A 55601-nucleotide genomic window follows, 5' to 3' on the forward strand; every position below is an offset into this window, starting at 1 on the left:
CTCGCCCGCGAACTGCAGGCGGAACCACCAGCGCTCGGTGCCGGTGAGGTGCCTGAGCAGCCCGTGCAGCGACATGCTCGACGGCTCCACCGACCGCACGGCCATCTGCTCCGGCGTCAGACCCTCGCACTTCAGCTCGAAGGTGCGACGATGCCAGTCCAACGTGGACGTCAGGATCTCGCGCTCGCTCGCCACGCGCGGAGACTCCGGGCGGTCACCCACCCAGCCAGCCGAGTAGTTCTCGTCAGGGATCGTGTCCATGCCCACGACCATGGCAGAGACCCCCGACAATTCCGTGGCGCTCCGGCGGCGGCCCCGCCATCCTGGTGGTCGGCGGCGGTCTACTAGACTCGGCCACACGGGCCGTTAGCTCAATTGGTAGAGCTGCGGACTTTTAATCCGTAGGTTCTGGGTTCGAGCCCCAGGCGGCCCACTCTTTCGCCTGGTCCACGCGTTGTGGCCACCCAAGACCAAGATCATCTCCCCGGTTTATCCCCGGTTTTGGGTCGAACGGGTTTATCCAAGAGCCCTTCCAGGGCCTTCGCCGTGGCCGGGTCGACCGCCTTCCGTTCCAGGTAGTTGTCCTGCGTCATCGACACCCGCGAGTGGCCGAGCTGGTCCGCGATCAGCCTCGTCGGCACCCCGGCATCGTCCAGCGCGGTCGCGGTCGTCTTCCGGAAGGTGTGCGAGGTGACCCACAGGAAGTCCTCCCCGCCGCGTATCTCCCGGATGACCCGCAGGACGTTGTTCGGGTCCCGCATCCCGCCGGTCGAGCTGGGGAAGATGGGGCCAGATGCCGCCGCCCGCTTCGTCAGCAGCTCCACCGCCCAGGAGGGGAGCGGGAGCGCGCGTTTGCTCGACTCGCTCTTCGGGCGTGGCTTGCGGAGCAGCCCTTGCCCCTTGATCCGGACCACGGTGTGCGTGATGTCGACCGTGCCCGCCACCAGGTCGACGTCCTCCCAGTACGTCGCGAGCGCTTCACCGACCCGGACGCCGGTCGCCATCATGAACCGGGACAAGTCGGGCAGGTCCCAGCGCACCGCTTTCTCATCGGCCTCCAGTCGTGCCAGCCATGCGGCGCGCTCGTCCGCGTCCAGGGCGCGAGGCTTCTTCTTCGCCGTCGGGATGCGCCGAGTGTCCCGAGTCGGGTTGCCGTCGATCGCGTCGTACCGGGCCGCCAGCCCGAGCATTCCCGAAAGGACAGTCCGCGCCGTCTTCGCCGTCGACGCCCCGATGTTGCGCTGAAGAGCCCCTAGGAAGCGATCGAGCCGCATCACGGTTGCTTCCCGCACGCGCAGCTCACCGAGGCCGGGCACGACGTGAGCGTTAAGGACCGATTCGTACGCGGTCTCGGTGGTCGGCGACTTCTTGCCGTCCTCGACGTCCTGCCGCACCTGGCCCATCCAGACTTCAGCCAGGGCTTTCAGGTGGGTCTCCCGGGTGATCTCGCCAGTCGTCGACCCGGTCCACTCGCGGAAGACGTCCTTGAGTCGCTGCGCGGCCTTGCCCTTCGTCTTCCCGGTCCGCTCGACCTCCCGCGTGTTGCCGTCGAAGTCGCGGAACAGCGCACGAGCCCGGTACCCGCCCGCGACAGGCGAATACCGGATCTCCCCGTACGTTCCGATCTCCAGTTGAGGCCGAGGCATCAGGCCACCTCTACGGCCAACTGGTCCACCCACGCCCGGACGTCCTCAGGGCGGTACCGCACGTATCGGCCCATGCGACGGCCAGCAGGGCCGTAACCCTTGCTGCGCCACTGGTACAGCGTCCCGACAGGGACACCGAGGTACGCCGAGACGTCTTCCACCGTCCAGAGCGGATCGATGTTGTGTACGTTCATGTGATCCCCCTTAGGCCGCGAGTGAAGTTGCCGAAAGATCCGGTGGGCTCTGCGCGGCTAGTAGCGCTTTGTCGTACTCGGCTTTCCAGGTGATCCGTTCAGAGATGGCGTGCATGACCAGGTGGGCCCGTGGTGGCACGGATGGGTCGCCGGAGTCGACTTTGCGCCAGACCAGTCGAGCCGGATCGGGTGCTGGTTTCTCGATCCCGACCGCCGCCAGCGCCTCCAGGACGAACGCCTTCCTGTCGGCCTTGTGGTCGACGAGCGTCTTCCCCGACCACTTGCGCGACACCAGCACCCGACGCCCCGGCAGGCCGAGCGTGGTCCGCCGATGAGCCCGCCCCTTGCAATGCCCCGGAGTGGTCTTTCCGTTAGCTCCCTTGGGATTGATCCCGTACAGCAGCCACACCGCGCACCGAGTCGAGCAGGGTGTCACCGACAGCTCCGCGTGCAACCGGTCGTGGTGGTCCTTCTGCCGGGCGGTGTCAGCCTCCACGACCTCACCTGTCGACTTGGTGAGGTACTTCGTGAGATAGCCGATGTGCCGCCCGGCTTCCTCCGAGCCGCCGAGGATGCCCTTCGAATGGACCTGACGGCCGAAGGTCACCACGTGCGCCGGGTCTTCCACGGCCTCTACCGCGTCGTCCCACTCGGTAAGCGGTTCGCGGGTGTCGGGGTCGACGAACACCCGGCGGTCGCCGTCCCACAGCGGCATCCGGTCGACGTAAACCACTTCGTCGTGGGCAGGCCACCAGACCTGGTGATAAGTCGCTTCGGTGACCTGCCGGATCACGTCATGCGGCACCGATCCCCGAATCGCCGCGTGCAGGTGCGGGGCGGCCCTCCGTTGAGGCTCCACGGTGGCGAAGTACTGCGCGTCCCAGCCCACGACCCGCCGGAGGTTCTGCCACCACCGGTCCACCAAGGCGGAGAAGTGGACAGCGTCCCGAGCAGCCCGCCGGTAGTCATAAGTCGACGGGTCGACCGGGGCACCATCGGAGCGGACAGGGCCGTAGGTGTCGCAGGTGAGCGTGACGAACATCGACGGCCGAAACCGTCCCGCGTACTCCCTGCCCACGGTGGTCTTGGCGACCTTGCGACGAGGGAGGTTCGGCGCGTCCTGCCGCCGTTTCGTCGAGCGCTTCACGGCCTTCTTCGTGGGCAGGTCGATCGACGGGAGACGGCCACGCATCCCGAGTTGCCGAAGTTCCTCGTCGACGCCCTGAATCTCCTCCCGCAGCTCGTCGGCCTCCGCCTGGTCCGTCTCTTGCCGGTAAGCGGCGACGAGGTCAGCCCGGAACGCCAGAAGCTCCGTCTGGACCTCGGTCGGTGGCTCTGGGGTGAAGTCCGGTTCGGTGTCGATGTGCCAGCCTTCGCGGCACTGGACCTGTCGCAGTGCCTTCGCTTTGCGGGCACACGGCAGGCACACCGATTCCACCGTCGACCCGCACGGAACAGGGACGTACCGGAGTTCCCCGGTGTCGGTGTCGCCGACTTCCATCGTGAACGGCCGGACGCACACGCCGTGCTTCTCAGCGGTCGCTTTCACCACGTCCGAGGCGAGCGGTTCGCGCATCCGGGCGGCCCGGGTTTTGGCCGGCGTGGTCACCGCGGATTCCTCGGTGCTCATCAGGCGGCCACCTCCCCAGGGCTGTTCCACTGCCGCAGGACGAACACCGGCATGTCCTGCCGCATCCCCGCAGGCAGGTCCGGGAAGGTCGCTTCGTCGAACCAGACGCCGCCGTAGACGACCACCGGGATGCCGCAGGGAGTCCGGCCGCTGAGTTCCAGGTGCACCGACCCGCCGCCCGCAGGACGCCACAGCGAAGCCGTCACGTCGTCGAGCGAGGCAGCCCAGGTGAGCAGCCCACGGGCAACGTCCTCCAGGCGGTCGGAGTCGAGTTGCACCGTGATCGGATCAGGACCCACCCCCACTCGAACCGAAGCGGCCGGGGGAAGCGCGAATGAGTCCAGGTGGTCGCGGATCGCGTCGAGGAAGACCATCAGCCGGTTCATGCCGCCCTCCCCTCGGAGATGATGTGAGTGCCGCCGTTGGTCACGTAGGTCTCCAGGGCCTTGATCTCCTCGTCGGCGACCCATCCGGCCCGGACACGCAAGGGTTCGCGGACGCCTTCGCCCCAGACGTAGCCGACCCCGGCTTCGGAGTCGCCGATCCGGTTCGCCCACGCGCCTCGTTCGTAAGCGCCGTCGCCGAGGACCATCCCGACGTGGGTCTTGGAGGTGACGCGCAGGCAGACGCGGCGGGGGAACAGCTCACGGACCGGGACGGTGTCTTTGGTGGGTTCCTGGACGTAGCCGCGCACCGTGATGCCCAAGGCCCTGCCTTGCGTGGTGAGGAGTGCGACCTTTTCCACGATCGCGTCACGGGTTTTGCGGTCGGTGTACTTGGTCAGTGCGCCGATCTCGTCGAATTCCAGGATCTCTAGCGGATGCTCGACGCTGATCGGGATCATGCGTACGCGTCCGGCGAACTCGTGCTTGCGGGCTTCCATCTCCTCAAGCAGGCCGTCGAGGAGTTCGAGCGCCTGCTTTCCGGTCACCGCGTACCGGGCGAAGATCCCGCGCCCGTAGGCGAGTTCCATCCCTTTGGGGTCGATGCCGGACACTCGGACCACACCGGACCGGATCGCGGGCGCGGCCGACACCAGCGGGCACCACATGACCGAGTTCTTGCCCGATCCGGTCGCGCCAGCGGTCAGGCAGTGCGCACCTGAGCCGACCAGCGGCACCCGCCAGTCCGAGCCGTACTCCGTGGTCCCGGACCACACATGCCGCAGATCCACGCCGAGCCCATCGGGGGACACCAGGTCAGGAACCGGCAGGGAGGTCACCGCGGATTTGAGTAGGTCACGGCGCTGGAAGTCGATGGAGACCACGTTGGGCTCCAGTTCCCGCACCTGACACCGCTTGACCTTGCGCGCCACCGCCAGCGCTCGCGCGGCCTCGTCGAAGTCCTCGGGCTTCTGCCCCGGAACGAGCTGCACTCGCACCTCATCCCACGACGGCCCAGACCGGACCTTGAGCACCTTGGGCACCTGAACGGCCCGTGATGCCGAGGCGGCCTTGCGGGACAGCAACCGTCGACGGCCGACCAGGTTCACCGTCACTTCCACGGGCAGGGTCTCGTCCCGGATGCTCAGCCCGCAGGCGTGCAGCCAGGCCGGGAGCTTGCGCGTGTAGACCGCCCAGCGCATCCACCAGGACCGCAGGAACCGGCCGCAGTGGTGGTCAAAGGACACCACGTCGAGCAACCGCCACGACGCCAGCACGGCGACGACCGAGCCCGTCACGATCGCCAGGGACAGCCACCCGAGGTACTGCCACCATGCCACGATCGCTACCACGGTGAGGCTGGTCCGCCAGCGCGTGATGACTTGCTTTCCCAGCCACAGCAACGATTTCAGCAGCCACCAGAGGGCGATGAACACCAGTGCGGCCGCCGCCAGGACTTCCAGGATCGTGGCGAGCGCGCGGCCGAGCTTGTGCAGCAGCCACACCACCACGCCGAGCACTCCGCCGCCGACAAGAAGGACACCGATCCCGTTCATCGGCGACCACCGCCGGTCAGGTCCAGCGGAAGCATTCCCTGACAGGGAGCGCATTCCGTCTCGCCGGGCAGCAGCTTGGCGAACCGCTTGCAGACTGTGCAGCGCGTTCGGGTGACCCCGTCTAGCGGTCGATTGTTGCCATCGTTTAGCGTTGTCATTGTTCACTTCCAGAGGTTGTGGACAGCGCAGGAGCGGCAAGGTTGGTAGCCGGATTCCGCTTCTGCGCCTTACAGGACAAGAAAAGCGTTTGAGGACGTGTTTGTACGCCGCACGTCCCCGCGTGCGTTTTTCGCTCTGTCATTCAGTTTTCAGCTGGCTTGCGACTTCTCCTTTTGGATCTGCGCGGCCACTTCCTTGGCTTTGCGTTCCTCGTAGCCGACCCAGTACTTGAGTTCGTGGTGGTGCCACCGGTCCACATCGGACGCCGCCTGATACGCGCGGGCATTGGCCTGATGGAACTTCAACCACGTCTCCAAGTTCGCCTCCCGCTTCGGCCTGCGAGCCGAGACGAGCGCGTGCGCCTCCTGGAGGGTCTGGGGCTCATTCCGGCCGAGTGCCGTCATCAGGCACCGCCTTGTGCTTGTCGAGGAACACGGCCAGTTCGTCCGCGCTGTCGCGGATTTGGCGAAGGAGCCGGATGAACTCCGGCCACACGGCCGGGTCGGACGGCGGCAGGATCGCCAGGCTGTCCGGATCGAGATAGATCACCAGCGCCGGGTTCGCCGAACCATGGCCCTGCATTCCCGCGACCGCCTGCCGTCCCGGCTTCCACATCGCGTTGAACGCCACGGACCTGCCCTCCCTCGCTATAAGCGCGTACCTCCCACGACCGCGCGTTCTCCTCGAAACCTTCTGCCGCAGCCGTCACAGCCGCGAGAACCCACCACGGCAACTGGCCATGAGCGGCCAGGTCCCGCCAGGACGCCGCCACTGCCACCGAGGCGACAGCCAGGTCATGAGCCGCCAAGGCATCAGCGCCGGATGCCGCCCTGGCCGTCAGTGCGCTGTAGTGGCGGTAGGCCATCTCCCACGTCTGGACCAGGTGCGGAGGAACCACGGCCACACGGTGGCTCCCCGGCACCCCGCCCGGCATCACGCAGCCTTGGGCGTCGACTCGGCAGCGCCCGAGGTCCGCGACGACTTCGACGCTCCACCCGAAGCCGCAGCCTTGAAGCCGGTCGCGCGGAACATGTAGGACAGGTATTTGAACTCGCCCTGACCGGCCACCTTCGGCTCAGCCGTCAGGCCCTCCAGTTCGATCGGCCGCATACCCGGCAGCACTTCCGACGTGGTCGGCACCGGCTGCACATCCGCCAGCAACGTGATCTCGAACGACGCGCGCTTCGCCTTGACCTCGTCCGGGTCCGTCACCGTGACCTTCCACTGACGCTTGCCCGTCACCTCGTCGACCCGCTGCCGAGCCGGACGACCAGACGACCGGTCCTCACGCGATTGGTACTCGTTGTCCGGCGACACCTCACCGACCATGACCAAGCCCTGGCCGAACGCCTCGTCGAACTCGATGGGGAACCGGAAACCCTTGTAGATAGCCATTTGTTGCTCCTAGGTACGTGTGATCAGTCGTTCTTGCGCGTGACGGCGTCGTCGGCAGCGTCGGACCATTGGTCATGGAAGGAGGAGGAATGCGAGCGCGTGCGGTGCTGGGTTTCGCACCACTCGCTGAACTCGCTGGCAGCGGCCGCGAGACTCTGCGCGAACCGTGCGGTGTCCATCAGGCCGCCGATACGGGCGGGCACCTGGACGATGAAGGAGGTTTCTTCGCTTCCGGCGACGAGCTGACGAACGCCAGGAGAGGGTGAAACCACCGCCGCGCCGTAGCCGACGAGGGGCTGAATCACCACGTGAATGCCCATGTGTGCTCTCCCGATGTCTCGGTCTCGGCGAGCCCGGTCGGGCGCGCTGGACACAGGAGACACCCAGTGAGGAGCCTCACCCCGGACAAACTGTCCGGGTAGGGACTAGCGGGGGAGAGGAACGGCCTCGTTCACCGCGGAAAGCACCGCTGACCAGGGCAGCTCACGGCCCGGAGCGCTCCGCGGTTCATGCAGCGGCCACACGTCATCCCCGTACACGAGACGCACGCCAGCACGCCGCAGCGCGTCGATATGGGTTTCCCAGGACGGGTGCCGAGCGTGCGCGGCATTCACGCGCGGGAAGACGACGACCGGCAGGTTGAGCGTTCCGATGGCCTCGTTGACCTGCGTCAGGGCTTGATTGTCGGCGATGCCCATCGCGAGCTTGGCGACCATGTTCGCCGAGGCGGGCGCGACCAGGTAGCAGTTCGGGGCCGGATGCGGGCTGGTTTCGGCCGGCGTGCGCGGCTCGACCCGGACCGGGAACCCGGTGGCCTCCTCGATCTCAGCGCGGCCGCCGTTCTCGTCCAGCCAGCGCCCCGCCGTCGGGGTCAAGGTCACCGCGACCGTCCAGCCGTCCTCTTGGAGAGGACGGATCACGCGCGGAAGAATGTCCTCAACACCACCAGCACCCGAGCCCACCAGGCCCAGAACACGCGACGCCACCCGACCTACCTCACCGCGCCGCAGCGCTCAGCCAACGCCAACAAGGCCGAGGACTTCTTACCAGCCGTCGCCGGGACACGGCGATACATCGACCGCACGACCTCCCGCACCGCCGTACTGTGCCGGACGATCCCCGAAGCCTTCTGCTCCGCCGTCAGCAACGCCGACAACGCCTCGTCATCCTTCGCGACCAGGCTCAACGCCCGCGCGAAGTCGATCAGATGCGTTACCTGCCGCTCCACCGGCAGATGATCGACGCTGATCCGCGGAGCCGACTCGATCACCTGCGAAATGTCGCCAAGATCCAGCGCCGCCGACAACCGGTGCAGCTCGACGTTGGCGGGTCCGAACCCGGTCTGCCAGTGGTTGGCGTCCACACCGAGCTGATCAGCCGCACGACCCGCGTGAGACAGCAGCTCGTTCGCCGTCGACCGGTCCTGTTGCCGAGCAGCGGCGACAGCCGTCCGCAGGTAGAGCATCCCGTAGAGACTCAGCGCGGCCGGATCACCATCGCGCATCCTCGGGACCAGCCACTTCGCGGCCACATCACCCAGCTCAAGCGCGTCATCGAACCGGCCGACGGCCAGGAGCGCGTGAGTACCGGAACGGGCCGCCGAGGCCAGGACCAGCGGGTCGTCTGCCTCGTCGGCAGCCTGCATGGCGCGTTCCGCCGCGATCCACGCGAGGTCGGCTTCACCGATCTTGCTCAGTGTCGTTGCGGCCAGGTGGTGGACGCGAGCGGACACCGCAGCGCAGGCCCGCCGGTAGGCCGCGTCATCGGCCGAGGCGGACTCCATACCCTGACTGGTCTTGATCAGGCCCGGGAGAGCGGCGACGACGCGGCCGAGGTCGCCCTTCTGGTAGCTGGACCAGGCACCTTCCACCAGATGAGCCACCGGGGCCGGGTCGATGTACTCGGGTGACATGGCTGAGGAGAACAGCGTGCGGGACAGGCGTCGAGGGGCCATGAGGGCGTCACGGATGGCCGGGACGTCGTCGTTCTTGTCCTCGTCCTCCATCAGCACCGGTTCGCCGAGGAGATCTCCCAGCGTCACCCGCAGGCCCCGCGCAACGTCGGCCAGCACATCCAAGCGCCGGATCTCACGTTCACCGCGCTCGATCTTGCTCAGCCAGTCCTCAGTACGGCCCACCAGGTCAGCAAGAACCGCCTGCGACAGACCACGCCGCCGCCGGTAGAAGGCAATACGCTCCCCGATGCTGAGCTGATCACCCGCACCACGCATGTTCACCAGGTTAACAGCGCTGGACGATTATTCGAGCCACATACGCCGAGCAACTAGGGTCTTCCACTGGTTGGCCCGGGGCTACTACCACCAGTGGTCGCCTGCGGCGTCGTGCTGGGAATGTTGGACGGTGCGTTGGTGACGACTGGAAGGATCAGCGTTGTTGTAGCCGGAGGACTCTTCGGGGGGTTAACGGAGATTATGCCGCCAAAGGAATAGAATGCACCGCCAGCTAGGAGCGCTACCGTAAATAGGATTGATACCCACGCTACGGTTCGCCTGGCACCTTTAATTCGTTCTCTCGCTTGAGCAAGGGTGCGCATACCGCGAATTGCGGAAATGTCATCCTCGGACAGGCTGTCTCGGTACTCTTGCAAGTCTGCCGAGACCGATTCGATGGCATCGGAAGAGGAGGCTAACTCTATGCGATACGAAATTAGCCACGAAAGCATCATGAATACAGCCAGCACGAATAGTAAAGCTGCCGTCGCCGGACTGTCCAAAACGTCTTTTGCGTTCGCTACGATAATGCCGACCGCAACTCCGGCTTGCAAGAGGGTTCGCTCGACTGACTTGGTTACAATCTCGCGAGCCAACTTTGCTGAATCAAGCGCGACGCCAATTGCAGAGCTGCGAGCTGCTCGTCGAGTAGCTAATGTCTCAGCCACCGCTCCGCGTTGCGAGAGTTCGTAAAGTGAGCGAGCCGTCCGGTAAATAGGTACCGCTGCACCTTTGAAGCCGCTACTGTCGGTAAGAGTTAGTGATGCTGCTTGCTGGATCGCTTCCTGCTTCCCGGGGTTGACAGTGGGAAATGCCCATTCGAATAAGGCCATTTCTGTCAAGGTGTCCGGAAGGGGCTCCGGGGTAATGTTTGGAATAGATACTACGCGTGACCCCGTAAAAGTGATAGATATTCCTTCTGGTGTCCTCTCTGTTCGGCTTGCCAGTAGTGAATAGACAAGGCAGCAGGTTATGCCTGACAGTAAGCTGATGAGCTCATCAATAGAACTTGAACGCTGCCCCTCCGGGTCGTAGACAGAAAAAGGCGATATCCATGTTGGAGAAGGGAGGGAATTGCTGCCTTCTTGACCGGCTGGCAGTTCGTTGAGGTCTCTGCGCTTGCCGGAATCGGTGAACGTTCCGCGAATGTCCAGCTCGGGTAGCTTTATTGATGCGTTTCCGAGGTCGCTCACGATAAGAAGGGAGGCGGATTTGAATATTTTACTTACAAAGTCGTACCACTTGGGAGAGCGTAATTTGTTGACCAAGTAGCCAATATGCTCGATATAGTGAAATCCAGTCTTGCTTGGATCGTTCTTGAGGGTGATCGAAAGATGTCCCTGCATGTCGAAGCACTCGTCGACAAGTACTACTGCATCCTCGTTGAGGACGGCTTGGGAGATTGACTCTTCGAGATCGGGCGGAATAATGTCTTGAAGATTTGGTTCTTGAAAGAACGTGGCTCTGCCGCTTGAAAACGCGACTCGGACGAGTAAGGACTCGTCATGTCGAATTTCGAGAATTATCTCGCTATCGTCTGTTCCGATGTACTCAAGGTCGTCGATATTGACGTACTCAAGAGGTATGCCAGTTTCGAAGTTGAGAGTATTTAGAGAGCTTGATTTCGACCCTGGAGAGCCCGCTTCGTAGATGGTCGCCGCGGCGCTAATCTTCTCGGCAAACTGTTCGGCTGGAGACTTAGCCGCAGTCATTTTCCGTAGGTCTTCTTTGGTTCAGTTGTGGACGCAACCTGGATAGTCCACTCATGAGATGTGATGGATGACCAGGAAGTTGACTTATCAATTGTCTCAGCGGGGCCGGTGATTGTAATGGAGCCCGCAGTGATTTTAGCTTTGAGGCCAGCTGCTGTGTCGATATGACGGATGGGGCGCTGGTGTTCTCGCAGAGACGTCTCTATTACTTCCCTCTTTGGCTCCAGTTCCGGAACTTGCACTACCAGGGAGTCAAGAGTCTCTTCTAGGGGGCCGCTATCAATCGTCGGCAGAACCGAGACAACTTTGGCTGTAGCCTCTGGAACCTCTTGGGCTACCACCTGCACAATTGTTAGGACTGCCTCAATAGGTCGGGAATCGATTATGATACCGAATGCTCGGACAAAATAGTCTGCAGCCTTGCTTAGCCGATCGCTAACGATGACTTCGCTATCTTCCCGCAAATCAGGTGTAATCAGCGCTTTTTGAATCTTTCCCGGTGAGTCCAGTACGTCCCGAACAGCCTCTAGATTCTGTGATCCATCGGCAACTTGGCGGAGTACGCCAGCGTGCTTACTGACAACGTCGAGCTTCAGTACTGCGGTTGACGTAACATCGTTCTCAATAAATCTCGCGAACACCAAAAGTCCGTCCGATGCACGCCTGTCCATCTCGGAAACTAAGCGTCCCGTGAATATTGTTGCTGCATCCAAAAACTCTTCATCATCTCCTTTCTCTAATTTTGAGAAGAGGTTCTTTGCTTCTTCCTCGCGAAAGGAGGCCCGGGGAGTATTGTCGGATTCCGCTTTCTGGGACAGCAGTTGAAAATGTTCAAAAAGAAACTCGTCAGTGCCAGCGTCGTGTTCGCGCAGCTCTGCTTCCACGACTTCGTTTCCAGGTGCTACGTACTGATACGACAGTTTTTCTATGATCATGTGCTTCAGCTTTCCGAGTGTTCGCCCAATGGCTGTAAGCGGGGCGTGCTGTGCAAAGCATCCTAACGAGTTGCAGTGATCTTGATCGCCTGGGCTTTAGTAAGGATTGCTGCCGAACTTGGCTCTATGGGATCAAGGGCGCGCCGCCGCCGGGCGGCGCGCCAGGCGCGTTAGTAGCCCCTCGCCTGGGCGGCCGCGCCGATTCCCGACACGGCGGGCTGCCGCTCCGCTTCGCCCACCGGCCGGGCGACGCGGCCGCCAGCGGGTCATCTTGCGCAGCGCCGCCCAGCGACAGCACGCATGTCCCAGTAGCCACAGCGGCCCTCCTCAATGAGCGTCGTGACATATCGGTCGTCGGTGTATCGCTACCTGTTACGCACTGTCGTCGATCTCCTCCACCCCGACGCCTGATCGTGACAACGGCCGGTGGCGTCGCGTCAAGGCTGGAAAGCGTGCCTTGACCCGACGCCACCGGCCGCGTGCTGGCTTCGTATCGGGATGAAGGGGAGGTGTGGGCGGTAGAATGGCGTCACGCGAACGTGCGCGAGACCAGGTCGAGGAGCATGATCATCTCCCCGGTTTATCCCCGGGAAACGACCGCAGACGACGCTAAATGATCACAGGCCATGATCGTTCGCGATCGAGGTTCACGCAGGTGAGAGGGGTTGTCGGCAGCTATCAGCAGACGTCCGCAGGCCCCGCCCAAGATTCCGTAGGTTCTGGGTCCGAGCCCCAGGCGGCCCACTCTTTCGGACCTCCCCGCTGGCCTGCGGGGATGTTGTCTTTTCTGGGCCATGTCCGCCTCGGCGGCCTATACGCACTCGAACGCCTCGCCCCGGACAACGAGACCCGGCGCCAGACCATCGACAACGTCCTCTGCGCCTGCCCTACGACCTCCCTGCGGGATCAACTGTCGCCAATTCCCCGCGAAGTTCACCGGAGTGATCGGCGGGTGTGTTACGCGCCCAGGTGCCGCCGACCTCGGCGGTCGGCCGGGTGGTGGCCGGTCGCGACGGCGAGCTCTCACGTACACCGGATCTGGCGGGTTCCGCCGGCTCGGCGGTCTTACCGGGAGCCCCTCGGCTTGCGGGCCGAGTCGGGCCGTCGACATCGGCAGCCGGGTGCGCTTACCTGTGTTCGGCCAGGAACGGCACGATGATGGCGGCCATGTCGTCGGGTACTTCCTCGGCGAGATCGTGTCCGGCGTCGAAGACGTGGCCAGTGACGTCGTGGGCCATGAGCCGCATCTGGGCCTCGTTGCGGTCGCCGATGAACGCGGATCCGCCGAGCGCCAGGACGGGGATGTCCAGCTTCTTCTGTGCGGCTTGCCGGTTTTGTTCGGCGTCGATGAGCATCGCCCGGTAGATCGAGAGCATCGCGCGGATGCCGCCAGGCATGGAGTAGCAGCGCACGTATTCGTCGACCGCGTCGGGAGTGGCGGTGTCGGGGTGGCTGCGTTCGTACTTGATCATGTAAGTGATCAGCTCGCGCTCGTGCCCGGCGATCAGCATCTCGGGTACGTCCGGCTGGAAGTAGAAGCCCAGATGCCACAGGTGCATGCCACTGGCGACGTTCTCGGGGGTGAGGGCGGTGTGGTCCTCGAAGCCGAACCCGGGAAACAACGCTTCCGCGAACACGAGAGCGTTGACGTGGCCACGGTGGCGGGCGGCGAGCTGGTAGCCGATCACCGCTCCCCAGTCCTCGCCCGCCACGGCGTACGTCTCGTGTCCGAGATGGGTCATCAGCTCGGCGACGTCGTCGCCCATCGTCGCGGAGTCGTAGCCATCCGCAGGACGGGCGGAGTCGCCGAGACCGCGAAGGTCCGGAACAACGACGGTGTAGTAGGGCGTCAGCTTCGGGACGAGGTGGCGCCAGTGGTAACCGGTCTTGGGCACGCCGTGCAACAGCACCACCGCGGGGCCGGACCCGGCAGTCCGGTAGTGCAGGCTCGTTCCGTTGACCGCGGCACGTCCCGTGCGGACCGGCGTTCCGTCATGGTCGAACATCATGTTTCCCAACTTTCCCGTCGTACTTCGCAGTGCGAGGTGGTGTCGCACCCGCGCGGCCCACACGTTGGCGGCGCGAGATGCTTCTTCTTTTCTGGATCGATCGATCCAGTTTGAGGGCGGCAAAATCAGTCGAGAGCGGCCAGGGCGACCTCCACGAGTGGTTCGAGGGTGGAGGCATCCGGGGTGATCTTCGCGGAGACCAGTAGTCCGTTGAGGAAGGTGACAAGGAAGGCGGCCAGCGCGTGCGGGTCGTGCCGCGCCGCGATCTCGCCCCGCTCCGCCGCGATACGCAACACCTCGACGAGCGCGTCCCGACTGGCGTCCTGCATGTCCCGCACGGTGCGCCGGGTCGCCGCGTCCTCGGGCAGGCGCTCGCAGGCGGCATTGACGACCAGGCAGCCCCGGCCGTCGTCTTCCACGGCGATCCGGACCCGCTCGACCAGCATCGTACGGATCGCGGACCGGGCGTCCGCCCCCTCCTTCAGACTGCGCAGGGCGGCCGCCGCGAGGGTGGTGCGGTAATACTCCAGCGCCGCCCGGTACAGCCCCTCCTTGTCGCCGAACGCGGCATACAAGGACCCCTGCCCGATTCCCAGGTGCCGGGTCAGGTCCCGTACCGAAGTCGCCTCGTAGCCGCGCGACCAGAACAGCTCCATCGCACGGCTCACCGCCGCCTCGGTATCGAATTCGCGAGTCCTGACCACGACTTCACCCTACCCCTTTCTGGATCGAACGATCAAGAAAGGGGTAGGTGGCTACGGGGACCGTGACCACGATCCGGACCTAGGCTCGGCTAAAGGGAAGCAGGTGTAGCTGTCGAATTCGCCAGCCTGGCCAAAGTTGGCGGCCCTCCTGCGCTCTCGATGCCTGATCAGAACCGCACCACCGAGAGGCCGTCCGCCACGACGACGCCGTCGTGCAGCACCGTGCGGTCCTTGCCGCGGTCCATCACCGCGCTCGTCGGGGTTTCGCCGTCCACCAGCAGCAGATCGGCGCGGTCGCCGACGGCCACGCCCGGGCGGTCGGCGATGCCCGCCAGCCGCGGGACGTCGTGACTCATGATCGAAGCGCCGCCCATCGTCGCGACGGCCAGGGCCATCTCGATCAGGTCGTCGCGGCGGAAGCCGTGGGTGAAGGCCAGTTGCCAGGTGCGGTCGAGCAGATCGCAGTTGCCGTACGGGCTCCAGTAGTCCCGCTGGCCGTCCTCGCCCAGGCCGACGCGCACGCCCGCGGTCGTGAGGTCCGCCAAAGACAGCTGGCCGTCGACGGACGGCGCGACGGTCGCCATCGCGATGTCCAGTTCCGCGAACGTGTCGATCAGGCGGCGGCTCACCGATTCCGAGATCGAGCCCAGTTCGTACGCGTGCGACAGGGTCACCTTGCCGCGCATGTCCAGCGCGCGGACCCGTTCGATCACCAAGTCCGTCGAGAAAACGCCCAGGTGGCCTGGTTCGTGGAGATGGATGTCCACCTCCACGCCGTACTTCTCGGCGAGTCCGAACACGACATCGAGGTGTCCCTTGGGGTCCTTGTCCAGCGAGCACGGGTCGATCCCGCCGACGACCGTGGCGCCCGAGCGCAGTGAAGCCTCCAGGACATCCACGGTGCCAGGCTCACGCAGGATTCCGGCCTGCGGGAACGCCATGATTTCGACGTCCGCGTGCCCGGCGAAGTGCTCCTTCGCGGCGAGGACGGCGTCGAGCTTCTCCAGCTTGCAGTCGATGTCCACCTGCGCGTAGGTGCGCACCCGGGTGGTGCCGTTGGCGATCATCCGTTCCAGCGTCCCGGCGACGCGCTCGGGCAGCGGAACCTCGGCGTCGCGCCAGTTCTCACGGTCGTTCAACATCATCGCCCACACGCCCGGCGCGCCGGTGTGCGGCCGGAACGGCAGGCCGATCCGCGTCGAGTCCAGATGGACGTGCACGTCGCTGAACGACGGGAACAGCAGCCGCCCGCGCCCTTCGACCGTGCCGGGCGACGGCGTGGCGGCGGGATCGTGCGGCCGCACCGCGGCGATCCGGCCTTCCGCCACTTCGACGTCACTGTGCTGTCCGCCCCACGGGCGGACGTCACGGATCAACACAGAGGGCACCTTTCTCGACGGGGCCTTGAAGCGACCCACTTTGGTATACCAAATGGGCCGAGTGTGGGCAACGCCGAGTGATCACGATCAACCTCCCCGGCGCCGGGACGTCCACTGTGTATGGACTTGAAGCACGCAGTTCGCCGGGTCGTCGCCATGTCCGCCGTTCTCGGTGCCGCGACGGTGGCGGTGGCCGCACCGGCGTCCGCGGCCGACGACCAGGTGGTGACCACGGTGAGCGAGGCCGACCGGGCGGCGGCGCTGGCTCATTGGACGCCGGAGCGGATGAGTCAGTGGGTGGGCGAGGAGGACCTTCCGCCCGCCGAGAAGATCGGCCGCGAATGGGAGGGGCCGGTGCCGTCAGGGGTCGGGCGGCTGTTCTTCACCGCCGAGCCCGGTGTCGACGGATCCTGCACGGCGACGGTGGTTCCCGGTGCCAGCAAGGATGTGGCCTTCACCGCCGGACACTGTGTGAACGGCGGGCTGGACCGGTTCGACAATCCGATCAAGATCGTGAACGTCGTGTTCGTGCCGGGCTACGACCACGGCAAAGTGCCGCACGGGGTGTTCGCTGCCCGGTCCTTCGCCTGGTCCGGCACGTATTCGGGGCCGATGAGCGGGTCGGACGACGACGCGGTGATCGCCCTCGACCCGGTCGACGGCCGGCACGTCGCGGACGTCGCGGGCACCCAGGACATCTCGTTCGCGGAGCTTCCGTCCACTGTGGACACGACGATCCTGGGCTACCCCGTTTCGAAGGCGGCCGGCGGTGAGGCGTTGTTCTCCTGTGTGCGGCCCGCCACGCTCAAGGTCAACTCGGTCAACACGACGTGGAACACCGATTGCGACCTGGCGGGCGGCTCCAGTGGCGGTCCGTGGCTGCGGAATTTCGATCCCGCCACCGGAAAGGGCACCATCTTCAGCGTCACGAGCCGGGGAACGATGACTGAGGACGGCGTGACCGCGGACCTCAGCGGCGCCGCTTTGACGGAGCCCGTGCGGAAGTTGTACGAGCGAGCCGGGGAGCTCTGAGCGACGCCCGGTGTCGAGAAGGCCGGATCGGCTCCGACCCTTCCTCTGAAAGCATCGGAAGCGAAGGAGGCCTTGTGATGAGCAAGGTGGTGTTGGATGTGTCGATGTCGTTGGACGGCTTCACCGCCGGGCCGGACGTCCGGGCCGAAGAGCCCATGGGCGACGGAGGCGAACGGCTGCACGACTGGATGGCCGGCGACGGAGCCGACGCCCGCGCCTTCGAGGAGGTGAACGCGCGGGTCGGGGCCACTGTGATCGGGCGCCGCACCTTCGACCTCGGTCTGCGCCCGTGGGGCGGGACGCCGTGGCCCGGCGTCCCGAGCTTCGTCGTCACCCATCGGACCAGGGAAGACCTCCTCGGGGACAACGGCGGGACGTTCGCCTTCGACGCGATGGAGACCGCTGTCCGGCGCGCCGAAGCCGCCGCCGGGGACAAGGACGTCCTGGTGATGGGTGCGGACGTCGCCGGGCAACTGCTCGGCGCGGGCCTGCTCGACGAGGTCCATCTCCATCTCGCCCCCGTGGTGCTGGGGCGGGGGACCGGCTTGTTCGCCGGTCACCTGGGCGAGCTGATCCCACAGGGCGCGCCTGACGCGGGGATCGCTACTCACCTGCGGTTTCGCGTCCGCGCGCGGTGAGTGAGCTCGTCGACGACGCGTTGCCACGCCGGTGACGCCTCCGAGATCGGGAGACGACCAGCTCGCGGTACCCGGAGCGGCCGCCGTCCTGATCGCGGACGGTGCGCACGGTCACGCCGGCAGTCGCCGCGAGCCGGCCGATCGTGAGCACCAGTCCTCCTGGTCCCGGAATCACAGGTCAAGCCCGTGCGCGAAGCCCGTCGACGAGGATCGACAGCAACCGCGGCCCTCGCGCGTCGAGTTCGGCGTCGTCCAGCCGGGTCAGCCAGCTGATGAGCACGATGACGTCGCGTGCTTCGGCGTCGGCTCGGAGGCTGCCGTCCGAGCGCCCGGCGGCCAGCAACAGTTCCACCGCCTCGCCGATCGGGCCGAGGCTGTGGGCGGCGAGGTCGCGCCAGGTCGCCGCCTCGACGGCCGCGAACACGTCGCGTTTGACCCTCGCGTAGGCGGCCACCCGGTCGAACCACGCCGCCAGCGCGTCCGGCGGCCGGTGCGCCGCCAGCAGCCGCGGAGCCGCGGCTACCAGGTCTTCCACCTCCCGGCGGTACACCTCGGCGAGGAGGTCCTCGCGGGTCGGGAAGTGCCGGTACAGGGTGCCCTGGCCGATGCCGCAGGCCTTCGCGACCGCGTTGAGCTTGAGCTCTCCCGGCTCGTGCACGAGGGCACGCGCCGCTTCAAGGATCCGTTCGCGGTTGCGCTGGGCGTCAGCACGCCGCGCGCCGCCGCTCTCGGCAGAAGCGGACACGTGTCCGCTATGGTGGTCGGAGTAACCGGACATGTGTCCACTCTAGGCGGAGGATGTTCATGACCCTTCACGGCAAGGTCGTCGCCGTCACCGGCGCCAGCAGCGGAATCGGCGAGGCGACCGCTCGTCACCTCGCCTCGCGCGGCGCGCGCGTCGTCCTCGGCGCCCGCCGCACCGACCGGCTGGACAGCCTGGTCGCCGAGATCGAGGCCGACGGCGGTGAGGCGGCCGCCACCCGCGTGGACGTCACCGATCCCGGCGATCTCAAGGCGCTGGTAGCCCTCGCCCTCGAACGTTTCGGCCGCCTGGACGTCTTCGTGGGCAACGCCGGGATCGCCAAGCTCGGCCCCCTCGCCGACCTGGACGTCGAGAGCTGGGCGACGATGGTCGACGTGAACCTCAAGGGGATCCTGCACGGGATCTCGGCGGCCCTGCCGGTGTTCCGGGAGCAGGGCGGTGGCCACTTCGTCACCGTCGTCTCGACGGCCGGCCTGCGGATCGTCCCCACCCAGGCGGTGTACGCCGGGACGAAGAACGCGGTCCGCACCCTCCTGGAGGGCCTGCGGCAGGAGAACACCGACGGGACGCTGCGGACGACTTCGATCTCGCCCGGCTACGTCCGCACCGAGCTCGTCGGCGACACCGGCTTCGGGATCGACCCGGCGGCGGTGGCCGGGGCCATCGCCTTCGCGATCGACCAGCCCGAGGACGTCGAAATCGGCGATCTGACCATCCGGCCGACGCGCCAAGGGTGACGCTGACCTGCGAATTTGTTCGAATTTGGGATGGCGGCGTGTGCTCCGGCGCAAGACCTGCCACAATGGACGGCGAGATCGGGGCATCGAATGGGCTCAGACTCGCTATGAAGAGCAGGTAAAAAAGTATGGCTCAGGGCAGCGTTAAGTGGTTCAACGGCGAAAAGGGCTTCGGCTTCATCGCTCAGGACGACGGCGGACCGGACGTTTTCGTGCACTACTCGGAGATCCAGGGCAGCGGTTTCAAGTCCCTGGACGAAGGGCAGCGCGTCGAGTTCGAGATCGGCCAAGGTCAGAAGGGCCCGCAGGCCCAGCGCGTCGTCGCCATCTGACTTTTCTCCACGCCGAAGGCCTCCATCCGATCCGGGTGGGGGCCTTCGGGCGTTTCCGGGCCGCCGATCGGCCCGCGCGGCTCGGGACCCGGCAGCGGATCACAAAACGCCGAAACCCGTGCTCAGGGACCTGACAAGGCCCGGAATCGCGGGTTGGCGACCTCTCCGCGTGCCTCCACTGCGGGCTTTCTCTCGCCGGTCCGGTGGGAGTCGACCCGAACTCATCAGTGGAGTTCAGCATGCGCTTTTCTTCCCGCGTCGCCCGTCGGCGTGCCCTGATGTCCAGCGCGGTGACAGCCGGTCTCGCCGCCGCCCTGCTGTCCTTCGGCGCGGCGCCCGCCGGCGCCGAACCCGGTTTCCACGATCCGCCGTCACCGCTTCCGCCGGGCGGCAACGGCGACGTGCTCAAGACCGACTGCCCGGCACCGGGCTCTCGGCCGGCTCACCCGTGGGTATCGCGGCCAACCGCGTCGGGACGCTCAAGCCCGCGGCGCCGGTGCTGGTCGAACACACGCCCAACGACGACGTCATCCCGTCGAGCATCGGCAAGCAGCTCGGCAAGGACTGGTGCGCGAAGGGCGCCGACGTGCGCTTCCAGGACATCCCGTCGTTCAGCCCGGTCTTCTCCCACGTCCTGGTTATCACCGCCGCCCAGGGCAACGCGGCGAACTGGCTGGCCGAGCGCTTCGCCGGGAAGCCGACGGCGGGGAACTGCGGCCGGTTCCAGGGGCGGCGCCCGTCCGGGCCCGCGACGACGTGCCTCGCCACTACCGATATCGTCGAGGGATGCTTGTGATCGTTCGTGAGCACCCGTGCGGCCGGACGCGGTGAGCCACTCCGCCCTGGAACCCGAGCAGGTCGGGCGGAAGGTGCGGTTGCGCGAGGTCGGTCTCCGGGACCGCCGGGTCCTGATGGGCTTCGACCGCGACATGGCCCGCGAGGCGACGACGCTGATCGGCGGCGGGCACCGGCATTGGGCCTCGCACCGTTCGGGGTCCGCGGGCGACGACATCCACTTCGGCATCGAGACGGTGCGCGGCCGGATGCTGGTCGGTTCGGTCTGCACCATCGGCGCCGACCCGGTGGCCGGCCAGTTCGGATACGGCATCGGGATCGCCCCTCGCCACCAACGCTGCGGATACGCCACGGACGCCATCACCGTCCTCCTGGCGCATATGTTCGAGCAACGCGGCTTCCGCAAATGCGAGGTCACCGTGTACGGCGGCAACCTGGCGTCGCTTTCGCTGCACGGCGGCCTCGGCTTCCGCGAGGAAGGCAGGCTGCGCGACACCGAAGTGGTGCGCGGCGAGATCAAGTACCTGGTGCGGATGGGCATCACGGCCGCGCAGTTCGCCGCCCGCCCCGCCGGCGACCTCGGCGACCTCGGCAGGCGCGGCCAGCACCGGCGGCCCCGCCGCGGCAAGCACTGGCGCGCGCCCGCCCCGGTCAGCGGCTGATCATCCCGGATTCGTAGGCGAACACGACGGCCTGGACACGGTCCCGGAGCCCGAGTTTCGTGAGGATGCGGCCGACGTGGGTCTTCACCGTCCCCGGCGAGAGGAACAGCAGTTCCGCGATCTCGGCGTTGGACAGGCCGCGGGCCAGCTGCTGCAGCACCTCGTGTTCGCGCCCGGTGAGCAGGGCGAGCCTGCCGTCCTGCACCGGGGCGGGCAGGCCCGTGACGACACGGTCGAGCAGCCGCCGGGTGACGGTGGGCGCGAGCGTGGCGTCACCGGCGGCGACGACGCGGACGCCGGAGAGCAGGTCCGGCGCGAGCGCGTCCTTCAGCAGGAAGCCGCTGGCCCCCGCCTGGAGCGCGGCGTAGACGTATTCGTCGAGGTCGAAGGTGGTCAGCACCAGCACCCGGGCGCGGTGGGCCGCGGCGATCGCGGCGGTGGCCTCGACGCCGTCCATCCCGGGCATCCGGATGTCCATGAGCACGACGTCGGGATCGAGGTCCTTCACCAGCGTGATGGCCTCCGCGCCGTCGCCCGCCTCGCCGACGACGTCGATGTCCTCCGCGTTGTCCAGGATCATCCGCAGGCCGGTGCGCACGAGCGCCTGGTCGTCGGCGATGACCACTCGGATCGTCATGTCGGCAGGGTCGCGCGGACGGCGAAGCCGCGATCCGGCCGCGGCTCCGCTTCGAAGGTGCCGCCCAGTACGTTCACCCGTTCCCGCATCCCTTCGAGGCCGTGCCCGCCGCCGGACGGTTCCACCGCGCTGCCGTCGTCGGTCACCTCGATCTCCAGCACGCCAGGCCCGTATCGCATCACGATAGTCACCGATGCGCCCGGACCGGCGTGTTTCAGCACATTCGTCAGCGCCTCCTGCACGATCCGGTAGGCCGCGAGGTCCACTGTGGACGGAAGTGGCCGGGGTTCCCCTTCGACCCGGAAGTCGACCGGGGTGCCCGCGGAACGGACGTCGGCGACCAGCCGCGGCAAGCGTTCCACGCCGGGCTGCGGCTCCCGGTCCGGCTCGTCCTGGCCGAGCGCGCCGAGCAGCCGCCGGATCTCGCTCAACGCGGTCCGCCCGGTGCCGACGACGGCGTCCAGCGCCTCCCGCGCCCGTTCGGGCCGCCGCTCCAGTTCCGCCTGGGCGCCCTGGGCCTGCAACACCATCACGGAAAGCGCGTGCGCGACGACGTCGTGCAGTTCGCGGCTGATCCGGCCGCGTTCGGCGACCACGGCCAGCGCGGCCTGGGAGTCCCGCTCGCGTTCGAGGTCGGCGGCCCGCTGTTCCAGCACCGCCAGGCGGATCCGGCGCTGCCGCGTGTTCAGCCCGGCCAGCCAGGCCACCGCGAGCGACAGCCCGATGCCGGGGAACCCGCCCCAGTCCTGGACCTGGCGGTGGTCGGCGTCGAAGTCGGGGGGTGCCAGCGGATCGATGATGATGATCCGCGGCGGTATCGGAGCCGGAGTCCGCGAATTCGTTTCGGCGGAATGGAACGACCACGCTCCGGCGACGAGCAGTCCCGCCGCCAGCAGCGCGAGCGAGACCCGCCGCGAACCCCACGCCGCGACGGAGAAGAGACCGACCAACGCCACGCCGTCGACCGGGCGGAGATCGTTGCCCATGGCCAGATGCAGGAGGGAGACCACCGCCCCGGCCGCGAACGTGATCGTGGGATTGCGATGCCGGATCAGCAAGGAAGCCAAGGCCACCAAGGAGGTCAGCCACCATCCGAAGCCCTCGGGGTCATCAGCGGAGACCACAGTGGACAGTCCGATGAGCACGGTCAGCCCGACGTCCACTGCCTTCGGGTGACTCCTGAGGATGGCCGGCACCAGCCGAGCGTAATCCCGGATCGGGCGCAGCGGATCCGCCTCGCGGCAGACATCGGGATACGACCTGCGGCAGACGCGCGAACACGACGCCGGGCCGCAGGCTGGGCGGCGGAAGATCCTCGACAGAAACGGAATCCTCATGAGAAGGCTTCTCGTCGCACTGGCCGCCTTGTCCGCCATGGTGTCCTTGGCGAGTCCTGCTTCGGCGGCTCCTCGGCTGACGTTGCCGCCGCCGACCGGCCCGCATCCGGTCGGTTCCACCGACCTGCACCTGGTCGACTCCGCGCGTCAGGACCCGTGGGTGCCGACAGGGCCGCGCGAGCTGATGGTGTCGATGTTCTACCCCGCCTTGCTGCCGCTCGGCCCGAAACGTCCGTACCTCACCTTGGCCGAGGCCAAGGCGTTCCTGACCGAATCCGGTGTCCCCGACGTCGACCCCGCGCGGGTCGCCGGGATCCGGACCAGCGCCAGGGTCGACGCCCCGCCCCAGCCAGGGAAGCGCGCGCTGGTCGTCCTGTCGCCGGGATTCGGCAAACCGCGCACCACGCTCACCGGGCTGGCGGAAGAGCTGGCGAGCAAGGGTTTCGTCGTCGCGCTGATCGGCCACAACCACGAATCCCACGGCACCGCCTTCCCCGACGGGCACGTCACCGAATGCGCCGCGTGCGGATCCGAATCCACGCTGATCCCGCCGATCCGCGCCACGGACGTCTCGTTCGTCCTCGACACGCTGACCGCGCCTTCGTCGCCGTGGTCCCGGCTGATCGACCGGACGCGGATCGGCATGGCAGGACATTCGATCGGCGGGTACAGCACGCCGACGGCGATGGTCGCCGACCAGCGGATCCGCGCCGGCGCCGATCTGGACGGCAGGCTGTGGTCCCCGATTCCCGCGGCCGGGATCGACCGGCCGTTCCTGCTGCTGGGCCGCGAAAGCGAGTACACCCCGGCCGGTCCGGACACGACCTGGGCGGGCAGCTGGCCGAACCTCACCGGCTGGAAGCGCTGGATCAGCGTCGCGGCGGCCGGGCACGCTTCCTTCACCGACGTCGGCGTGCTCGGTGAGCAGCTCGGCCTGACCCCGCCCGGCACGCTCGGCGGCGACCGGGGAATGGTGCTGACCAGGGCCTACGTGTCCGCCTTCTTCGACAAGAACCTGCGCGGCGGCCGTCAGCCGCTGCTGGTCGGGCCGGTGGCGGGCAACCCCGAGATCAAGTTCTGGAACTGACACCGGTGAGGCCGTCCGAAAGCTCCCAGAGCCGGGCGGCCTCGCCGGCGTCGATCGCGAAGGGGCGCACACCCACCCACTCGCCTTCTTCGGGCGCGATCTCGGCGACGTCGCAGTCCTCGCAGTAGAGCCCGCCCATGCCGTCCAGCCGCGGTGACGTCGCCGCCCAGACCTGGGTGGCCGCACCCTGCTCCGGCGACTTGAAAGCCGGGTCGGCCTGGTTCCCGTGCTCGTCGATCCAGCCGCGCTCGACCATCTCCTCCTGCCGCAGATGCCGCTGCAGGGGAGTGAGGATGGCGCCCGGATGCAGGCTGAAGGCGCGGATCCCGTGGTCGGCGCCGAGCTTGTCCAGATGCACCGCGAACAGCACGTTCGCCGTTTTGGCCTGGCCGTAGGCGAGCCACCGGTCGTAGCCGCGCTCGAAGTGGACGTCGTCCCAGCGCATCGGCGAGGAATGGTGACCGGAGGAGGCCACCGCGACGACCCGGGCGCCGCCGTCCGCCGTCAGCGCGGGCCAGAGCCGGTTCACCAGGGCGAAGTGGCCGAGGTGGCAGATCGCGAAATGCGACTCCCAGCCGGGGCCGACCCGCCGTTCGGGCGCGGCCATGATCCCGGCGCCCGCGATCAGCAGGTCGATCGAGCGTCCCGTGCCGAGGAACCGGCGGGCGAAGGCCTCGACGCTCGTCAGGTCGGCGAGGTCGAGTTCGCCGACCTCGGTGCCGGAGATCCCGGCGAGGGCGGCCTCCGCGTCGGCCGGACGGCGGGCGGGGACGACGACGTGCGCGCCGGCGTTCGCCAGCGCACGGGTGGTTTCCAGGCCCAGCCCCGAATACCCGCCGGTGACGACGGCGAGCTTGCCCGAGAGGTCGATCCCGTTCAGGACTTCCGCGGCGGTACTGCGCGCGCCGAAGCCGGAGCCGATCTTGTGCTGTGAGGTGGTCATGTGGCGAACGCTAGGAGCTAGAGGGCTCTCCAGGTCAAACGCTATCGTCGGCCGGGTGACGGAACTCGCGATCGGCAAGGTCACCGACCGGACGGGCCTCAGCGTGCACGCGCTTCGCTTCTACGAGAAGGAAGGGCTGCTCGCGGCACCGGTGAAACGGGACGCGAACGGCCGCCGCGTGTACACCGAGCACGATGTCGAATGGCTGGTGAACTGCACGAAGTTCCGGGCGTCCGGGATGCCGCTCGCCACGATCCGCGAGTTCGCGGAGCTCGTCCGGCAGGGGCCGGGCAACGAGGAGAAGCGGCTGGAGCTGTTGCGGGACCATCAGGCCACCGTCCGCGACCGGATCGCCGAGCTGGCCGACTGCCTGGAGCTGATCGGCAGGAAGGTCGAGGTCTACGAGGAGCATGTCGCGCGGGGGACCGCGGACACGCTTTGGCGCTAGCGCGACTGTCCATAATGGACAGACGACAGTACCCGATCGGTGCAACGTTTCGCCTGGCGACGGACAGGGGTGGCCCCTAGAGTTTGCCGCTCGTGACCTGCGAGGTGAGGCGATGAGATCCTTCGGCGCGGTGGATCCGGTCAAGATGGCGCTCGCCGGGCTCACCACGATGGCTCTCGGGATGGCGGCGGCGCTCAACGCCGACGCCCTGCCGGTGATCGGCGGCGGCACCACCTATTCCGCCGAATTCTCCGACGCGGGCGGGCTTCGCGCGGACAACGACGTCCGGATAGCCGGGGTGAAGGTCGGCAAGATCTCCGAGATCGACCTCGAAGGCGATCGCGTGCTCGTCTCGTTCCGGGTGAAGGACGCCTGGCTCGGCGACGCCACGAGCGCGTCCATCCGGATCAAGAACGTCCTGGGGCAGAAGTACTTGGCGCTCGACCCGCGTGGCGAAGCGATCCTCGATCCCGGTGATGCGATCCCGCTGCGGCGGACCACCGCGCCGTATGACGTCCTTGAAGCGTTTCGGGATCTGTCGAAGACCGTCGATGCCATCGACGTCGACCAGCTCGCGAAGAGCTTCGACGCCATCTCGGCCACCTTCGCCGACACGCCCGCCGACGTCCGCGCCGCGCTCGACGGGATCTCGAAGCTTTCCGGCACCATCGCCTCCCGCGACCGGCAGCTCCGGACGCTGGTGGCGAACACGCGGCAGGTCTCGCAGACCCTCGTCGACCGCGACACCGAGGCCCAGCGGCTGATCGAGGACGGCAACGCGCTGCTGCGCGCGATCTCCACCCGGCAGCAGGCGATCAAGGACCTGCTCGACGGGTCGAAACGGCTCGCGACCGCCCTCGACGGCATCATCGCCGACAACGACGGGCAACTCGGGCCGGTGCTCAAACAACTCGACAGGCTGACGTCGATGCTCCAGCGCAACCAGGATTCGCTGGCCAAGGGGATCGCCGCGTTCGCCCCGGCGATCCGGGTGCTCACCAACGTCGCGGGCAACGGGCACTGGATCGACGGCTACCTGTGCGGGCTGATCCTGCCCTCGTTCGGCCCGCTCAACGAAAAAGGCTGCTTCGAAAAGTAAGAGTGAGGGGCGCGGACCGCTTTTGGTCTCGTGAGTGGCTGGGACGGGGTGGAGCGGGCCGGTTTCGCCTACCTGCCGCTGACCTGCACGATCCCAGCGGAGGCCCGAGCGACGGTGGAGGATTGGGGACACTCAACGTCCCCAATCCTCCACCGTCGCGGGGCCACCCGATTCCTGAACTTGATCAACGGAGGATGGGGGCGTCGCGTGTCCCGGATCTTCCGTTGTCCAATATGCGTCTACCTACGCCTGACCTGGGCGAAGATGGCGAGTCAGGAAAGTGCTGGGTCGCACCTTCCGCCCAGCACGAAGACACCGGATCCCAGCGGTAATCAAATGCCGGCCCGCCGGAACCGTCCTAGCCACTCACGAGACCAAACGCAGGTCCGCTACGGCTTCGTCCGCCGCAACCAGAACAACCCGATCACCGGCAGCACCAGCGGGATGAAGAGATAGCCCTGCCCGTACACCGACCACACGGTGGCGTGCGGGAAGGCCTCGCGGTCGAAGAGGCTGAACGTGCCGACGGTCAGCACGCCGAGCAGTTCGATCCCGCAGGCGACCAGCGCGACCCGCCACCAGCCCGCGCCGCGGCGGGCCAGTGCCACGGTGGCCAGGAGGTAGACGACGGCCGCGAACGCGGAGAGGGCGTAGGCCAGCGGGGCCTCGTGGAACTTGGTCCCGATCTGCACGGCGGCGCGTGAGGTCGCCGCCAGCGCGAAGATCGCGTACACCGCGACCAGGATCCGTCCCGGGCCGGAGGTCTTGTCCGGATGGGTTTCCGCGGCGGTGTCCACCGTGTTCTCCTCGGTTTCCTCAGGCACTGGCGCCCGCCCACACCTCGTGCAGCCGGAGCACCATCACCGGGATGGCGAGGCAGGCGATCCCGAGGATCGCGGTGCTCGACCGCGTGCGTTCGGCCAGCGCCCAGAACGTCCCGAGCGGGAGCACGACGAGGCTGCCGATCAGGTAGGCGAGATAGGTGGCCATGCTGCCGGGGCGGCCGCCGCCGATCAGCAGTACGACGCCGATGACGAGCTGGGCGACCAGGAGGAGTTCGACGACGGCGAGGCCGGCGAGCAAGGCGTTGTCCGGCAGTTTTTTACGCGCGGACTGCACGAAACTCCACGCCGCGACCAGCGCCGCGCAGATCGCGACGGTCACCGCGAAGCCTGTGATCACGCCCGCCTCCTTACCTGCTCCACCGGCGACAACGTACCTCCGGGCCGATCACCGCCGACGGGCGACCGGTCGGCCGCGTGGCGGGCGCCACGAAGCGAGCAGTGGTCCAGACCTCGGGTGAATAGATCACGAAGCGCACCGGGTTGGCGCTCCGCCAATTCGGTGGCGCGTTATTGTGATCGGCGCCGGGACCAGGGATTACGTCGCAGATACGTTCCTGTTACACACCGACCGGGTGGTTGAAAACCGAGTTGATCTCACGCTGGGTACCCCTACCATTCGGTAGGTTTCAAATTCACGTCCCTGAACAGCCCATCCGAACCCCCGGTATGGCGGATTGGCCGTTCGGTATCCGACGGGTGGAATATTCCCCATCGCGATGGTGCACATGGCCCATCCGATTGGTGCCAAGGAGGGGGCGCTCGATGGACGTCCGGTACGAAGCGTATTGCTTCGCCGATCCGCTGTTCTTCGACGAGCAGCAGGAAAACGGGGACGTCGCCGACGATTTCGCCTCCCTGTTGCCCGCTCCCGAGTCAGGCTGGCGGACCGGGGTGCGTGGAGTGTGGCGGATGATGCACCCTGTTGCTCGGAACCTTCCCTTGCAAGGCTGGAAAATCCACGTTTCGGCAGGGTTGGGAAACGCCGAGCGAGTGCTCGTGAAGGTGCACGAGCATTGTCTCGAGCGCACTCTGTCCTACAAGCATCTGCGTTCGCGGAGCACGCTGCTGGCCAGGAATTCCAAATACGCTCCGCGTGACGGAAGCGGCAAGTTACTGACTCTTTATCCAGCTGACAACGACGAGCTGGAGCGTGTGCTCGCCGAGTTGTCCGCGAAGCTCGACGGGGAACCCGGCGCCTACATTCTCAGTGATCTTCGGTATGGTGCCGGGCCGCTCTACGTCCGCTATGGCGGATTCGCTGAACAATGGGTCGAACTCGACGGAAAACGTGTCCTCGCGGTGCGCAAACCGGACGGAACGCTGGTCCCGGATAAGCGCGAGTCGACCTTCTCGGTACCCGGCTGGGTGACGATTCCGGAGTTCCTCGCGCCTCATCTCGCAGCTCGCAAGAGCGGCGGCGTGGATCAGTTCCCCTATCGGGTGAAAAGTTCACTGCACTTCTCGAACGGCGGCGGCGTGTACCTCGCCGACCGGAACGCCGACGGCGAGCAGGTGGTCCTGAAGGAGGCCAGGCCGTTCGCCGGCCTCGACCGCGACGAGATCGACGCGGTCGATCGGCTCCGCTGGGAGCACGAGGTGCTGGAGCGGCTGAAGGGCATCGAGGGCATCCCCGCGGCCTACGACCGGTTCACCGTCTGGGAGCACCACTTCCTGGCCATGGAGTACATGCCGGGCGTTTCCCTCGGCAGCTGGCTCGCCCGCAACTACCCGCTCACCCGGCGGGACTGCACCGAGGCCGACATCGTCGCCTACACCGAGCGAGCCCTGGCGCTGGTCGACCGCGTGGCACGGATGGTCGACGAGGTGCACGGCCGCAGGATCGTCTTCGGTGATCTGCACTCGATGAACATCCTGGTCGACGGCGACGACGACGAGATCGGGCTGATCGACTTCGAGATGGCCACGGACGCCGGCAGCGGCAAGCGACCGGCGCTCGGCGCACCCGGGTTCCGCGCCCCGCGGGACCGGAACGGGTTCGAGATCGACGACTACGCGATCGCCGTGCTGAAGCTGTGGATCTTCCTGCCGCTCACCACGCTTCTCGAGCTCGCCCCGGCGAAGCTGCGCGGGCTCGCGGACTTCGTCCAGCGGCGTTTCGACGTCCCGGAGGGCTACGCCGACGCGATCGTCGCCGAGCTCGCGCCGCGGAACGCCCAGCCGCGGAGCGCTTCGACCGAACTCGACCAGGAGAAGCCCGACTGGGCGCTGGTCCGCAAGCAGCTCACGGAGGGGATCCTCGCCTCCGCGACCCCCGAGCGCACCGACCGGCTCTTCCCCGGCGACATCGAGCAGTTCCGGGTCGGCGGAGCCTGCTTCGGTTACGGCGCGGCCGGTGTCCTCCACGCTTTGAACGCGGTCGGCGGGGAGCGGTATCCCGATCACGAACGCTGGCTGCTGGACTCGGTCCGCCGCGATCCGCCCGATCGCCCCGGTTTCTACGACGGCTCGTACGGAATCGCGTATGTCCTGGAAGAACTCGGATATCGCGAGGAGGCCACCAAGCTGCTGGCGGCGTCGGCGACGCTGGTCGAGCAGACCACCGACCACAGCCTCGAAGGCGGTCTGTCCGGCATCGGGCTCACCCAGCTGCACTTCGCGGTGGCCCGCAAGGACAACGAGTTCGGCAGGCAGGCGCTCGCCACCGCGGTCCGGCTCGCCGAAGCACTCGAGACCGCTGCCCCGCCCGGCAAATTCGCCAGGGCAGGCCTGCTCAACGGCTGGTCCGGACCCGCGCTGCTGTTCGTCCGGCTGTTCGAGCGCACCCGCGAAGAGGGCTGGCTGTCCTTCGCCGACCAGGCGCTGGAGCGGGACATCGAGGAGTGCGTCGAGTCCGACGACGGCTCTTTGCAGGTCCGCGACGGCGAATCCAGGACGCTGCCCTACGTGGGTGTCGGCGGCGCGGGGATCCTCATGGTCGCCGAGGAACTGGCGAAGTACCGCCCGGACGCGAAGTCGTTGAAGAGCCTCCCCGGCCTTCGGGAAGCTTGCCGTGGCGAGTTCGTCATCCATCCCGGCCTCTTCTTCGGCCGATGCGGGCTGATGACCGCGCTCTCGATGGGCTCCGAGCCGGATCAGCGCGTCCTCGACACCATCGACCTGCATCTTTCCCGGCTGGCCTGGTACGCGATGCCGTACAAGGACGGCCTGGCGTTCCCCGGCAACCAGCTGCTGCGGCTGTCGATGGACGTCGTCACCGGCGGCGCGGGCGTGCTCCTCGCCCTCGCCGCGACCCTGGACGGGAAGGCCGTGCTGCCTTTCCTGTCCCCCCGGACCACCGGCCACTGACGGCCGGCGGAAACAGGTAACCGATGAAAGGGAACACCATGGAACTGGTTCTCGACCTGCAGGCCCTGGAAGCCCCCGAGGCCCTCGAAGGTGGCCACGGCGGCGGCGGCGGGGGCAGCAACCTGAGCCTGCTCGCTTCCTGCAACAACAGCACCATCAGCCTGCTGACCTGCCACTGATCTCCGGCAGTTCGCCCAGCTGGTAGTCGAAGGTGCGGGAGCGGCACAGGCCAAGTGCGCCGCTCCCGCGCTCTTCATTTTGCCTTCCGGTTCATCTCGATGGGATCACGGATTGAGGAGTGGGATGGCGGGATCCGCCGATCGGCTGCTGGTCAAGGTGACCGCGCTCGATCGTCCCCGCTTGGTCGCGCTGATCCTGAGCGCGCTCGCCGGGACCGCGGCGGGACTGCTCCTGCCCGGCGCGCTGGCGGCCGCTGTCGACGCGGTGGTGGCCGGACGTCCCAGCCTTCCCGAGGTCTCCTGGCTGATCGTCCTCGGTGTCACCGAGATCGCCGTCGGCCTGATCGGCGGGATCCTGACCGCGCGGATGACGGCCTACGCGACGGCGTGGTTGCGCCGCCAGCTCACCGACCGCTGTCTCGCGCTCGGCACCCGTTCGGCCTTCGCCGACGGTGACGCGATCAGCAGGCTCACCGGTGACTGCACCGGCGCTGGACTGGTCGCCTCGGTCGTCGTGCAACTCGGGTCGACCACCCTGATCTCCGGCGGCTCCATCGTCCTGCTCGCGCTGATGGACTGGCGGCTCGCGTTCGTCTTCCTCGGCAGCATCCCGTTCGGCCTGATGCTCGCGCGCACCCACCTGAAGAACACCGCCGACGACGTCCTGACCTATCAGGAGGTGTCCGGCGAACTGGCGGCGAGGATGGTCGACGCCGTCGCCGGGCTCCGCACGATCGCCGCGTCGGGCACCGCCGACCGCGAGGCCGAACGCGTGCTGCGGCCACTGCCGAAACTGAGTCTCGCCGGCCGGGGGATGTGGCGCACGCAGGCCAGGATGGTGTGGCGCTCCGGCCTGCTGCTGCCCGCGGTGGAACTCGCGGTGCTCGCGGCGGCCGGATTCGGCGTGATGGAGGGCAGGCTGACCGTCGGCCAGGTCCTCGCGGCGCTCGGCTACGTCGCGCTCGGCATGGGCCTGATCACCCAGATTCCTTTGCTCACCACGCTTTCCCGCGCGCGGTCGTGTGCGCGGAGGATCAACGAGGTGCTGGACTCGCCGGTGCCCGAACCGGGCGATCTCGGTGTCGTTCCCGGCATGGGCACGCTGGAGCTGCGCGGGGTCACCGTCGAAGGCGCCCTGCGCGAGGTCGACCTGATCGTGCGGGGCGGCCGGTTCACCGCGGTCGTCGGCCGGTCCGGTTCGGGGAAGTCCGCGCTGGTCAACGTCCTCGGCGGACTGCTGACGCCGGACGAGGGGACGGCGGTGCTCGACGGCCGTCCGCTGGAGAAGCTGCGGCCGTACGAACTCCGCGCGGTCGTCGGGTTCGCCTTCGAACGGCCCGCGCTGCTCGGCGCGACCATCGGCGACGCCGTCGGGTACGGCTCATGGGCAGGCGAAGCCGCCGTACGCGGTGCCTGCCGCTCCGCGCAGGTCGACGACCTGATCGTCCGGCTGCCGGACGGCTACCGGACGCCGCTGGCGGAAACACCGCTGTCCGGCGGGGAGGCGCAGCGGATCGGGCTGGCGCGCGCGATCGCGCACGCGCCGCGGGTGCTCATCCTCGACGACGCCACCGCCAGTCTCGACACGGTCACCGAAGCCGCCGTCGAAGCGGCGATCGAAGCCACTCTGCCCGGCCGGACCCGGGTGGTGGTGACGCATCGCGCGGCCACCGCGTCGCGGGCGGACACCGTGGTGTGGCTCGACGGCGGCCGGGTCCGCGCGGTCGGGCCGCACGGACAGCTGTGGGGGGATCCGGCTTACCAAGCCGTTTTCACCGAGGGCGAGCAGTGAGCGTCTGGGGCCTCTACCGTTCGGCGCTGGCCGGGCAGTGGAGGGGCGGGCTGGTCCTGCTGGCGTGCTCCGTACTGGAGAGCGCGCCCGCGTTCTTGTCCGGTCGCCTGGTCGAACTCGCGGTTGACGAGGGGTTTGCCGCGGGACGGCCAGGGACCGGACTGCGTTGGCTTGCGGTCTTCGGCCTGGTCGCGGTGATCGGCGCGTTCGGTTCACGGCTGGTGTGGCATCAGCTCGGCAAGGTCGTCGAGCCGTTGCGCGACGCGTTGGTGACCGCCGTCGTACGCGGGGTCCTGCACGATCCGGCGCCGCCGCGGAACCAGCCGGACGCCAGCGGCGTCGCTCGCATCACCCAGCACGTCGAGGTGGTCCGCGACGCCACGGCCGGACTCCTGGTGCAGGCACGCGGGATGATCGTGACGACAGTGGCGGCTCTGGCCGGGCTGTTCACCGTCGCCGGTTCGCTCGCGCTGATCGTCGCGATCCCGGTGGTGGTCGCGGTCGTCGTGTTCGCCTGCCTGCTCCCGTCGCTGGCCCGCCGTCAGCGTGCGCTCGCGCTGGCCGACGAGCGGACCGCCGAGGTCGCGGGCGCGTCGCTGTCCGGTATGCGCGACATCGTCGCGTGCGGTGCCGAACCCCTTGCCGCGCTTGAGCTCTACGACGCCATCGACACCCAGGCCAAGGCGGCCGTGCGGGTGGCGCGGTCCGGGGCGGCCCGGGCGGTGGTGATCGCGACCGGCGGGTTCGTGCCGCTGCTCCTGGCGTTGCTGGTGGCGCCCGGAATGGTCAAGGACGGCGTGCTGACCGCCGGGGCCGCGCTCGGCGCGCTCGTCTACCTGGCGACGACGATGCAGCCGGCGCTGCGGGGGCTCGCCGCGACCGCGAGCACCGTGGTGCTGCGGCTGATCGTCGCGCTGCGGCGGCTGGCGGAGACCGCGGAAGCCGAACCGGAGGCCGACGGCACGGCCGAACCCGAGGGGACCGCGATCTACGTACGCGACCTGACCTTCAGCTGGGGCGCGGCGGCGGAACCGGTGGTCCGCGGCCTCGACCTGCATCTGCGGCGCGGCGAGCGGCTGGCGGTGGTCGGGCCGAGCGGGATCGGCAAGTCGACTTTGGCCGGGCTCCTGACCGGCATGCTCGAACCGCAGGCGGGCCGGGTGCTGCTCGGCGGGGCCCCGGTCCGGGAGATCCCGGCGGCGCTGCGGCACCGGATGGTCGCGCTGATCCCGCAGGAGGCCTACGTCTTCGCGGGATCCGTGCGGGACAACGTCGGGCTGTTCGCGCAGACCGCGATGGACGGCGAACTGCTGGCCGCGGTGGCCGCCGTCGGCGCCGAACCGCTGGTGACGCGGCTGGGCGGGCTCGACGGCGAGATCGGGCACGACACGCTGTCCGCCGGTGAGGCGCAGCTGATCGCGCTCGCGCGGGTGTTCGCGAGCGACGCGGGCGTCGTCGTCCTCGACGAGGCGACGTCGCACCTCGACCCGCCCGCCGAAGCCCGCGCGGAACGGGCGTTCGCCGAGCGGGGCGGGGTGCTGGTGGTGATCGCGCACCGGCTGTCGTCGGCGCTGCGCGCGGACCGGGTCCTGGTGATGGACGGCAAGGAGACCGCGCTCGGCACCCACCTCGAACTCATGGACCGGTCCACGCGCTACGCCCAGCTCATGCACGCGTGGTCGCCGCGGCTACCCCAGCCCGGGGCGCAGTTCTTCCAGCCCGCTCCTGAGTAAGCCCTCGACGGGGACCGGCCTCCTCGAAGACCGATCGACGAAGACGTGCACGAAGGTCCCCTCCGCGATCAGCGTCTCCTTCGAGTACATCCCGACCTCGTAGCGGACACTGGACCGGCCGAGGTGTCCCACGCGCAGGCCGACTTCGAGCTCTCCCGGGAACGACACCGAAGCGTGGTACTTGCACTGCGATTCCACGCACAGACCGATCGTCTCGCCGGTTTCGATGTCGAGCCCGCCGCGTTCGATCAGCCAGGTATTGATCACGGTGTCCATCACCGAGTAGTGGACGACGTTGTTGACGTGGCCGTAGACGTCGTTGTCCTTCCACCGCAACGGAACCGTCTGCCAGTTCGGGTACTCGGCGTTCACCACAGCGTCACCGAATCCCGCAGGATGGCGGCGAGGTCCTCTTCGGACGCTTCGCGTGGCGCCGTCGCCAGCAGCCGTTGTTGTTTCACCGTGCCGGAAACCAGTGAGTCCACATCGGACTCGGTGTAGCCGACGGCGCCGATCCCGTTGGGGATCCCGATCTCCCGCATGAGCCGCCGCAGTACGGCGGGCAGGTGATCCCGCAGATCGCCCGGCCATTCGTAGTCCGGCGCGAGCAGCCGGGCCACCCGCTCGTGCCGGTCGGGAGCGGCGTCGAAGGTGAACCGGAACGCCGCGGGCGCGGTCAGCGAGACGGCCATCCCGTGCGGCACCATCGCCTCCTCGCCCGGATACCCGGAGGGATGAAAGTCCCGGACCTGCCCGGCGATCGGATACGCGTTGGCGTGCGGGAGGTGCACACCGGCGTTGCCGAACCCGAGCCCGGCGAACGTCGCCGCGAGCGCCATCGCCTCGCGCGCCTTCAGGTCGGAGCCGTTCCGCACGGCCGCGGGCAGCGCCCACGACAGCAGCCGCAGCGACTGCTCGGCGAACATGTCGGCCATGGGATTCGAGCCACAGTAAGGAACCCGGTCCTCCGGGCGCTTCCGGTCGAACTCGGTGTACGGCTTGGCCGTGTAACTCTCCGCGGCGTGACAAAGAATGTCCATCCCGCTCGCGGCGGTGACCTCCGGCGGCTGCGAGACCGTCAGTCTCGGGTCGACCACGGCGAGGCTCGGCCGCAGCCGGAGATGGCTGATGCCGCTCTTCACCCGCAGTGACAACACGTCCAGCACGCAGACCGTGGTGCTCTCCGAGCCGGTCCCGGTGGTGGTCGGCACCGCGACCAGCGGTTTCAGTGGCGCGGCGGGCGCACGGCCGCCGCCGACCGGGGCGTTGACGTAGTCCATCAGGTCGCCGTCGTTGCTGGTCAACAGGTTCACCGCCTTCGCGGTGTCGATGGCCGACCCGCCGCCGACGGCGACGAAGGCGTCCCACTCGCCCTGTCCGCGGGCGAAGTCGACGGCCTTCCGCATACTGACGTCGGTCGGCTCGACGTGCACGCCGTCGAAGACGACCGCTTCGATGCCGTAGGTCTCGATGCCTTCGGCGATCCGTTGTGGCCAGCCCGTCGCGGCGACGCCGGCGTCGGTCAGGACGAGGACCCGCCGGGCGCCGTACTGGGTGAGGTCGTAGCCGATCTCGTCACTCGATCCGGTGCCGTATTTCAGGGCCGGGGCACCGTAAGTGAAAACAGTTTCACGTCCGGCGGTGGTTGAAGTCACGTTTTCGTGCTCCCTTGCTCGAACACGTTCCGATATCGGACATTCCACCGCTCCGGGATTGCCGGAATCGGAAGATCGCTTGACGGCACCGATCACCGCCCGCCTAAGCTAATCCCATTAGATACCAACCGGGAGCGTCCGTCGCCCAGACGGCCGTGCGGATCCTGACCGAGGCGCAGATCCAGCGTGTCTACGCGGTGGCGGGTGAGTCCTTCCTGGATCTGCTCGACGCGCTGCAACGCGAGCGGTCGATCACCTTCGTTTCGGCGAGGCACGACTCCGGCGCGGCCTTCATGGCCGAGGCCGAAGGCAAGCTCACCGAACACCCGGCAGTCCTGCTGGCAGGCCGCGGGCCGAACGCGGCGAACCTCGCGGTCGGCGTCTCGACGGCGTACCAGGACGAGAGCCCGATGGTCGTCCTGCTGGAGAACCCGCCGTCCAGTCCCGGTCCGACCAGTGAACTGCCCACCGCCGACCTGACGGCGATGTTCGAGCCGATCGCCAAGTGGACCGGTCGCGCCGAATCCCCGGACGAGGTCCCCGGCCTGCTGGTCGAGGCGCTGACCCGCTGCCGCGAAGGGCGGCCGGGGCCCACCGTCGTCGCCGTCCCGGCCGACTTCTGGGGTGTCCCGTTCGATTCGGCCAAACCGGTCGCCTCCGTCAAGGCGCCCGCCACCGGCGCGCTCGGCCGGACCGCCGAGGCGGTCGCGCAACTGGTCGACGAGGCCCGCTACCCGGTGGTGATCGTCGGCGGCCGGGCCCGCGCGGCGCGGGACGAGCTGATCGCCGTCGCCGACGAACTCGCGCTCCCGGTGTACAACGCGTTCCGCCGTCAGGACGCCTTCCCCGAGAACCACGCGCGCTACGCCGGCCACCTGGGCATCGGCATCCCCGCGCGGCAGCTCGACGCGCTGGAGCGCGCCGACCTCGTGCTCGCGCTGGGCACGCAGCTCGACGAGGTCACCACTCAGTCCTTCCGCTACCCGACGCCGTCGCAGACCCTGGTGCTGGTCGGCACCGGGATCGAGCCCGCCCGGCGCGGCGGCCTGACCTTCCGGGTCGATTCCGAGGTCGAGCCGTTCCTGCGCGAACTGCGCGACGTCGCCTCGCCGCGGACCCGCCGCGCGTCGGCCGCGAACGCCGCCGTGCACACCTTCATGACGCCGCCCGACACCAGCGGCGCCACCCGCGTCCACCCCGCCGACGTCATCCGCGCGGTGCGCAAGCTCGCGCCCGAAGACGCGATCGTGACCAGCGACGCGGGCAACTTCGCCCAGTTCATGCACCGCTACTGGTGTTTCACCGCGCCGCGCAGCCAGCTCGGCCCGAGCAACGCGGCCATGGGGTACGCGGTCCCCGCGGCGGTCGCGGCGAAACTCGCCGAGCCGCGCCGGACGGTGATCGCGATGGCGGGCGACGGCGGCGCGCTGATGACCGGGCAGGAGATCGAGACCGCCGTCCGCTACCGGGTGCCGGTGACCGTCCTGGTGTTCCAGAACGGACTGCACGGCCCGCTCGCCGTGCACCAGGCCCGCAAGCACGGGAGGCTCTCGGGGGTCACCGTCCCCGTCACCGACTTCGCGTCGTGGGCACGCGGGCTCGGCGCCGCCGGGTACACCGTGGACGACCGCGAGGAGCTGGAGCCGATCATCGCGAGCGCGCTGGTCCGGCAACGGCCGTGCGTGATCGACATCAGGACGGATCCGGACGTGGTGACCCCGGACATCCGGCTGACGACCCTGCTGGGCGCCGCGAGGCCGCAGCAGGGGGGACAGTAAGGTCACGGTTCGCCGATTACCGCACGGTACATTTTTCTCAGGGGATACACAGAAAACCTTGAGGTGCCGCCTTCACCTGCTCCAAAGGGTGAGAATGTGGTGACGACTCGGCAGAGTTTCGGCCGCGGGGACCGGATTTTGTCGGTCGGCCGTGGCACAATCGCCGCAACACCGAGAGTCCGATATGGACCGGAGCGGTCACCGAGCCACCGAAACACCCGGCCTCGGCCGTTCGCCGGTGAGTTGTTGGCACGCAGTACATAGAGCGTTGTGTTGACACAGGGGAGAAAAACATGGCTGACGAGACGAAGCCACAGGACATGTCCGTTTCCGGTGTGGTGCCGGTGCAGTTCAGCGCGGACGCGGAGACCCACGACATCGCCGTCGTGGCCACGAACCGGGAGGCTTTGCGCCGTTCGCCGTTCGGCGCCGATGTGCCGCTGCGCGCGGCGAGTGGCGAATAACCGGGCGGTAAAGGGCCGGTCGCGCGGGGCCGGGCGGCGGAGGATACAGTGTGTCCGCGCACACCCGGATGAAGGCGCTTGTCGGCCTGCCTGAGGTGTGCTTTACTGCTCCAGGTCTCGATTTTTGTGTTCGTGTTGGTTCACGCTCGCAGAACTCAGCGGGCGTAGTGTCTCCTCGTGTTTCCGGGGAAGCAAACCGTCTGGTCATGACCCGGGCTGCCGACGTGGCTTCCTGTTTGTTTGTGTTGCATATGGAGATTTTATGACTCAGGGCACTGTGAAGTGGTTCAACTCCGAGAAGGGGTTCGGCTTCATCACTCCCGACAACGGCGGCGGCGACGTCTTCGTGCACTACAGCGAGATCAAGGGCAACGGCTTCCGTACCCTCGAGGAGAACGCCCGCGTGGAGTTCGAGATCGGGCAGGGCGCGAAGGGTCCGCAGGCCACCTCGGTCAACGTGATCTGATCCAGGTTTTCCCAGCAGGGCCGCCATCCCCCTCGGGGAGGCGGCCCTGCTGCTTTTCATGGGTCGCCACAGCCGGGGTTGTTCAGCCAGGGCCGACAAGTCCGGCCTCATAGGCCAGCACGATCGCCTGTGCCCGGTCCCGTAGCCCGAGTTTCGCCAGTATCCGGCCGACATACGTCTTCACGGTCTGCGCCGAAAGCACCAGGTCCGCCGCGATCTCCGGATTGGACCGTCCTTTCGCGATCAACCGCAACACTTCCCGCTCGCGTTCGGTGAGCACGTCGAACCGCGCCGGGGACGGCCGCGGAACCGGCGCGCTCGCCACGAAGTTCGCGATGAGCCGCTTCGTGACCGCGGGGGCGAGGAGCGCGTCACCGGCGGCGACCACGCCGATCGCGGTGATCAGCTCGGCCGACGGCGCGTCCTTCAGCAGGAACCCGCTCGCGCCCGCCCGCAGCGCTTCGTAGACATAGTCGTCCAAATGGAACGTCGTCAGGACGATCACCTTCGGCTTCTCGCCGTCGCCTTCGAGCAGGCGCCGGGTCGCTTCGAGACCGTCCATCACCGGCATCCGGATGTCCATCAGGACGACGTCCGGCGGCGCGGGCAAGGCGGAGATGCCTGCCAGGGCCTCGATTCCGTCACCCGCTTGGCCTACGACGGCCAAGCCGGGCTGCGCGTTCAGCAGGCTGGCGAAGCTTTCCCGCACCATGGCCTGGTCGTCGACGATGAAGACGGACGTCACGCTTCCCCCGTGATTTCCAGTGTGACGGCCACCCGGAAACCGCCGTCTTCCCGTGGCCCGGTCTCGCAAGTACCGCCGATCAGCGTAACGCGTTCGGCGATCCCGGCGAGGCCGGTGCCATCCCCGCCCGTCGGCGCGGCGGGCCGCGAGGGCGGCCCGTTTTCGACGAGGACCGTGAGCCCGCCGGGCGCCCGTCGCACCTCGACGTCCACGGTGGACCCCGGGCTGTGCCGGGCCGCGTTGCTCAGTGCCTCTTGCAGGATCCGGTACGCGGCCAGTCCGGTCATGGCGGGGACATCCCCGCCGGAGATCTCCGCCCGGATCTCGATCCCGGAGGCCCGGCAGCCGTCGATCAGCGACGGCACCTCCGAGAGCCCTGGCTGCGGTTCGTGTTCCGGCTCGGCGTCGGTGTCCCGCAGCACGCCGACCAGTCGCCGCGCCTCGTCGAGTGCTTCCCTCGCCGCGACGCCGAGTGCGCGGAACTCCTCCTGCGCGGCCTCGGAGACGTCCGGGACGCGGTAGCGCGCGCTGTCGGTCCGCAGTGCGATCAGGGACAGGTGATGGCCGATGATGTCGTGCAGCTCCCTCGCGATCAGCGCGCGTTCCTGCAACGACGTTCGTTTCGCCCGCTCTTCCACGGTCGTGCGCTCGGCCTCGTCGGCCTGCTCCAGCGCCCGGCGGCGTTGCTGCATCCCGTAGCCCGCCACGATGGTCACGGCCACCACGACCAACGACCACACCAGGGTCTTCGTGCCCGTCCGCGGTATCTGCACGATGCCGACCGCGGTGGCGAGCGCGATCGCGATGACCGAGATCCCCCAGCCCTGCCCGGATTTCGTGCGGGCGAGCGTCATCGCGAGCACCGGGAGGTACGGCAGGACCTGGACCTGCAACGGCCACTCCGACAGCGTCGGGCCGAACAGCGCGTAGGGCGCGGGGAAGAGGATCGCGATGATCGAGCTGACCATCCCCACCGCCGCCATCCGGACGGCCGTCAGCGGGAACCGCAGAACGAGCAAGGGGGGCGTGAGCTGCAGGAGCAGCAGGAAGAAGATCAGCGGCACACTGCCGCCGCCGAGGTAACGCGCCCACGAGCCGTAGGTCAGTCCCACCGTCACGAGGAGCGCCGCGGTGGTGAGCACGACCTTGACCCAGGCCGGTCCGCGCCACCACGCCGACGGTGGTTCGAGGTCGGTGTCGCGTCCGGTGAGGAGCGCCCAGCCCAGGGACCCGCCTTTCGAAGCCATGTCCCGACGCTAACGACGCCGCGGGCCGGGCACATCCCCGCTTGGGGGACATCCGCTGTCCCCCACGGTGTGACCCGGACTGCTCGCTTCGGCGCGATGTGCCGGACGGCGGCGCGCGGTCAGGCTCCTCGTCATGAACGACATCGGAAAGTTGATCCGGCTGTCCACGTTCGCGTGGCTGCTCACGGGAGCGGTCGTCGCGGTCTATGTCGAGATCGTCAACGCCGGCGCGGTCGATCCGCTCGCCACCACTTTCAGCGAGTACGTCCACATCGGGCAGGGCGCGCGGCTCGTCGGGGTCGCCATGCTGGCCACCGGCTTCGGCGCGCTGACCGTCGCGGGCGGTGTCCGGCTTTCGGGGGCGGTGTGGGCGGCCAGGCTCGTCGCCGTGTTCGGCATCGGGCTGTGCGTGCTCGCGGTGTTCCCGCAGGAACCGCTGGACCAGCCGCTGACCTGGCACGGCGCGATCCACCGCTATGTCGCGCTCGCCGCCTTCGCCGCGCTGCCGCTGGCAGGGCTGGTTCTCGGCACTGCCCGGCGATGGTCCTTCGCCGCGTTCGCCGCGCTGGTGGTCTTCGTGGGGACGTTCCTGGTCGACGCCCGCGCGGTGAGCGGGCTGGCCGAACGGATCCTGCTGGTCCTCGAACTCGCGTTGTTGGTCATGTTCGCCCGCCGGACGGCGGTTGACCGGAAATCGGGCACTTCGACCCCTAGCCCGGCGATGCAACCTCGTGCAACTCTTTCTTTCGTGGCCCTGAAGTCGTTTCCTTGTAGGGACTTGGCGCGGCAGCGGAGGACATGTGGGCGAAGCGGTTGCGGGGATCGTGGCGAACCCCGCTTCGGAGCGTGACATCCAGAGCCTGCGCTCGGCACTCCGCGTGGCCGGGGTCGGCCGGGTGATGGTGTGGACCGAGGCGGGGAAGATCATCGGCACCGTCCGCCGGATGGTGGACGCGGGTGCGAGTGTGCTCATCTGCCTCGGCGACGACGGCCTGATGCGGGCCGCCGCGGCGGCTTGCGGCGACGTCCCGATGCTCATGATGCCGACGGGGAGCACCGACGCGCTTCCCGAGCCCACCGTCGCCGGGCTCGCCGCCGGGCTGCTGGCCACCCACCAGGTGGACGCGGACCTGGTCACGAACCGGGCGACCGTCCTCGAGGTCGTCACGAAGGCCCGTCGTGAGATCGCGCTGAACGACGTCAGCGTGTGTTCGGAGAGCCGGTGGGACCCCGCGTCGCTGACCGAGCTGTACTGCACGTTCGCCGTACCGGACGGGATCGGGCTGGCGAGCATCCCCGGACGGCTGTGCCCCAGTCCGAAGTCCACTGTGGACGGTGTCGCGGTCTCGCTCGGCCCGGTCGACGAGACGCCGTACGTCGTGCAGGCGCCGATCGCGCCCGGCGAGGTCCGGGCGGTGGGCGTCCGGGGCTGGAGCGTGCTGGAAGCGGGGGTCCGGGTGGACCTCGCCGCCGGCGGCGGCTCCATCGCGCTCGACGGCCAGCCGCACTTCGTGCTCAAGCCGGGAGAGAGCGCTTTCGTCGAGCTGAAGCCCGACGGCCCGTGGTGCGTCGACGTCCGCGCCGTGATGGCCGAGGCCACCAGGACCGGCCTGCTCCTGGGACGGCGGCCGAAGGGCGCCTTTCCCGCCTCCCACCTGGCGGACGCGCCCTTCACGGGGTGAGCGGCGCCCAGGTCACAGAGACCTTCCGAACGCCGGGATACCCGGGCACACTGGCCTGAACAGATCAAGGGAGTAGGCCAGGTGCAGCTGGAGGCGGCGTTGCCGGTCGGCGCGGACCCGCGGCGGCACGCGCGGGCTCTCGCGGAAATGCGCGAGGCCGCCTTGGCCGGAACCGCGCTCCCTGGTCCTCCGCGCGCGGTCATCGGCGCGTCCTGGCAGCGCATGCGCCGTCTCGGCCTCGACCCGGAGCGCGGTGCGCCGGTTCCCGTGCTCGTCCCGGAACAGTTGGAGGCCCGCCGTCGCCAGAGCGGCCTCGCCGCCGTCCTGCCCGCCCTGCGCGGCGGCCTGATCAGCCTCGCCGAACAGGCCGCGCACATCATGGCCGTCGTCGACGCCGACGGCCGCGTCCTCTGGCGTGACGGCAGCACCGCGGTCCGCCGACGCGCCGACGCGCTCGGGTTCGTCGAAGGGGTCGACTGGCACGAGAACTCCGCCGGTACCAACGCCATCGGGACGGCGCTGGTCGCCAGGCATCCGGTCCAGGTCTACTCCGCCGAGCACTACGTCCGTAACCAGCACGACTGGACCTGCGCCGCCGCGCCGCTGCACGACCCGAGGGACGGCAGGCTGCTCGGCGTCGTCGACCTCTCCGGCCCGGCCTCCACCGTGCATCCGACGACGCTGGCCCTGGTCGACGCGGTCGCGAAACTCGCCGAAGCGCATCTGCGCACCACGCACCTCGCGGAACTCGAAAGGCTGCGCGGGCTGGCCTCGCCCCTCCTCACCAAGGTGCGGGGCCGGGCGGTCATCGCCGATCCGCACGGCTGGATCGCGGCCTCGGCGGGCTTCGTCCCGGCAGGCCGGATCGCGCTGCCGAACGACGTGACCGCGGGCAGGGCCTGGCTGCCCACCTACGGGAACTGCCTGCTGGAGCCGCTGCCCGGCGGCTGGCTCGTCCGGCTCACCGAGTCCGACGACGCGCCGCCGACCAGCGTCGTCCTCGACCTGAGGTCGGCGCGGGAGAGCACGCTGCGCGTCTCGGGCGCGGCGGGCGCCTGGTCGCATCGGCTGAGCCCGCGGCACGCGGAGATGCTGTACGTCCTCGCACGCCATCGGGAAGGGAGGTCGGCGTCGGAACTGTCGTTCGACCTCTTCGGCGACGCCGGTCGCACCGTCACCGTCCGCGCGGAGATGTCCAGGATGAGGCGGCATTTCGGCGGGATCCTGCTGGCCAGGCCGTACCGGTTCGACGACGGCGTCGAGGTCGTCGTCGAACGGCCCGCCGACGGTGGCGAGGTCCTCCCGCACTCCGTCGCGCCCGCCGTCCGCGCCTGAACCTCCACCCCCGGCTCCACCCGGCGACGGTCCCGGTCCACCCCTCGGCGTGCCTAACGTTCGAGCCATGGGAAAAATGAACGTGAAAGGCCTGTTGGGGCTGGTAGTGGTAGGTGTCGTCGTCCTGCTGGGGTTCCTGGCGTACCGCCTGATCCTGGTCGAGATGATCACGCGGCTGAGCGATCACTGAGGGGGGACATGGGGAAACGGGAGAGGCCGCTGCTGCCGGACACGATCGCGCCGAGCTGGCTGGTCGTCCAGCTGCTCGGCACGGCCGCGGTCGTGGTGGTGCTGCTGACCGCGAGCGAGTCCAGCGCGTGGATCTGGACGGCGTACGGGGTCTCCGGCGCCTGCTGGCTGGGCTTCGTGGCGGCCTCCCCGCGGTTCCCCCGGGTGGCGACTGTGCTGCTCGCGGTGGCGAGCATCGCGCCGTCGATCGCGCTCGGCTGGGCGGAGGACTCCTCCGCCATCGTGCTGGCGGTGGTCACGGTCAGCCGGTTCGCCACCCTGACCGAGCCGTCGGTGGCCGCCATTCTGGGGGTGGTGGGGCTCGACGTGAGCCTCGCGGCGGTCACCGGCCTGGTCGCGGGTGCTTCCGCGCCGCTGGTGTTCGGCAACGTCGGCGTGCTGCTCGTGCTGATGCTGCTGGGGCTGAACCGGCGGCAGTACGAGGTGCAGGCGGCGCAGGCGGCCGCGCTGCTGGAACAGACCAAGCTGGCGCAGAGCGAACACGCGCGGGCGGCCGCGCTCGACGAACGCACGCGGATCGCCAGGGAGATCCACGACGTCCTCGCGCATTCGCTGGGGGCGCTGGGGATCCACCTGGAGGTGGCCGAGGCACTGCTGGCCGAGAAGTCCGATGTGGACGGTGCGCTCGGCAGGATCCGGCTGTCCAGGAAGCTCGCCGCCGACGGACTGTCCGAAGCACGCGACGCCGTCGCGGCCCTGCGCAACGACGTCCCGTCGCTGGCCGAAGCCTTGCGCCACTTGGCGGAGGCGCACCATGACGGGGTGTCCGTCGAGGTCTCGGGGGAGCAGCGGCCGCTGCCGTCCGCCGAGGTGGTCTCGCTGGTGGGCGTCGCGCGGGAGGCGTTGACCAACGCGGCCAAGCACGCTTCCGGGCGGCCGGTGTCGCTCCGGCTGCTCTTCACCCCTTCGGAGGTCCGCCTGCGGGTGTGGAACGAACTCGGCGACACCGTCCGATCGGAGGAGACCGGCGGATTCGGTCTCACCGGGATGAGGGAGCGGCTCGCGCTCGCCGGTGGCACGCTGACCGCGGGCCCGGATGACGGGCGCTGGACGGTGGAGGCGGTGGTGCGGGCGTGATCCGGGTGGTCGTGGTCGATGACCAGCAGGTCATGCGCGAAGGGCTCGTCGCGTTGCTCGGGCTGATCGACGGGGTCGAGGTCGCCGGTTCCGCGGGTGACGGGCGGCAGGCGCTGGACCTGCTCCGCCACACCGCGGCCGACGTCGTGCTGATGGACCTGCGCATGCCCGTCCTGGACGGGGTGGCCACCACCAGGCTGCTCAAACGCGATCGTCCGGAGGTCGCGGTCGTCGTCCTCACGACGTACGCGGACGACGCTTCGATCGCCGACGCGTTGCGCGCCGGGGCCCGCGGCTACCTGACCAAGGACGCAGGCCGCGCCGAGATCGGGGCGGCCGTCCGCTCCGCCGCCAACGGGCAGGCGATCTTCGCCGCCGAAGTCTCCGACAGGCTCGTCGCGGCACTCGAATCGAGAACGGTCACCCGGGCCAAGACCGAATTCCCGGACGGGCTCACCGCCCGCGAAGCCGAAGTGCTCGGACTCATCTCGCGCGGGCTGTCCAATCCGGAAATCGCCGCCGAGCTGTTCATCGGCGAGGCCACCGTGAAAAGCCACATCAATCACGCTTTCGCCAAGATCGGTGTGCGCAATCGTGCGGAGGCCGTACGGTACGGCCTGGAAAAAGGCCTTTGACCCGGCGCGCAGATCACGTGCCGATGACACACGCCGGTGTCACTGGCTGCGCCGATCCCGACTCGGATACCTTCTTTGCGGGTAGAGCCAATGGGGAGGAACGGCGATGACGAGCACAGTGACCCGGCCGGGGCCGCCGGGCAGCCCCGCGCCGCCCCCTGCGCCGGAAGGCCGCAGCGGGATCGCCGGGCTGCTCGAACTGCCGGGGAACGGGATCCGCGCGATCATCCGGTCCGCGGCGACCACACCGGGCAGGCTTTCGGTCATCGCGATCGGGCTCGTGCTGCTTTCACTGGTCGCGGGGCTGTTCGGCACGCTGGCCGCGCAGGACAAGAAGGACACGATCAACGGCCTGATCGACCACCGCGAACCCCTCGCGGCCGCGGCGCAACAGGTCTACCGCGCGCTTTCGGACGCCGACGCGACAGCGGCCAGTTCCTTCCTTTCGATCGGCACCGAGCCGCTCCCGATGCGCCAGCGGTACGAACGCGACGTCGCGGAGGCCGGCGCCGCGCTGGCGAAGGCGGCGTCGGACTCTTCCGGTGTCGACGAAGCGGCCGAACAGATCAACATCCTCGGCCGCGAGATCCCCGTCTACACAGGACTGATCGAGACCGCGCGTACCTACAACCGGCAGGGTTATCCCGTCGGTGCCTCGTATCTGCGCGAGGCTTCCGAACTGATGCGGGCGAAAATCCTTCCCGCGGCACAGGATCTATACCGCATCGACACCGACAGGCTCGCCGCCGAACAGGACGACGCGACCGGATTCCCTTGGCTGACAACGGCTTTGATGCTCGCCCTGCTGGCCGCGCTGATCGTCACCCAGGTGCACCTGACCCGGAAGACCAATCGGCTGCTGAATGTGGGGCTCGCCGCCGCGACCGTGTCGGTGGTGGTAGCTCTGCTGTGGGGCGCGGTGGCGATGGTCGTGCAGACCAGTCTCGTCGGCAGCGGCGAGGAAGACGGCTCGCACCAGGCGGACGTCCTCGTCCGCGCCCGGATCGCGGCGCTGCAGGCGCGAGCCGACGAAACGCTGACCCTCGTCGCCCGCGGCGACGGCGCGGCGTACGAGAAGGACTTCGGCGATCTCGCCGCGCAACTCGGCGGGTCGGACGGCCAGGGCGGCCTGCTGGGCGAGGCCCACGGCCTCGCGGCGGGCGGCGCGGCGGCGGAGAAGGTGGACGCGGCGATCCAAGCGGCGTCGGCGTGGTTCAAGGCGCACCGCGAAGTGCGGCGCCTGGACGACGACGGCTTCTACCAGGACGCCGTCGACACGGCCATCCGTGACGACAAGAAGGACGGCGCGGCCGGGGCGTTCCTGCGGCTCGACGAGAACCTGGTGGCCGCGATCAACGTGGGACGGCAGGAATTCCTCGACGGTACCCGTGGTGCCGACCGCGCCCTGACCCTGCTCGCGCCGGGGATCGCGGTGCTGGCGTTGATCGCGGCTGCGGGGTCCGCGTTGGGAATCCGTGAACGGCTGAGGGAGTACCGGTGATGCGGAACGGTCTGCGAGGGGCCGTGCTCGGCGCGGTCCTGGTGCTGGCGACGGCTTGCGGCAGCGCGGGGGCGCCGGTCGACCCGGCTCCCGCCGGCGACGTCGCCCCGCCGCAGCCAGCGAACGTCGGCGGCGCCGACAACGCCGGTGGCGGCGGGACGACCGACACGAGCTGCAACCCGCTGGCGAGCCTGCGGCCGACCAACGGCACGTCGATCACCAGCGGCTCGACAATGGCGAAGATCAAGGAAAACGGCAAACTCGTCGCCGGCGTCGATCAGACGACGTTCCTGTTCGGTTTCCGGAATCCGACGTCGGGCCAGCTCGAAGGTTTCGACATCGACATGGTCAACGAGATCGCGAAGGCGATCTTCGGCAGCGCGGAAGGCCGCGTGCAGTTCCGGGCGATCCCGTCGAAACTGCGGGAAGAGGTGCTGGAGAAGAAGCAGGTCGACATCGTCGTCCGGACCTACAGCATCACCTGCAGCCGGCTGAAGAGGGTCGGCTTCTCGACGGCGTACTACCAGGCGGGGCAACGGATCCTGGTCGAATCCGGGTCGAAGGTCGCGCAGCTTTCGGACCTCGCGGGTCGGCGCGTGTGCGCGACCAAGACGTCGACTTCGCTGACGAAGATCGCGGCGGATCCCTCGAAGCCGGTGCCGGTCTCGGTGGACAACTGGTCGGACTGCCTGGTGATGTTGCAGCAGAAACAGGTCGAGGCCGTGTCGACGGACGACGTCATCCTCGCCGGGATGCTCGCGCAGGACCCGACACTGAAGATCGTGGGGGACCGGTTCAGCGAGGAGAACTACGGCATCGGTGTCCCGAAGGAGAACGAGGACATGGTGCGGTACGTGAACGCCGTGCTGGAGAACGTGCGCGGTGGCGCGTGGCAGGCGAGCTACGCGAAGTGGGTCGGGAACAAGCTCGAAGGCGGAACGCCGCCTTCGGCCCAGTACAAGTGAGAACGGGCCGTTCGGGATTCGCTCCCGAACGGCCCGCTTCGGTCTACTTCTCGCCGATCACCGGCGGCACCGGCTTCATGTCGCCGTCGTAGCCGCCGAACAACACGTCGGCGTCTTCCTCCTGCAGGTAGTCCGGGGCCTTCTTTTCCTTGTCCTCTTCCTTCTGCCCCTTGCCGCCGGGACCGCCGCCGCCCAGCGGACCCTGGCCGCCGCTCTTGCCCGCCGCGGCCGCGCCACCCCGGGTGACCCGCTCCTCGGGCAGCTTGCCCGCCCCGGACCCGCCGCCCTTGCCGGCGAGCTTCTCGGCCTCGCCGGCCGGAACCTTGCCGCCCGCGAGCCGCTCGGCGACGTTGCCCGACCCGCCGTTGCGCCCGAACCCGCCGCTCCCGCCGCCGGTCAACCGACTCGCCGCGCTGCCACCCGGCCCGCTCGGCGTCCGGCCGGGCTTGCCGCGGTACTGCTCGCTGCCCAGCCGCCCGAGCCCGGAGGGACCAGGACCGTTCACGGCCGCCAGCCCCGGCGTCGGCCCGGGCCGGAACGTCCCCGGCGGCCCGCTGAGCGACTGCCCCGGACCCGGCCCCCCGGTGTGCCCGCCGCCCGTGGTGATCCCGGGCCCTGGCCCCGACGTCGGCCCCGGTCCTGGCCCAGGTCCAGGACCAGGACCAGGTCCGCCCGGGTAGCCCGGCCCGGAGCCCGGCCCGCCGCTGAAGCCCTTTGCCTCAGTACCCCCGGAAAACCCGGACGCCGTCGTCGAATCGCCCATTTCCGGCGGCGGGGCGAACGTGGGCTGCCGGGAATTGACGTCGAAGAGCGACTGGTCGTAGGTGTGCATCACCTGCGCGGCCTGCTGATGCGCCTGGAACGACTGCTCCTGCTTGGCCGAGATGTTGCCGACCGTCTCCACCGCACCCGCGAAGTTCCCGCTCCCGAGCTGCTGCATCGCGTTCTTGTACTCGGCGTTGCGATCGAAGGGGACCTCTTCGGGCATGGAGTTCTTCGCCGCTGTGGCCGCCGCGGCGGACTGGGAGAAGCGGTTGGAGGCGAGGTACGCGCCGTCGCCCGCGGTGTCGGCCCACTTGCTGACGTTGGAGAAGAAGTCGGTGACCGACTTGGCGCCGTCGCCCTGCCAGTGCTCGCCCTCTTTGCCGATCGCGTCGCGGACGGCGTTGCTGAAGGTGTTCAGGGAGTTGCCCTGGTTGTTCCAGAGCTCGCCCTTCTCGTCGATGTCGCGAGGGTCGAGGTCCTGCGTGACCATGTTCTTCAGTTCGCCGTGCGGGACTGCTTCGTAGCGCTGTTCCGAGGGGCTGAGGCCCGTGCGGAACTGCTGGCCCTGCGTAAGCGCCGCTGCCTGATCGGCCGAGTATTGCCCCGCCTTCGCCTCAGCCGTCAGCCTCGCCGTGAGGGCGTTCCCGCCGGGACCCGCGTTGACCTCGTCGTACGTCTCGGAGTACCGCTTGGCCTCGTACGTCCGGCCGGTGTTACCCAGTGCCGAGAACTTACTGTCGAAGTCGTCTTGCCCGACGTTGACCATGGTCCCTCCCGTTCCGTAGTCAGTTGCCTCTAGGCAGTTTGGGTTCCGCGGCTGTGGCGATTTCCCTGGACAGCGCGCAGGCTTCTTCGTTGGTTCCTGTCTGCTCCAGGGTGGTTGACGCGGTCATTCGTGAGTTGGGGCCGACCGCGACAGCGACTGTGCAGGCATCGGTTCCCGCGTCACCCGGGATTTCGACCGCTTCGCGGCCATTCAACTTCGAGGGAACTTTGGTTCCTTGCCCAGGTGACAGCTTGTCGATCCCGGCGTCGGAGACGAGATAGATGCTGACGGAGGCGTAGCCGCGTTTCGCGGTTCCACATCCGTTTTCGCTCTCGTAGGTCTCCACCTTTGGAGACTCGAACCCCTTGGCCGCGGTTGTCGGCTCCAGCAGGTCGCATGCTTTCAGAGCACCGAAGATGTCTGCAGGACCAGTGCCGGACGAGGTCGCCGTACTCGGATTGGATGACGTCGGTATAGGTGTCGCTGTTCCAGGTTTCTCCGACGAACAAGCGGTCGCGGTGAGCAACGCGACCGTCAGGGCCGGTAGCAAGCGGTAGCGGAGGTGAAGTTTCATAGGAAGGAAGTCAGCCCTGTTTCAGATTCTTGAATGCGTCAACGCCATGTTCGTCTTGCTGCTTATACTTGGTCTTAGCCAGGTCGATGGCTTCGTTTGCCCGGAGCACGATGTCTCTCAACATGTCCAGCTGTTTCTTCGCGGACAAGTCGTCACCATCGGCGACCAGAACCGCATGGTCGCCGATCCGCTGCGCGTATGGACCGGTGCCCAGCTTCGGTTTTTCCGCAAGGCGCTGGAACCAGCGTTTGTTGCTGTTCCAGTCAAAGACATAGTCGTTGATCGCCTTCTTCAGGGCTTCCCCGGCCTCTTCACTGACCTTGAACTTCCCCTCCTTGGCCGCGGTCACCATCGCGTCGGCCTGCGCCGAGAAGTCGCCCAGCATCTGCGAGAAGCCGCCCGGCGGTTCGCCGGTGCCGTCAGTCATGGTCTCTCCCCTGTGCCAGTCCCGGTTACTCGTAGCGCTCGTCAGATCACGATATCAGCGGAAACGGCTTGGAAGGGGCCCTTCCGGCGAGGATCACGCGCTATCGACGCGGGCGGCTTCGACCAGGTCATGGGCTTGTCGTGTCAGGGGGAGCCCGTCGTAGAGATGGAGCTTGTGACAGCCAAATTGACCCTGGCGAGTGACTGGTCGCTGTCAGCTTCCCGGGGTAACTGTGCCGAGAACTTCTCCGCGATCGGCCGCACTTGGGTACAGGCTTGCTCGTTTGTTCCACCGCTAAGGGTCAAGCTGATCGATGCGCGTGCCTTCGGTGTCACGGACACCCCGATGAGGCAGGCGCTGGCGCTTCCGCCGAAGCCTGAGATCTCGACGGCGTCTCGGCCGGAGATGGTGGTGGGGCTCTGGAAACCTTCGTTCTTGTCGTATTGGTCTATGCCTGCGTTGTCGACAAGGTAAGCGCTGACGGAGCCATAACGGCGCTTTGAGGTTTGACAGCCATTGTCGCTCTCATAGCGCACCAGCTGTGTTCCCGGAACATGCGATGAGCGTGAAAGCACAGGCCACGAGAGCTTTGCAAGGCCGGGGGAGGCGACGTCGGGACTGAAGAAGGACCAGGTCGCAGGCTTTGAGGCCGTCGAACACTACGACCTTGGCAGCCGGTGAGCGTCGCGGCCTGTTTGTGGTAGCCAGTAATCCTCAAAACCTTTCGCTCAGCTCGTCCGGCCCCGAAGGCCGCCTTCCGGCGAGGATCACGCGCTGCCGACGCGGGCGGCTTCGACCAGCTCGTGGATCCATCGTGCCAGGTGGGAGCCGTTCGTCGGGGTGAACGTGCGACGGACTTCGCCATCGGGGAAGCGGTCGGTGGTGAGCATGAAGCGGCCTTGGACGCTGTCGAACCACTGGACGCTCTTCTGCTGCGGTTTGCCTCGATCGTCGCGCAGGGTGATGCCGAGCGTGCCGAGCCTCGCGAGCGGGAATTCGAAGAACCGGCCGGCCGCGCCCAGGCGGAGGTTGCCGGGGTCCTTGGCGAACGGGTCGTCCGGTCGTTTGGACGGGGGGAGGGTGCTGGACGTCGTCACCCGTCCGGGGAATGGTGGTAGTGACGGCAGGTTGTCGAGGAGGGCCCCGATGACCTGTTCGGGGTAAACCGGCTCGAAGAGGATGTCGAATCCGCGTTGCTGGCTCACGACGCCCGAACGCTGGTTCCAGCTACCCCGATAGAGGTATTCGGAGTCCTGCTCGACTTCGTGCGCCTCCAGGGTGACGACGAAGTCTCCCGTGGCCCAGAGCCGGAGTGTCTGTTCGTAGTCGCGCAGGAGTTCGCGGCCGCGTGCGAAGCCTCGGTCGGCCAGGCCGGCCCAGACCTCTTCGCAGTGCCGCTCGCGTTCCGTGACGGTGGTACCGACGGTCGGGATCGTGAAGGGCAGCACGAATCTGCCGAGCCCGAGTTCTTCGAGTACGACGTCGAGCTGGGCCATCGACATCGAAAATGACGCAGGCACCCGGGCCTCCCCCTCATCACCTGCTGAATCGGTTCTCTCTCGCACCGTAGCGGGTTCGACCCGGCGCGGGCAGGACCCGCCTGCTCACGTCTAGGATCAGGTCCCAAGCCGTCGCGGGGATTCGGGAGGTACCAGTGTCGGAAGAGCCGCGCCGTCCTCGGCACGCAGCGCCGGATGACGCCACGCCGGACAAGGAAGCGGAATCCGCCTCCTGGACGCCGCCGGCTCCGGTCCGCTGGGAAACGCCCGAACCGTCCATTTCCGGCAGGCTCGACTTCTCCGAGCCGCCGAAGGCGAAGCCCCAGCCGGAGACGGACGCCGAGCGCACCATCTACCACGCTCCGGTCCAGCGTCCGCAGACTCCGCCGCGCGGCCAGCAGCGGCCGATCCCCGGCGCCGAGGACCCGACGCGCCCGCCGGGCGAGATGGCCCCCGTGAGCCCGCAGACCCAGGTCGTCCGCCCCGCGTGGCAGGCGCCCGTCGACGTGCCCCAGCCGACCAGCGTGCTCTCCTCGCCGACCCCGGAGACGCAGAGCATCATGCCGCCGTCGCCGCGCGTCGACCACGGGCACGGCCCGCTCCCGGATCCCGGCACCGAAAGCGTCCTCCCCGAACGTGCCAGCGAAAGCCGGGGCACCGCTACAGGCACCGGATCGGGCAGCCGGGGCACCGGCACCGGAACGGGTTCGTTCCCCGGCACCGCGCGCCGGACGTCGTCGCGCACGTCTCGTCGCGGCCGCCTCGGCGCCGGGCTCGTCGACGTCCCGCAGGTGCCGTACCGCGACCCGGCGTCCGCCGTCCTCGACAACCCGATGGTGTCGGAGGAGAAGCGCTTCTGCAGCAGCTGCAGCGCGAAGGTCGGCCGCGGCAAGGACGGCAAACCCGGCTCGCCGGAGGGCAACTGCGAGAAATGCGGGAACCCGTTCTCCTTCGTCCCGAAGCTGCGGCCGAACGAGATCGTCGGCGGCCAGTACGAGGTGCTCGGCGCCCTCGCGTACGGCGGGCTCGGCTGGATCTACCTCGCGCAGGACCACAACGTCAGCGACCGCTGGGTGGTCCTCAAGGGCCTGATCGACACCGGTGACGCCACCGCGATGGCGGCCGCCGCCAACGAGCAGCGGTTCCTCGCCGAGGTCGAACACCCCAACATCGTCAAGATCCACAACTTCGTGCAGCATCCGGACGGCGACACCGGCAACTCCGTCGGCTACATCGTCATGGAGTACGTCGGCGGCCAGTCGCTGCGCCAGCTCGCGCTCGCGCACCACCGCGAGACGAAGCGCCCGGAGCCGCTCCCGATCGGGCAGGTGATCGCCTACGGGCTCGAGATCCTGCCCGCCATGGGCTACCTGCACAGCCAGAACCTGCTGTACTGCGACCTCAAGCCCGACAACGTCATCCAGACGCACGAGCAGCTCAAGCTGATCGACCTCGGCGCGGTCCGCCGCGTCGACGACTACGAGAGCCCGCTGTTCTTCACCACCGGCTACAGCGCGCCCGAGCTGGCGACCCACGGCGCTTCGGTGGCATCCGATCTTTACACGGTCGGCCGCACGCTCGCCGTCCTCAGCTTCGAGTTCTCCGGGTACACCAGCAAGTACAAGGCGACCCTGCCCGGCCCGGACGTCGTCCCGCTGTTCGCGCTTTTCGGTTCGTACCACCGTTTCCTGAAGCGCGCGACGCATACCGACCCGGACCGCCGGTTCATCGCGGCCGAGGAGATGGGCGACCAGCTGACCGGTGTGCTCCGCGAGATCATGGCGCTGGGCACCGGGAAGCCGCGCCCGGGCGCTTCGACCGTCTTCGGCCCGGAGACCCGCACGTTCGGCGTGGACCTGGTGGTCCCGGAGCACGGCGGGAGCGTGCCGCTGCCGGATCCGGGCGAGGTCGTCTCGGGCCTGCCGATCCCGCAGGTCGACACGGACGACCCGGCGGCGGGCGTGCTCGCCTCGACGGTCGCGCTCGATCCCGGCGGCGCGATCGATTCGCTGGCCGGAGCGCCGCGCGAGTCGATCGAGGTCCGGTTGCGCATCGTGCGGGCCCGGATCGAGCTCGGTGAGCTGGTCGAGGCGCAGCGGCAGCTGCAGGCCGCGCAGTACCTCGCGATCAAGGCCGGTTTCCCGCACGACTGGCGGATCGACTGGTACCGCGGCCTGATCGAGCTCGCGGGCGGCCGGTCCCGTGTCGCGCACGTCGCGTTCGAAGCGGTGTACGACGACCTTCCCGGCGAGATCGCGCCGAAGCTGGCTTTGGCCGTCAGCGCGGAGGGAGTCGGGGACTACTTCGGCGCCGCGCGCTACTACGAGCTGGTGTGGCGAACGGACCGGTCGTACGTCAGCGCGGCCTTCGGGCTCGCTCGCGTGTACCTCGCGCAGGGGGCCAGGGCCAGCGCGATCGAGGTGCTGGAGGCCGTCCCGGCGTCGTCGACGCACTACGTCGCCGCGCAGGTGGCCGCGATCAAGATCAAGACCAGGATCAACGGCGGCGGCAAGGACCCGGTGATGGTGTCCGAGCGGGATCTCGTCGACGCGTCGACGCGGCTGGAGCGCCTGCAGCTCGACGCCGAACGCCGCACGCGTCTGTCGGCGGAGGTGCTCGAAGCGGCGCACGGCTGGCTCAACTCGCAGAACCGGCCGACGCCGGGGGCGAAGGTGCTGGGCTGCGCCCTGGACGAGCGGGACCTGCGCTTCGGCCTCGAGCGCTGCTACCGGACGCTGGCCCGGCTGGCCGGAACCATCGACCAGCGCGTCGAACTCGTCGACAAGGCCAACGCGATCCGGCCGAGGACGCTCACCTAGGACGAAACGCTCAGGGGTTGATGTCCCATTCGCGTTCGCGCTTGGCCTTTTCGTGCGCGGCGGCGAGTTTCTGCAGTGCCTCGGGGTCCCCGTGGGTGCTGAAGTGCTCGAACTCGACCCGCACGAACAACGCCCGCGCACGCACCGCGACAGGGCCGTCTTCGGCGTCGAGCCGTCCGTCGGCGCTCACGTAGATCTTCCGCCCGGCGACGCCGTCCAGTTTCGTGGCGATGTACAGGGTCGAGCCGACCGGAACCGGCCGGAGGAAGTCCGTTTCCAGTTTCCCGGTGACGGCGGGGCGACGCAGCAGGTTGCCGACGGTGGCGCCGAGCGCCTCGTCGAAAGCGCAAGCCAGCAGGCCGCCATGGGCGAGGCCGGGCGCACCCTGGTGGGCGGAGGTGACGGTGAACTTGGAGTACACCGTCGTCCCTTCGCCCACCGTCGAATGCAGGTGGAGCCCGGCCTCGATCTCGTCGCCGCACCCGAAGCACTCACCGAAGTGGATGCCGAGATGGCTGCCCGGCTGAGGGGCTTTCGGGTGGACGGTCGCCGGTTCGACTTCGACCGGCGGCCACGGCTGCGAGATACGGCTCATGGACAGACGTTAACTCGCCGGTAGCTCCGAGGCGCCGCCGGGAGTGGCCGTTTCCGGCTT

58 protein-coding genes and 1 tRNA gene (2 of these 59 only partly in view) are annotated in these 55601 nt (G+C 68.2%); 26 read left to right on the forward strand and 33 right to left on the reverse strand.

Translation table 11 applies throughout. The annotated features are described in order from the left end of the window. Positions 1-261: the start of a DinB family protein gene (locus ACFOSH_RS09020; protein ID WP_378238271.1), read on the reverse strand. It extends 279 nt beyond the left edge of the window; 261 of the gene's 540 nt are visible here — the first part of the coding sequence; it begins with the start codon at positions 259-261; its stop codon lies off the left edge, out of view. Between the two features lie 99 nt (positions 262-360). On the opposite strand from ACFOSH_RS09020, the gene ACFOSH_RS09025 reads away from it, so the two are divergent. Further along, positions 361-433 (forward strand) — tRNA-Lys (locus tag ACFOSH_RS09025). A 43-nt stretch (positions 434-476) separates the two neighbouring features. Here the strand turns inward: ACFOSH_RS09025 and ACFOSH_RS09030 are convergent. From ACFOSH_RS09030 to ACFOSH_RS09105, 16 genes are all read right to left on the reverse strand, one after another. Further along, on the reverse strand, positions 477-1646 hold the full coding sequence (locus ACFOSH_RS09030; protein ID WP_378238272.1) for a tyrosine-type recombinase/integrase: 1170 nt from the start codon (positions 1644-1646) through the stop codon (positions 477-479). Beyond that, positions 1646-1840, reverse strand: a complete 195-nt coding sequence (locus ACFOSH_RS09035; protein ID WP_219146371.1) for a helix-turn-helix transcriptional regulator — start codon at positions 1838-1840, stop codon at positions 1646-1648. Before ACFOSH_RS09035 ends, ACFOSH_RS09030 begins: the two co-directional genes overlap by 1 nt. Positions 1841-1850: 10 nt before the next feature. Further along, positions 1851-3470 carry a replication initiator gene (locus ACFOSH_RS09040; RefSeq protein ID WP_378238274.1) on the reverse strand — a complete coding sequence of 540 codons (1620 nt, stop codon included), beginning with the start codon at positions 3468-3470 and terminating at the stop codon, positions 1851-1853. After that, positions 3470-3856, reverse strand: a complete 387-nt coding sequence (locus ACFOSH_RS09045; protein ID WP_378238276.1) for a hypothetical protein — start codon at positions 3854-3856, stop codon at positions 3470-3472. Before ACFOSH_RS09045 ends, ACFOSH_RS09040 begins: the two co-directional genes overlap by 1 nt. Next, positions 3853-5409, reverse strand: a complete 1557-nt coding sequence (locus ACFOSH_RS09050) for an FtsK/SpoIIIE domain-containing protein (protein WP_378238277.1) — start codon at positions 5407-5409, stop codon at positions 3853-3855. The genes ACFOSH_RS09045 and ACFOSH_RS09050 overlap by 4 nt, the downstream gene beginning before the upstream one ends. Positions 5410-5717: 308 nt before the next feature. Next, positions 5718-5972, reverse strand: a complete 255-nt coding sequence (locus ACFOSH_RS09055; RefSeq protein ID WP_378238278.1) for an AMED_5909 family protein — start codon at positions 5970-5972, stop codon at positions 5718-5720. Continuing rightward, a complete protein-coding gene (locus tag ACFOSH_RS09060; protein WP_378238279.1) occupies positions 5950-6198 on the reverse strand; it encodes a hypothetical protein in 249 nt (82 codons plus the stop codon). The genes ACFOSH_RS09055 and ACFOSH_RS09060 overlap by 23 nt, the downstream gene beginning before the upstream one ends. A gap of 303 nt (positions 6199-6501) precedes the next feature. Beyond that, positions 6502-6963: a hypothetical protein gene (locus tag ACFOSH_RS09065; protein WP_378238280.1), complete on the reverse strand. Its 462-nt coding sequence runs from the start codon at positions 6961-6963 to the stop codon at positions 6502-6504. A gap of 23 nt (positions 6964-6986) precedes the next feature. Further along, the gene (locus tag ACFOSH_RS09070; RefSeq protein ID WP_016331156.1) at positions 6987-7283 is read right to left on the reverse strand and encodes a hypothetical protein; all 297 of its coding nucleotides are present in this window, start codon (positions 7281-7283) and stop codon (positions 6987-6989) included. Between the two features lie 105 nt (positions 7284-7388). Continuing rightward, entirely contained in the window at positions 7389-7949 is a 561-nt protein-coding gene (locus ACFOSH_RS09075) for a flavoprotein (protein WP_378238281.1), read from the reverse strand. Positions 7950-7954: 5 nt separating this feature from the next. After that, positions 7955-9193 (reverse strand): helix-turn-helix domain-containing protein, encoded by a 1239-nt coding sequence (locus ACFOSH_RS09080; protein WP_378238282.1) that lies wholly within the window; start codon positions 9191-9193, stop codon positions 7955-7957. Positions 9194-9246: 53 nt separating this feature from the next. Then, positions 9247-10905, reverse strand: coding sequence for a hypothetical protein (locus ACFOSH_RS09085; RefSeq protein ID WP_378238283.1), 1659 nt, complete (start codon positions 10903-10905; stop codon positions 9247-9249). Then, positions 10902-11840 carry a hypothetical protein gene (locus ACFOSH_RS09090; protein WP_378238284.1) on the reverse strand — a complete coding sequence of 313 codons (939 nt, stop codon included), beginning with the start codon at positions 11838-11840 and terminating at the stop codon, positions 10902-10904. Before ACFOSH_RS09090 ends, ACFOSH_RS09085 begins: the two co-directional genes overlap by 4 nt. Positions 11841-12967: 1127 nt before the next feature. Then, the gene (locus ACFOSH_RS09095; RefSeq protein ID WP_378238285.1) at positions 12968-13849 is read right to left on the reverse strand and encodes an alpha/beta fold hydrolase; all 882 of its coding nucleotides are present in this window, start codon (positions 13847-13849) and stop codon (positions 12968-12970) included. 125 nt (positions 13850-13974) lie between these two features. Next, a complete protein-coding gene (locus tag ACFOSH_RS09100; protein ID WP_378238286.1) occupies positions 13975-14553 on the reverse strand; it encodes a TetR/AcrR family transcriptional regulator in 579 nt (192 codons plus the stop codon). 167 nt (positions 14554-14720) lie between these two features. Continuing rightward, entirely contained in the window at positions 14721-15932 is a 1212-nt protein-coding gene (locus ACFOSH_RS09105; protein WP_378238287.1) for an amidohydrolase family protein, read from the reverse strand. A 120-nt stretch (positions 15933-16052) separates the two neighbouring features. On the opposite strand from ACFOSH_RS09105, the gene ACFOSH_RS09110 reads away from it, so the two are divergent. Beyond that, on the forward strand, positions 16053-16964 hold the full coding sequence (locus ACFOSH_RS09110; protein ID WP_378238288.1) for a trypsin-like serine peptidase: 912 nt from the start codon (positions 16053-16055) through the stop codon (positions 16962-16964). Positions 16965-17041: 77 nt separating this feature from the next. Continuing rightward, positions 17042-17602, forward strand: coding sequence for a dihydrofolate reductase family protein (locus ACFOSH_RS09115; RefSeq protein ID WP_378238289.1), 561 nt, complete (start codon positions 17042-17044; stop codon positions 17600-17602). Between the two features lie 178 nt (positions 17603-17780). Here ACFOSH_RS09115 and ACFOSH_RS09120 read toward each other — a convergent pair whose 3' ends face one another. Continuing rightward, entirely contained in the window at positions 17781-18380 is a 600-nt protein-coding gene (locus ACFOSH_RS09120; RefSeq protein WP_378238290.1) for a TetR/AcrR family transcriptional regulator, read from the reverse strand. Between the two features lie 26 nt (positions 18381-18406). On the opposite strand from ACFOSH_RS09120, the gene ACFOSH_RS09125 reads away from it, so the two are divergent. From ACFOSH_RS09125 to ACFOSH_RS09140, 4 genes are all read left to right on the forward strand, one after another. Continuing rightward, positions 18407-19102 carry an SDR family oxidoreductase gene (locus ACFOSH_RS09125; RefSeq protein WP_378238291.1) on the forward strand — a complete coding sequence of 232 codons (696 nt, stop codon included), beginning with the start codon at positions 18407-18409 and terminating at the stop codon, positions 19100-19102. 128 nt (positions 19103-19230) lie between these two features. Beyond that, on the forward strand, positions 19231-19434 hold the full coding sequence (locus tag ACFOSH_RS09130) for a cold-shock protein (RefSeq protein ID WP_005149851.1): 204 nt from the start codon (positions 19231-19233) through the stop codon (positions 19432-19434). 448 nt (positions 19435-19882) lie between these two features. Beyond that, positions 19883-20230, forward strand: coding sequence for a lipase family protein (locus tag ACFOSH_RS09135; RefSeq protein ID WP_378238292.1), 348 nt, complete (start codon positions 19883-19885; stop codon positions 20228-20230). 16 nt (positions 20231-20246) lie between these two features. Next, entirely contained in the window at positions 20247-20891 is a 645-nt protein-coding gene (locus tag ACFOSH_RS09140; RefSeq protein WP_378238293.1) for a GNAT family N-acetyltransferase, read from the forward strand. On the opposite strand, the gene ACFOSH_RS09145 is transcribed toward ACFOSH_RS09140, so the two are convergent. Further along, the gene (locus ACFOSH_RS09145; RefSeq protein WP_378238294.1) at positions 20881-21528 is read right to left on the reverse strand and encodes a response regulator; all 648 of its coding nucleotides are present in this window, start codon (positions 21526-21528) and stop codon (positions 20881-20883) included. The two genes, ACFOSH_RS09140 and ACFOSH_RS09145, sit on opposite strands and share 11 nt — an antisense overlap. Then, complete coding sequence (locus ACFOSH_RS09150) at positions 21525-22724, reverse strand: sensor histidine kinase (RefSeq protein WP_378238295.1); 1200 nt, start codon at positions 22722-22724, stop codon at positions 21525-21527. The genes ACFOSH_RS09145 and ACFOSH_RS09150 overlap by 4 nt, the downstream gene beginning before the upstream one ends. Positions 22725-22863: 139 nt before the next feature. On the opposite strand from ACFOSH_RS09150, the gene ACFOSH_RS09155 reads away from it, so the two are divergent. Further along, positions 22864-23952 (forward strand): alpha/beta hydrolase family protein, encoded by a 1089-nt coding sequence (locus ACFOSH_RS09155; RefSeq protein WP_378238296.1) that lies wholly within the window; start codon positions 22864-22866, stop codon positions 23950-23952. On the opposite strand, the gene ACFOSH_RS09160 is transcribed toward ACFOSH_RS09155, so the two are convergent. Next, complete coding sequence (locus ACFOSH_RS09160) at positions 23936-24895, reverse strand: SDR family NAD(P)-dependent oxidoreductase (protein WP_378238297.1); 960 nt, start codon at positions 24893-24895, stop codon at positions 23936-23938. The two genes, ACFOSH_RS09155 and ACFOSH_RS09160, sit on opposite strands and share 17 nt — an antisense overlap. A gap of 55 nt (positions 24896-24950) precedes the next feature. On the opposite strand from ACFOSH_RS09160, the gene ACFOSH_RS09165 reads away from it, so the two are divergent. Both ACFOSH_RS09165 and ACFOSH_RS09170 read left to right on the forward strand, forming a co-directional pair. Further along, positions 24951-25343, forward strand: coding sequence for a MerR family transcriptional regulator (locus ACFOSH_RS09165; RefSeq protein ID WP_378238298.1), 393 nt, complete (start codon positions 24951-24953; stop codon positions 25341-25343). Positions 25344-25455: 112 nt separating this feature from the next. Further along, the gene (locus ACFOSH_RS09170; protein ID WP_378238299.1) at positions 25456-26442 is read left to right on the forward strand and encodes an MCE family protein; all 987 of its coding nucleotides are present in this window, start codon (positions 25456-25458) and stop codon (positions 26440-26442) included. A gap of 389 nt (positions 26443-26831) precedes the next feature. On the opposite strand, the gene ACFOSH_RS09175 is transcribed toward ACFOSH_RS09170, so the two are convergent. Together ACFOSH_RS09175 and ACFOSH_RS09180 are read right to left on the reverse strand one after the other, a co-directional pair. Beyond that, positions 26832-27266 (reverse strand): hypothetical protein, encoded by a 435-nt coding sequence (locus ACFOSH_RS09175; protein WP_378238300.1) that lies wholly within the window; start codon positions 27264-27266, stop codon positions 26832-26834. Then, positions 27259-27624 (reverse strand): hypothetical protein, encoded by a 366-nt coding sequence (locus tag ACFOSH_RS09180; protein ID WP_378238301.1) that lies wholly within the window; start codon positions 27622-27624, stop codon positions 27259-27261. Before ACFOSH_RS09180 ends, ACFOSH_RS09175 begins: the two co-directional genes overlap by 8 nt. Before the next feature lie 425 nt (positions 27625-28049). Between ACFOSH_RS09180 and lanKC the strand changes: the two genes are divergently transcribed. From lanKC to ACFOSH_RS09200, 4 genes are all read left to right on the forward strand, one after another. After that, positions 28050-30593, forward strand: a complete 2544-nt coding sequence (gene lanKC / locus ACFOSH_RS09185; RefSeq protein ID WP_378238302.1) for a class III lanthionine synthetase LanKC — start codon at positions 28050-28052, stop codon at positions 30591-30593. A gap of 38 nt (positions 30594-30631) precedes the next feature. Further along, positions 30632-30772: a SapB/AmfS family lanthipeptide gene (locus ACFOSH_RS09190; RefSeq protein WP_378238813.1), complete on the forward strand. Its 141-nt coding sequence runs from the start codon at positions 30632-30634 to the stop codon at positions 30770-30772. Positions 30773-30896: 124 nt separating this feature from the next. Continuing rightward, the gene (locus ACFOSH_RS09195) at positions 30897-32564 is read left to right on the forward strand and encodes an ABC transporter ATP-binding protein (protein ID WP_378238303.1); all 1668 of its coding nucleotides are present in this window, start codon (positions 30897-30899) and stop codon (positions 32562-32564) included. Next, entirely contained in the window at positions 32561-34297 is a 1737-nt protein-coding gene (locus ACFOSH_RS09200) for an ATP-binding cassette domain-containing protein (protein WP_378238304.1), read from the forward strand. Before ACFOSH_RS09195 ends, ACFOSH_RS09200 begins: the two co-directional genes overlap by 4 nt. Here the strand turns inward: ACFOSH_RS09200 and ACFOSH_RS09205 are convergent. Both ACFOSH_RS09205 and ACFOSH_RS09210 read right to left on the reverse strand, forming a co-directional pair. Next, the gene (locus ACFOSH_RS09205) at positions 34253-34672 is read right to left on the reverse strand and encodes an acyl-CoA thioesterase (protein ID WP_378238305.1); all 420 of its coding nucleotides are present in this window, start codon (positions 34670-34672) and stop codon (positions 34253-34255) included. The genes ACFOSH_RS09200 and ACFOSH_RS09205 overlap by 45 nt on opposite strands. Further along, complete coding sequence (locus tag ACFOSH_RS09210) at positions 34666-35952, reverse strand: hydroxyacid-oxoacid transhydrogenase (protein WP_378238306.1); 1287 nt, start codon at positions 35950-35952, stop codon at positions 34666-34668. Before ACFOSH_RS09210 ends, ACFOSH_RS09205 begins: the two co-directional genes overlap by 7 nt. 116 nt (positions 35953-36068) lie before the next feature. Here ACFOSH_RS09210 and ACFOSH_RS09215 point away from each other — a divergent pair, with 116 nt between their 5' ends. The 3 genes from ACFOSH_RS09215 (at position 36069) to ACFOSH_RS09225 (ending at position 38660) form a co-directional block, all read left to right on the forward strand. Next, positions 36069-37730, forward strand: coding sequence for a thiamine pyrophosphate-binding protein (locus tag ACFOSH_RS09215; protein WP_378238814.1), 1662 nt, complete (start codon positions 36069-36071; stop codon positions 37728-37730). A gap of 293 nt (positions 37731-38023) precedes the next feature. Beyond that, positions 38024-38194, forward strand: a complete 171-nt coding sequence (locus ACFOSH_RS09220) for a hypothetical protein (RefSeq protein ID WP_378238307.1) — start codon at positions 38024-38026, stop codon at positions 38192-38194. Between the two features lie 262 nt (positions 38195-38456). After that, on the forward strand, positions 38457-38660 hold the full coding sequence (locus ACFOSH_RS09225) for a cold-shock protein (RefSeq protein WP_037319152.1): 204 nt from the start codon (positions 38457-38459) through the stop codon (positions 38658-38660). Positions 38661-38742: 82 nt separating this feature from the next. Here the strand turns inward: ACFOSH_RS09225 and ACFOSH_RS09230 are convergent, their stop codons facing one another. Together ACFOSH_RS09230 and ACFOSH_RS09235 are read right to left on the reverse strand one after the other, a co-directional pair. After that, positions 38743-39405: a response regulator gene (locus tag ACFOSH_RS09230; protein ID WP_378238308.1), complete on the reverse strand. Its 663-nt coding sequence runs from the start codon at positions 39403-39405 to the stop codon at positions 38743-38745. After that, on the reverse strand, positions 39402-40652 hold the full coding sequence (locus tag ACFOSH_RS09235; RefSeq protein ID WP_378238309.1) for a sensor histidine kinase: 1251 nt from the start codon (positions 40650-40652) through the stop codon (positions 39402-39404). The genes ACFOSH_RS09230 and ACFOSH_RS09235 overlap by 4 nt, the downstream gene beginning before the upstream one ends. A gap of 133 nt (positions 40653-40785) precedes the next feature. On the opposite strand from ACFOSH_RS09235, the gene ACFOSH_RS09240 reads away from it, so the two are divergent. The 8 genes from ACFOSH_RS09240 to ACFOSH_RS09275 all read left to right on the forward strand — a co-directional run bounded on the left by ACFOSH_RS09240 (position 40786) and on the right by ACFOSH_RS09275 (position 48096). Beyond that, entirely contained in the window at positions 40786-41502 is a 717-nt protein-coding gene (locus ACFOSH_RS09240; protein WP_378238310.1) for a DUF998 domain-containing protein, read from the forward strand. Then, complete coding sequence (locus ACFOSH_RS09245) at positions 41453-42334, forward strand: ATP-NAD kinase (RefSeq protein WP_378238312.1); 882 nt, start codon at positions 41453-41455, stop codon at positions 42332-42334. Before ACFOSH_RS09240 ends, ACFOSH_RS09245 begins: the two co-directional genes overlap by 50 nt. A gap of 81 nt (positions 42335-42415) precedes the next feature. Then, positions 42416-43669 carry a GAF domain-containing protein gene (locus tag ACFOSH_RS09250; protein WP_378238313.1) on the forward strand — a complete coding sequence of 418 codons (1254 nt, stop codon included), beginning with the start codon at positions 42416-42418 and terminating at the stop codon, positions 43667-43669. Positions 43670-43736: 67 nt separating this feature from the next. Next, positions 43737-43859, forward strand: a complete 123-nt coding sequence (locus ACFOSH_RS09255; protein WP_255432399.1) for a hypothetical protein — start codon at positions 43737-43739, stop codon at positions 43857-43859. Positions 43860-43867: 8 nt separating this feature from the next. Continuing rightward, positions 43868-44995 carry a sensor histidine kinase gene (locus tag ACFOSH_RS09260; RefSeq protein WP_378238314.1) on the forward strand — a complete coding sequence of 376 codons (1128 nt, stop codon included), beginning with the start codon at positions 43868-43870 and terminating at the stop codon, positions 44993-44995. Continuing rightward, the gene (locus ACFOSH_RS09265; RefSeq protein ID WP_378238316.1) at positions 44992-45630 is read left to right on the forward strand and encodes a response regulator; all 639 of its coding nucleotides are present in this window, start codon (positions 44992-44994) and stop codon (positions 45628-45630) included. Before ACFOSH_RS09260 ends, ACFOSH_RS09265 begins: the two co-directional genes overlap by 4 nt. Positions 45631-45736: 106 nt before the next feature. Further along, on the forward strand, positions 45737-47131 hold the full coding sequence (locus tag ACFOSH_RS09270) for a hypothetical protein (RefSeq protein ID WP_378238318.1): 1395 nt from the start codon (positions 45737-45739) through the stop codon (positions 47129-47131). Beyond that, positions 47131-48096, forward strand: coding sequence for a glutamate ABC transporter substrate-binding protein (locus tag ACFOSH_RS09275; RefSeq protein WP_378238319.1), 966 nt, complete (start codon positions 47131-47133; stop codon positions 48094-48096). The genes ACFOSH_RS09270 and ACFOSH_RS09275 overlap by 1 nt, the downstream gene beginning before the upstream one ends. Positions 48097-48139: 43 nt before the next feature. Here ACFOSH_RS09275 and ACFOSH_RS09280 read toward each other — a convergent pair whose 3' ends face one another. From ACFOSH_RS09280 to ACFOSH_RS09295, 4 genes are all read right to left on the reverse strand, one after another. Beyond that, complete coding sequence (locus ACFOSH_RS09280; protein ID WP_378238320.1) at positions 48140-49627, reverse strand: hypothetical protein; 1488 nt, start codon at positions 49625-49627, stop codon at positions 48140-48142. A 19-nt stretch (positions 49628-49646) separates the two neighbouring features. Continuing rightward, entirely contained in the window at positions 49647-50201 is a 555-nt protein-coding gene (locus ACFOSH_RS09285; protein WP_378238321.1) for a DUF3558 family protein, read from the reverse strand. A 10-nt stretch (positions 50202-50211) separates the two neighbouring features. After that, positions 50212-50628, reverse strand: coding sequence for a hypothetical protein (locus ACFOSH_RS09290; protein WP_378238322.1), 417 nt, complete (start codon positions 50626-50628; stop codon positions 50212-50214). A gap of 767 nt (positions 50629-51395) precedes the next feature. After that, the gene (locus tag ACFOSH_RS09295; RefSeq protein ID WP_378238324.1) at positions 51396-52148 is read right to left on the reverse strand and encodes an ESX secretion-associated protein EspG; all 753 of its coding nucleotides are present in this window, start codon (positions 52146-52148) and stop codon (positions 51396-51398) included. Positions 52149-52282: 134 nt separating this feature from the next. Here ACFOSH_RS09295 and ACFOSH_RS09300 point away from each other — a divergent pair, with 134 nt between their 5' ends. After that, a complete protein-coding gene (locus ACFOSH_RS09300) occupies positions 52283-54946 on the forward strand; it encodes a tetratricopeptide repeat protein (protein WP_378238325.1) in 2664 nt (887 codons plus the stop codon). Between the two features lie 10 nt (positions 54947-54956). Here the strand turns inward: ACFOSH_RS09300 and ACFOSH_RS09305 are convergent, their stop codons facing one another. Together ACFOSH_RS09305 and ACFOSH_RS09310 are read right to left on the reverse strand one after the other, a co-directional pair. Further along, positions 54957-55541, reverse strand: a complete 585-nt coding sequence (locus ACFOSH_RS09305) for a PaaI family thioesterase (RefSeq protein WP_020633063.1) — start codon at positions 55539-55541, stop codon at positions 54957-54959. A gap of 9 nt (positions 55542-55550) precedes the next feature. Then, a protein-coding gene (locus ACFOSH_RS09310) for an MFS transporter (protein WP_378238327.1) crosses the window boundary here: on the reverse strand, positions 55551-55601 show its 3' end. 1365 nt of this gene lie beyond the right edge of the window; 51 of the gene's 1416 nt are visible here — the last part of the coding sequence; the start codon falls outside the window, past its right edge — the gene reads right to left on this strand; the stop codon is at positions 55551-55553.

It is taken from the genome of Amycolatopsis speibonae, from assembly GCF_042647925.1.
Classification (GTDB): domain Bacteria; phylum Actinomycetota; class Actinomycetes; order Mycobacteriales; family Pseudonocardiaceae; genus Amycolatopsis; species Amycolatopsis speibonae.

Bases quoted from the DNA above. Each gene is read 5' to 3' on its own strand.
- ACFOSH_RS09275 (WP_378238319.1), top strand. From the start codon at position 47,131: ATGCGGAACGGTCTGCGAGGGGCCGTGCTCGGCGCGGTCCTGGTGCTG.
- ACFOSH_RS09255 (WP_255432399.1), top strand. From the start codon at position 43,737: ATGGGAAAAATGAACGTGAAAGGCCTGTTGGGGCTGGTAGTGGTAGGT.
- ACFOSH_RS09160 (WP_378238297.1), bottom strand. From the start codon at position 24,895: ATGACCACCTCACAGCACAAGATCGGCTCCGGCTTCGGCGCGCGCAGT.
- ACFOSH_RS09220 (WP_378238307.1), top strand. From the start codon at position 38,024: ATGGCTGACGAGACGAAGCCACAGGACATGTCCGTTTCCGGTGTGGTG.
- ACFOSH_RS09130 (WP_005149851.1), top strand. From the start codon at position 19,231: ATGGCTCAGGGCAGCGTTAAGTGGTTCAACGGCGAAAAGGGCTTCGGC.
- ACFOSH_RS09055 (WP_378238278.1), bottom strand. From the start codon at position 5,972: ATGACGGCACTCGGCCGGAATGAGCCCCAGACCCTCCAGGAGGCGCAC.
- ACFOSH_RS09225 (WP_037319152.1), top strand. From the start codon at position 38,457: ATGACTCAGGGCACTGTGAAGTGGTTCAACTCCGAGAAGGGGTTCGGC.
- ACFOSH_RS09155 (WP_378238296.1), top strand. From the start codon at position 22,864: ATGAGAAGGCTTCTCGTCGCACTGGCCGCCTTGTCCGCCATGGTGTCC.
- ACFOSH_RS09115 (WP_378238289.1), top strand. From the start codon at position 17,042: ATGAGCAAGGTGGTGTTGGATGTGTCGATGTCGTTGGACGGCTTCACC.
- ACFOSH_RS09240 (WP_378238310.1), top strand. From the start codon at position 40,786: ATGAACGACATCGGAAAGTTGATCCGGCTGTCCACGTTCGCGTGGCTG.
- ACFOSH_RS09195 (WP_378238303.1), top strand. From the start codon at position 30,897: ATGGCGGGATCCGCCGATCGGCTGCTGGTCAAGGTGACCGCGCTCGAT.
- ACFOSH_RS09040 (WP_378238274.1), bottom strand. From the start codon at position 3,470: ATGAGCACCGAGGAATCCGCGGTGACCACGCCGGCCAAAACCCGGGCC.
- ACFOSH_RS09030 (WP_378238272.1), bottom strand. From the start codon at position 1,646: ATGCCTCGGCCTCAACTGGAGATCGGAACGTACGGGGAGATCCGGTAT.
- ACFOSH_RS09235 (WP_378238309.1), bottom strand. From the start codon at position 40,652: ATGGCTTCGAAAGGCGGGTCCCTGGGCTGGGCGCTCCTCACCGGACGC.
- ACFOSH_RS09070 (WP_016331156.1), bottom strand. From the start codon at position 7,283: ATGGGCATTCACGTGGTGATTCAGCCCCTCGTCGGCTACGGCGCGGCG.
- ACFOSH_RS09145 (WP_378238294.1), bottom strand. From the start codon at position 21,528: ATGACGATCCGAGTGGTCATCGCCGACGACCAGGCGCTCGTGCGCACC.
- ACFOSH_RS09120 (WP_378238290.1), bottom strand. From the start codon at position 18,380: ATGTCCGGTTACTCCGACCACCATAGCGGACACGTGTCCGCTTCTGCC.
- ACFOSH_RS09090 (WP_378238284.1), bottom strand. From the start codon at position 11,840: ATGATCATAGAAAAACTGTCGTATCAGTACGTAGCACCTGGAAACGAA.
- ACFOSH_RS09080 (WP_378238282.1), bottom strand. From the start codon at position 9,193: ATGCGTGGTGCGGGTGATCAGCTCAGCATCGGGGAGCGTATTGCCTTC.
- ACFOSH_RS09305 (WP_020633063.1), bottom strand. From the start codon at position 55,541: ATGAGCCGTATCTCGCAGCCGTGGCCGCCGGTCGAAGTCGAACCGGCG.
- ACFOSH_RS09290 (WP_378238322.1), bottom strand. From the start codon at position 50,628: ATGACTGACGGCACCGGCGAACCGCCGGGCGGCTTCTCGCAGATGCTG.
- ACFOSH_RS09095 (WP_378238285.1), bottom strand. From the start codon at position 13,849: ATGATGTTCGACCATGACGGAACGCCGGTCCGCACGGGACGTGCCGCG.
- ACFOSH_RS09125 (WP_378238291.1), top strand. From the start codon at position 18,407: ATGACCCTTCACGGCAAGGTCGTCGCCGTCACCGGCGCCAGCAGCGGA.
- ACFOSH_RS09110 (WP_378238288.1), top strand. From the start codon at position 16,053: ATGGACTTGAAGCACGCAGTTCGCCGGGTCGTCGCCATGTCCGCCGTT.
- ACFOSH_RS09045 (WP_378238276.1), bottom strand. From the start codon at position 3,856: ATGAACCGGCTGATGGTCTTCCTCGACGCGATCCGCGACCACCTGGAC.
- ACFOSH_RS09170 (WP_378238299.1), top strand. From the start codon at position 25,456: ATGAGATCCTTCGGCGCGGTGGATCCGGTCAAGATGGCGCTCGCCGGG.
- ACFOSH_RS09260 (WP_378238314.1), top strand. From the start codon at position 43,868: ATGGGGAAACGGGAGAGGCCGCTGCTGCCGGACACGATCGCGCCGAGC.
- ACFOSH_RS09280 (WP_378238320.1), bottom strand. From the start codon at position 49,627: ATGGTCAACGTCGGGCAAGACGACTTCGACAGTAAGTTCTCGGCACTG.
- ACFOSH_RS09065 (WP_378238280.1), bottom strand. From the start codon at position 6,963: ATGGCTATCTACAAGGGTTTCCGGTTCCCCATCGAGTTCGACGAGGCG.
- ACFOSH_RS09285 (WP_378238321.1), bottom strand. From the start codon at position 50,201: ATGAAACTTCACCTCCGCTACCGCTTGCTACCGGCCCTGACGGTCGCG.
- ACFOSH_RS09270 (WP_378238318.1), top strand. From the start codon at position 45,737: ATGACGAGCACAGTGACCCGGCCGGGGCCGCCGGGCAGCCCCGCGCCG.
- ACFOSH_RS09050 (WP_378238277.1), bottom strand. From the start codon at position 5,409: ATGAACGGGATCGGTGTCCTTCTTGTCGGCGGCGGAGTGCTCGGCGTG.
- ACFOSH_RS09035 (WP_219146371.1), bottom strand. From the start codon at position 1,840: ATGAACGTACACAACATCGATCCGCTCTGGACGGTGGAAGACGTCTCG.
- lanKC (WP_378238302.1), top strand. From the start codon at position 28,050: ATGGACGTCCGGTACGAAGCGTATTGCTTCGCCGATCCGCTGTTCTTC.
- ACFOSH_RS09190 (WP_378238813.1), top strand. From the start codon at position 30,632: ATGGAACTGGTTCTCGACCTGCAGGCCCTGGAAGCCCCCGAGGCCCTC.
- ACFOSH_RS09085 (WP_378238283.1), bottom strand. From the start codon at position 10,905: ATGACTGCGGCTAAGTCTCCAGCCGAACAGTTTGCCGAGAAGATTAGC.